The following is a 52,475-nucleotide window of genomic DNA, read 5'->3' as shown; positions in this document are numbered from 1 at the left end:
GATTCTTGATTTAGAATGACTAGATCTTTAAATCGCCGCCGCGTCTACAAACCAAGTCATTCTCGCTGAACCTAGCATCTCGAGGTTACTTGGGTATAACCACAATGAATCAAAATTGAATAAAAATAAATCAGAGGGAAATAAAGTAGGAATTTAGGAAGGAATTGTAGGCACAAAAAAAGGCAGCTCGTGAGCTACCTTTTTCGCAAGTCAGCAAATTAAATTATGCTTTCTTAAGATCTTTAGCTGGGTAAGTTAGCGTTTTTTCGCCAGCTTTAACGTGCGCGTAAAAACCGCCGCTGCTTAGACCTGTAACAACCATTTCGCCTAGCTCGATACCTTTAGTAGCTACTACTACGTCACCGATTGAAAACATATTTAATACCTTGTGTATGTAGATTATGACCTTAAGTCGTTGGCGGTATTTAATCTGAAATCGCACCCTTAAACTAATCAGGTTTTTTGTCGTTATGATTAACTTTTATTATTACCAAAGTCCTTATATTTAAAGGGATTGTAAGGGTATGACGAAGATCGCTTTTACCGTCTTAAACTCAGAGAAGTAAAGGGGAGATTTCCCCCTAATGAGCTAAGATGGAGGAATCATAATTACCTTTGATTATGCTTTTGCTCTCTGGAGATAAACGATGAAAAATGGTCTCACTATTCGTGCTTTAGAACGTTCAGACCTGCGCTTTATTCACGACCTCAACAACAACCGCAATATTATGACGTATTGGTTTGAAGAGCCGTACGAATCCCATGATGAATTAGAGGAACTTTACCGCAAGCACATTCACGATGATGCTGAGCGCCGCTTTGTCGTAGAAGATGAACATGGTGTATTAATTGGTCTGGTAGAGTTAATAGAGATTAATTACATTCACCGTAGTGCAGAATTTCAAATCATCATCGCACCAGACCATCAAGGACGTGGCTACGCGGAAGAGGTAATCAATCGAGCTTTGGATTATTCGTTCTCGATTCTTAACCTGCACAAAATCTATCTTTTGGTTGCTTTAGACAACGAAAAAGCCGTTCACCTATATCAAAAGTGCGGCTTTATTGAAGAGGGGCATTTGGTGCAAGAGTTCTTTATCAACGGCAGCTACCGTGACGTAAAACGCATGTACATTCTACAAGAACAATACCGCGAAAAACTCGAGAATAATCAATAACAATAAAACAACGGTAAGCGAACACCTGCTTACCGTTGTTTTAAACTGATTTATTGGTTTTTCCAGTTGTAACCGACACTTAGGAAATACAACGCTGGGTCATCAAAGTTCGCAACGGGAATGCCCGCCAATTTGATTTCAGATGAATCAATTAGCATTGCTTCAAATGCTACAGATACCGAGCTTGCTTCATCAATCTTGTAATCAAAACCAGTACCTAAACGATAAGATTTACCAGCAGGAATCGTAAGGTCACCGTTTGACTGATCTGCGTACATACTCGTATCAAACGCAAAACCCGCATTCCATGTCACCTTACTGTTGATCTTGTATTGGGATCCAATCGCGACTTGATAAGTATCTTGTGTTTCCACTCCCATCAAGGTGTCGTACGCGCTCCAATCTTGCCAATTCAAGTTACCCATAAGGGCAAGTTTGTCGTTTAGCTCATGATAAGCACTAAATACTACCTGTTGAGGTAACACTGCGCTGGTTGTCAGGTCTTTATCTGCGAAGTCGAATTCTGCTTCACTAGAATAAGATAAACCTAAACGTGTGCCCGAGTTCAGCTCATAAAGCGCGCCAACACGGCCATTCACTTGGACATCGGTATCTTCAATACCGCCGGCTAGCGAAGTTCCGTCCACTTTTACATCCATATCAAGAATCCCGTAGTGAATGCCAAGCGCAGCACCCACAGACCACTGTTCGTTGATACGGTAAGAAGCAGAAGGCTGAACCGTTACGGCTTGAGTGATGGCATTAGGAATATCGATACGGTTAAAAAGCTGGTCATATTCCAATCCCAGACCATAATTCCCATACATACCAATGCCTAAAGTCCACTTGTCGTTTACCTGTTGGCTATAGAAGGCTGAGCCAAGAGGCACGTAACCTATGATATTACCGGCATCTCCACCATCGATGGTGTCTAGCGTTGCATCACCATACAAGCTAATCAGATGACCAGAGAAAGATTGACCCGCTACATTGGATAAACCTGCGGGGTTAGCCGCCATTACTGAGGCATCATGCGCTCGCGCTGCCATACCAGCAGAGGCTAAACCAATATCTGTGGTAGAAGTCTCGTACAAGTACAAGCCTCCAGCCTGAGCTGCTGCACATGAAAGGAGGGACCCCACAACAACGAATTTGGTAAGATTTTTCATATTATATTTATTCCACTTAAGCTAACGATACCCAAGTGACTTCAAGGTAGTGCGCTCCCGAAGGATGAGGTTACTTGGGTGTACATACGTCATCCAATCCCCTTCAAAGAACAGGTAAGTAAACAAACTTTGGATAAGTAAGGACGGACTATTCAACGTTGTATAAAACTAAGTGGAAGCATAATAGGAAGTTCTATCACCTATGGTTATATGCGTTATAACCTTATTTTTATTTGGCTGAGAGAAACAAAAAAACGCAGCCAGAAGACTGCATTTTAATCCCAATGTGAATGAGCTTAAGCCCTTTGTTTATTTCGCCCTTTCACTTACAGCTTTTCAACACCCATATTGAACAACGTAAAGCTGTAAACATCGGCGGTTTTCTCGATAACCTTACTAGTCGGTGTGCCTGCACCGTGACCTGCATTGGTTTCGATTCGAATCAAAGTTGGGTTTGTACCCGCTTGTTTCGACTGTAGCTCAGCCGCAAATTTGTAAGAGTGCGCAGGCACCACTCGGTCATCGTGGTCACCCGTTGTCACCATGGTTGCCGGGTATTTAACGCCGGCTTTTACGTTATGAACTGGCGAGTATCCTTTGAGGTAATCAAACATCTCTTTACTTTGCTCTGCTGTACCGTAGTCATAAGCCCAGCCAGCTCCTGCTGTAAAGGTGTGGTAGCGAAGCATATCCAATACACCCACTGCTGGCAGTGCCACTTTGAACAGCTCTGGGCGTTGCGTCATCACCGCACCAACAAGTAAGCCGCCATTAGATCCACCGTTAATCGCGAGTTTGTCTGACGAGGTGTAGTCTTGGTCAATAAGGAACTCCGCTCCGGCAATAAAGTCATCAAATGAGTTCTGCTTCTCTAACTTGGTGCCGGCATTGTGCCACTCTTTACCGTACTCGCCACCGCCCCGAATGTTCGCGACAGCGTAGATACCACCCATTTCTAACCATGCTGCTCGGCTTGGACTAAAGTAAGGCTTTAGACTGATGTTAAAACCACCGTAACCATACAAGATTGTTGGTGCGCTGCCGTCCATCGGCGTGCCTTTCTTGTAAGTGATGATCATTGGAATCTTAGTACCGTCTTTCGATTTGTAGAACACCTGACGAGATTCAAATTGTGCCGGATCGAATGGCGCGTTCGATTTGTGGTAAACCTCGCTGTCACCGTCTTTGATGTCTAAACGATAGGTCGTGCTTGGTGTCTTGTAATTGGTGAAAGAGTAGTAGACTTCAGCGTCTTCTTTCTTACCCCAAAAGCCGTAAGCACTGCCGATGTCTGGCAGCTTGATTTCACGAATGAACTTGCCGTCCATGTCGTATTGTTTGACCATAGAAAGGGCATCAACAATGTAGCTTGCGAATAGATAACCGCCCGCGGTTGATGGGCTAAGCACGTTGTCAGTTTCAGGGATTAAATCTTTCCAATTCTTCGGCTCAGGGTTGCTCGCATCCACCGTCACCACTCGTTTATTTGGTGCATCTAAGTTGGTGACCAAATACAGCTTGGTGCCTTTGCTATCAATCACCCAAGTATCAGAATTGGTGTCATCCAAAATGGTTTGCAGCGGACTGTCTGGCTTGGTCAAATCTTTGAAGAACAGCTTATTGCCAGACGTTGAAGTACTTGCCGAAATAAACAGGTAACGTTGGTCGTCCGAAGTGTAACCACGAACGTATCGGTGCTTCTCTTCCTCTGTACCGCCGAAGATAAGCTTATCCTCACTCTGCTTAGTGCCTAGCTCGTGATAGTAAAGCTTGTGTTGGTCGGTTTTTGCCGAAAGCTCGCTGCCTTCTGGCTTGTCGTAACTTGAGTAGTAGAAACCTTTGTTCCCCAGCCAGTTTACGCCGCTGAACTTAATATCCACTAGCGTCTCACCGACAGGCTTTTTGGTTTCGGCATCAAGCACAATCACTTTGCGCCAGTCGCTACCGCCTTCTGAAATGCTGTAAGCGACTAAAGAACCATCTTTGGTGAAGCTCACGTTCGCCAACGAGGTCGTGCCATCTTCGCTAAAGGTATTAGGATCGAGAAAAACCTCAGGCTTGCCATCATCAAGTTGGCGGTAAAGCACGTCTTGGTTTTGCAAACCGTCGTTCTTGTAGAAATAGGTGTATTTACCTTCTTTGAATGGACGCCCTAACTTCTCGTAATCCATCAACTGAGTTAAGCGTTCTTCAATCTGGTGACGATAAGGAATTTGCGCCAAGTAATCGAACGTGACTTGGTTCTGCGCTTTGACCCAATCAGCCGTTTCTTTACTGCGGTCGTCCTCTAACCAGCGATATGGGTCACTGACTTTGGTACCAAAATACTCGTCCACTACATCGACTTTCTTTGTCGTTGGGTACTTCACCGCCATTTTGTGTACGTGTTCAACCAACTCCTTTGTTGAGTCTTCGGCATAAGCACTCGGCAATATGCCCGTCATCGCAAACGCGGTCACCAGTGCTAAGGTTTTCTTTTTCATAGACTTCCTTTTCTGTTTTTGTTTTATGTAATGCACCAAGCATCTTACCTATATTAGAGAAATGATTCTAATCGTCTGAATAAAGCTGTGAATCCACGGAGACAAAGTGACTCACTTTGCCTCCGTGAGATAGACAAACCTCGGTTTATAGACCGACTTGCATTAACTCAGTTCAATGCTTCGAGACACACCCGACTCCGCGGCAAAATCTTGGTCGTGACTGATAAGAATAAAGCCGCCTCGATACGCGCTTAGTGCCTGAGCAAGCATGATTTTCGAGTCCAAGTCGAGGTGATTATCTGGCTCATCCAAGAGCAACAAAGGCTGCGTTGGTTGATGACTGACAATCAGCATCGCAAGCTTCATTTTCTCGCCGCCACTCAATACACTGCCCAAACGAAATACACTGTCTCGGCGAAAACCAATGCCTGCGAGTAATGTTCTGGCATCGCTCTCTTTCATCCCCTCACAATGTTGCATCAGGTTTTCCAACATGGAGAGTTCAGGCTGTATCGCACCAAAGTGTTGGTCGAGATAATAAAGCGGCGTATTGATTTGTAGCTCACCACTTTGCAGTGAGAACTCCCCCAAGAGGGTTTTCAGTAAGGTCGATTTACCGCATCCGTTTTTGCCCAATAAATGCAATTTATCATCCGCATGAACTTGCGCAGTGATGGGTTGAGCCGACCCAAATGGCAACATGCCTTCTAAAAGCGACACAACTTTTCGTGAACGGTTTTGACTGTCTGCCAAATACAGTTTTTGCCCTTTGATTTGCTCTTTACGCACTCGCAAACTTTGCTCTTTCTCTTGCAGATGCGCTTGGCGAAGTTGCTCGTTTTTATTACGACTGGCAGCTCGGGCTGTAGCTTTGTTTTTCATTGCATCCAGTAAGATTTTCGGCTGACTGCCATCCTTTCTTAGCTTATTACCTTGAGCCGCTCGTTGCTCTGCTTTCTCCCGATTGCGCTGAGCTTGTTCTTCTAATTGCTTTTTTTGTTTATCGACACTGGCTAACTGGCGTTCCACCGCTTGTAGTTCGGTGCGCTTTTGCTCGGCATACACGTCGTAATTACCACCAAACACTTGCAAGCCTAGTCCGGACAGTTCCCAGATTTCCTCCATCTCGCGAAGTAATTCTCTGTCATGACTGATGAGCAGAATCGCGCCTGAGAAACTGCGCATCGAATGAATCAACCACTGCTTGGCATGTGTATCAAGATGGTTCGACGGTTCATCAAGGATCAGCAATTCCACTTCGCTGTCGAACAACTGCCACAGTTGCAAACGTGCTAACTGTCCGCCACTCAATTGCGAGCAAGGGAAGTCTGGCTGTGATGGCAAACCCATGGTTTCTAACTGCTTAGCAAGTTGGATAGGCAAATCCCATTGTTCGCCCACCACCTCAAACAAATGCTCAGAGCAATCGCCCATTTCGATCTGCTTGAGCGCGCTTAGCACTTTGTCCTTTGCTAAAAACTGGGCAATCGAAAGATCGCCCCCCAACAAGTGAGATGGTTGCTGGCGATACACCGCAAAGGACCTTGGTAAGGTTACTGTACCGCTGGTTGAGGTTTGCTCACCGCTGAGTATCGATGCAAACACCGATTTTCCGACACCGTTGCGTCCAACTAACCCAACACGACGTTTAGTCATTGAACATGAGATTTGCTGAAACAGCGTTTCGCCATTACCAAATTGATAACTGATATTGTAAGCCTGTAAGACTGGCATAATTTGCCTCCTGTATGACAGGGACAACAGCCGTAGCTTGAGATAAATCTAGAGATGAGATCGATGCAAATACACGCGCCCATAGAAGCGCTTCAAACAGAAAAATGGTAACTGCAAAGAAATATCGGAAAGTGAGCTACGCCTACTAACCCTGTAAATCCAAAAAATAAAATGAGAGTTGGATGACAGGTTTAGTTGTTCATGTTGGCGTAATCTCCTAAAGAAGTGATGGGCAAAGTCTAAAGGTTTTCTTGTATAAAAAGCAAGCGACTTCTGTCACAAGCCGCTTTCAGACCGAGAGCTCGTTTGGGTGCCCTAGCTTACAAGGGCACAAACCTAGGACTATGCTTCAAAGTAAATCGCAGGTTTGATATCAACCAAAGGCGTGCCATCTAAGCAGTCCAACCCACGCACTTTAATTACTCCCTCGTCGATAGACTCAATCGGTATTACCGCCGCGCCAATAGGGTTTGGTCTGTGCGGAGAACGTAACGCAAATGTGCCCTTCTTTCCTTGCATCATTTCAGGTTGGCGGTTCGCACCAGAAAGCCAATACAGAACCAGTATTTTCTGTCCAACTTCAAGTCCTACAAGCCCTTGGTAATACTGAGATTTAAGTTGAATTTCACACACAGGTCCATCTTGTGGCTGAATGTTATTTGGGCACTGAGAAACCTCAGTATATGGCGTACGAATTTGCCCAATAAACTCAAGTTGTGGGGTTTGAATTGTGTTCATATCAACCTCTATTTTTGTTCTGACTTCATCGCTGAAAAAGCGTAAATGGTAATAGTGACCAAGATGATTGAACCACCAAGAATGCTTACCATTGCAGGAATTTCATCAAAGAAGAGTAATGCCCAAAGTGGTGCTAGCACGGTTTCAATCATCAGAATCATGCCAACTTCAGGTGCAGTGATGTAACGAGTCGCAACTTGTGAAAGCACACGCCCAAACGGCGCAGTAAACAGCCCCATCAAGCCCATAATCAGCCAAGTGTTCGCGCTGTAAGTTGAAGGCGTTGCCCAAAACAGCATTGCCATCGCTAAGAACAGCCCACCAAAACCAACGCTTGCCATGCGGCTTACGTGCTGATGCTTACGCAATTGCACCTGGTTGAGCGACAAACACACCACAGCAAACACTGCTAAGCCATCGCCAATCCAGTTTCCCGATTTAAAAGAACCAGAGACCACAATCGCAATACCTACCATCACAGCAACAATCGCAATCCACGTCGAACGCTGGGTCACTTCACCCAAAAACCACCAGCTAAACAATGCAGCCAAAGCTGGTGCTGCACTCAGAATCACAAAGGTATTGGCAACCGTGGTGAGCTTAATACTCATCACCAAACCAGCAGCACTGCCGAGCATCAATAAGCCAGACAACAATACATGCCAGCCGCTCTCTTTCACCGCTCGAACCAGACCGCGCTCATCGCGAAGTTGGATAAATATTGGCATCGAAATTGCGGTAAACAAGCCAAATAGAAATGCGGTATCCACACCACTCACGCCCGAGAAGCGAATAAAAATTGGGTCTAGGCTCATCAGCAGTGCACCAACCAAGGTAATCATCACCCCGGCAAAGCGAGCCCCTTTGGCGTTTAGATTGTTCATAAATGCCGTTGTCATCGTCTTTCTCCTCAAGAAATAAATCATACTTGCCAGTATGATTTTCTAATTTCAGAGTTGTGTCAACAAAAATCATACCGTATAGTATGATTGTCAAATCAAGAGAATCTGAGCATGAGCAAGATCGAGCAAAACCGAGAGAAGAAACGCCGAGCTATTTTGGAAGCCGCGAAAGAGAACTTTTTGTCCGAGGGATATGTATTAGCGAACATGGATAAAATCTCTGCCCAAGCAGGTATGACAAAGCAAACCGTGTATCGCTACTTCCCATCTAAAGCAGCGCTATTTGAAGCAACATTGCGCCAGATAGGTGAAAACATGGATGGTGGTTTCGTTACTCACCTACAAAAGGATGATCTGCGAGTAGCGCTGAACTCATTTGGTGAACACTTTGTTTCTTTCCACCTTTCTGATGAGCACTTGGCGACCTTCCGCTTGTTGATTGCAGAAAGCGCCAAAGCGCCTGAGATCACGAGGATCTTCCGCGAAGTCGGTCCGGACGATACCGATGCTAAACTCACTCAGTTCTTCCAAGATCGTTTCGATATTAAGGAACCAGAAACACAGATTCGCCTCTGGACAGGTATGCTACTGTCGATCCGCTCTAGCGTTTTAATGGGAATGGAAAAGCCAACGCAAGCTGAGATTAAGGAGCACGTGCAAGAAGTGACTGAGTTTTTGTTGGCAGCGATCGAGCATCAGAAGTGAACTAAAATCCATCGCTCGCCGTAATAGCCAAAGAGTGAAAACACTAATGGGAAACGGCTATGAATCTTTTGATTGAATCGGTTGAGGGTGGTATCTACCTCGCTTACAACGTAGAAAACCAAACAAGATCGTTGATCTTGAACGAGCACAAGAGCCCACTCACGTTCGCCAGCCTCTGTGAGGCAAGAGACCACTTTCGAGGAGAAGGATACTCCTCAGCCAAACTGGTCCACCTCAACGCATCCGATGAGATGTGTGGGGAAAGAATACGCTGTGACATGCCATTAGAGATTGAATTGAACTGGTATTAACACCAGCTCTTAGCTATCAGACCTGAGCTTTGCCTACAGCGATTTGGCGCTTCCTCACTATCAAGACCATGGTTGCCAACAGTGACATCATATACACTATTGCCAGCGCAGTTGTGCCATCCACATTCAACGCGCTCGCTATAGCGACGAGGACTGCACCTCCCATCATTCTCAAAAAGCCATCAATGGAAGAAGCTAAACCAGCACAATACTGAAATGGTTCCAACGCCATCGAAGTTGCTGCGCCAGCCAACAAGCTAAATCCGCCGCTCGCCATTCCTGCCATCAGGAAAAATCCACCAACTTCACCTTCGGACATTAATACCAAGCCTATTCCTGCCATTGCAACCATGATCGTGCCGGTTAATACCGTATCAATACGTCCCAACCTGTTCATCACTTTAGGTGCAATCACACTAAATAGAATTTGAGAACCGCCAATCAAGCCAAACATCATAGAGAACTCGACTTGGCTTAAACCTCCTTGCTGCATTGCCACTACTGGAGCGACAGAGACATAAGTTAAAAGCCCGCCAAAACTCAGCAGGTTAGCCAATGCAAACACCTGGAAGTTCTTATTACTTAGAATGTCTTTGATATTGCAACGCAATGCCACCGTGTTCTCGATATCAACCGACACCTTAACTGGCTTTGGGCTGTCAAATCCGACGGTCGCTAACACCATAAGTAACAGTGCCAACCCTGCCATCATATAGAAGCCACCAGCCCATCCCCAAGCCATGGCTAAACCACTACCAATCAATGGCGCGATGGTTGGAATCGCACTAGTAACACCGCCGATGTAGCTCAACAGCCTTCCAGCATCATTTCCTTGGTAATTGTCTCGTACCCACGCCATAGCAGTGATCATGGTAAAGGAAGCCCCAATGCCCTGCATTCCTCTCGCGATATATAGTACTTCCATATTCGGTGACAATGACGCAAGAATACTGCCCATCGCGTAAACCAACGTACCAAGCACAGCCGAAAACCGACGACCAAATCGGTCTGAGATTGGTCCAGCTAATAACTGGCTCACCCCCAGAGCAAGAATATAGATAGAGATGGTTTGGCGCATATCACCATCGCTAGCACCAAACACATCCATCATCTGAGGAATGGACGGCAAGTACACGTCAATAGCAAGAGGTCCAAGTGGTACTAAAGCGAAAACAACAATCAGTGGCAAAAGCCTATTACCTGCCTTCTCCATGCCCCTACCTCACCGTGCCATCAGCATAAACTGGAGCAAAGAGTGCCACTTGAGTTCGCTGTGAAATGATCTCTAAATAATCGCGCATTATCTGAGGTATCGAAAGCTCACCGATCATGGTTAGATTTCTCAGCTCCGAAAACAGCGCGATGTCATCAATCGTCAGATCTCGTGTTGTGTTTACAACAGACATCATATCAACCTCAGGCACCATCTTGAGCAGTGCGCCCTCAAGTTGAGGTAAGCAATCTTCGGTCTTGCTCAGCAACTCAGCTAAAGAAGCACCTAAATACTCTTCTCTAGAGTGAACAAATAATGCCATTGCCGACTCCGTGCTGAGTTCAGGGAGCCCAAGCAATGGCATGCGCGGATAACACAGCTTGGCAGTATATGGCTTCAAATCATCCAACATATCCTGAACGATGGTCGATAGTGTATAGCGACTAAAATAAGGCTCGACGTTAAGGGAACTAGGAAGTTGGTCCAAAAAAGCAAAAATATCGAGACTCTCCGTCATAAGCTCTGTTTGCTTTTCCGCAGCAGAAGTGAGCTGCAAAATAGGAACGGTAAACTTTTCTAGTTTCGCTGCGACGGATGGTTCGAGCTCTCCCAATGGGAATGTTGTGACCTTAACATCCAGATTCTTCAACCCAATTAATGCTTTAACTCGCGTACAGTAAGGACAGCTATCAAACGTATGTAATGTCATCATTTTCCTGTCCCTCCTAGTTACCATGCCAGATGGAATAAGCCATACGCTCTACATGAGCAGGAAGGTTTTGTTCATAGCCTACCCAATGTTCGAACTCTGGTAGCTTCACTGAATGCTTGAGTTCTTCTGGAGTCTTACCAGCTTGCAAACCACTCCAAACGGCATCAAACAACGCTTTGTTAAATTGATAATCTTCTTCAAATGCTTCGGCTGATGAGACAGGCATGTGACCACTAATGACAGTGTCAAATGCTAATTCATTCCGCGCACGTTCAAAGGTATTCACAATGCTGACGTAGTTATGCGTATTCAAACGGTGTGGTTCATTAACCATACCCGGCAAATGCCAATCAACGGCGAGTAGGACTTTGTCTTTCGGCATATGAATGATGCTCATGCAATCCCCATCATTAGGACCGTAGTAATGCAAATCGACTTGTTTGCCACCTAAACTCACGCTCATGGTGTCATCATATGTTTGATCTGGTTGAACAACGCGGTTCTCTAAGTCTCGACTTAAAAGCTCAACACACTTTTCTTGAGAGATGAACTCTGCTCCCTGCTCTTTAAAGATCTGACCGCCGCGAGAGTGGTCAAAATGGTCGTGTGAATAAATCACCTTTTTGACTGGTTGCTTGGTTAGCTTGCTAATTTCTTGCATCATTTGCTTGGATCGCGCTTCACCGGACGGGTCCGTCACAATCACCCCTTCAGGCGTTATAACAACTAAGCTGTTATAGAAATACTGCGAGTATTGATAAACACCATCTTTCAACTCAATCATCACTGGTTTGGTTGGGTCAAATTGCACCGCTTCAGCCGCTACCGTTGAGCTCATCAAAAGCCCGCCAATCATAGCTTGGTAAATCATCTTCATAGGACACACCTTTTGTCTTACTTGTGTTTGGTGTTGTTAAAGATAATTTGTATACTTTAATGAAACAATTGAGTAAAAAGTAACTTCATAACATACCAAAAGTATCGAATGGACAAATACAAAAACATGCAACTGCTCTGCACCGTGGTAGAGAAAGGCAGTTTCGCAAAAGCAGCAAAAGCATTAGGTGTCACACCCGCGATTGTCGGGCGACATATTGCAGCCATGGAAGGCGAGTTAGGGTTTGTAATTCTTAATCGCACAACTCGGAGCATGCAACTGACCCCAGGAGGCAGAGCCTATTACGAGGGGTCACGTGCGATTCTCGAAAACATAGAGCAGTTAGAAGACTCTTTAACTAGCGCCCACCAACTGAATCCAACCGGATTAATCAGACTTTCAGCCCCAGATGCAATGGGACCTTTTCTGATGAAAGCGATTAAGGCGTTTCGCCAAACCTATCAGCACATCCGCTTTGATTTGGTGTTGTCCAATAGCCACGTAAACCTGATTGAAGAAGAGATTGACCTAACTATCCGTCTCTCATATGACTTACAGGATTCTTCCTATATTGCAACGAAACTAGGCAGTTCTAGCTTTGGATTGTACGCAGCACCAAGCTATATCCTTGAACACGGGCAGCCAAATCACTACAAAGAGTTAGAGCAGCATGATTGCTTACACATGGGGCGCTCGCGTTACGGTGATAACTGGGTGCTGCAGGTAGAAGGTAAGAGCATCACCTATCGCCAACCATGGGCGGCAGTCATTTCCGATACCCATACTCTAATCGCCGCCATGGTAGATGGCATGGGAATCTCTATGATGCCGAGTTTGTTTGTGCACAAAGAACTAAAACAAAATACTCTTGTTGAAATCAAAGGCGTTGCTGAATTCCCGCTGGTTAATATTTATGGAATGTATCCTACACGTAAGCATGTGCCCTACCGTTTATCTTTGTTCTTAAATCACTTAAAAGCATGGTTTCCAAAACATTTGCAACAAGCGTAATTTGCCAAAACTTTGAGCGATTTCGGGATCTTATCAACACATTTTTTGTTAAAGGCGTACTATGCTATTGGTAGTGTATTCCACAAGAGGGCGTGGTTATGAAATACAAACATATCCTAGTCGCACTGGAACTGTCTGATGAGAGTACTGTGTTGATTGACCGAGCGGTATCTATGGCGAGTTATCTCGGTGCCGAGATTTCTTTTATTCATATCGATGGTACTCATGGCGAAATTTATCGTGAGCTTGTCGATATTAAAGCAAACCCAGACCAAAGACCGTTGAATGAACATTCAATGGAGTGCTTGAAGTCCTTTAGCGATTACATGGAGCAACCATTGAAGCACTTCTTCGTAGGCACTGGTGATTTAGCGGACAAACTGGAAGTGACTATCAAAGAACAAGAAGTTGATCTGCTGATTTGTGGTCACCATCAAGACTTCTGGAGCAAGATCATTTCTTACTCAAGACATCTGATCAACAAGTCTCCGGTTGATATTCTAGTTGTACCAATTCACGAATAGCGTGAATGAACCATCCCAAAAGCCGCCACGATGGGCGGCTTTTTTGAGTTTCTTGTTGGCTCAATTAAGGCTCTATTTCACCAATCGAATACAGCACCAACTCTTGTGGGTTATTCCCTTCCCCTAACGAGTGAATGTCTTCCCCTTCTTGTTTGAGCTCGTTAATCAGTTTGAGCGCTTTATCTTGCTTCACACCAATAATGGTCGGCATTTCAGAGGCAGAGACACCAAAACGCGTTGCAATAAGCAAGTTTTTCACTTTGGTTTTATCCGATTCAAACATGACATGACCTCTTTAATTTCAATTATCTAAGCATAGCGAATCGCGATGAGAAAGCACCATGCCAACTTGAATAGGTAACGGATTTTCCTAAGGGCTAGACAAACAAGGAAAGTAAAAGCTTAGTTACTGAAAACGCGGTCAAAATAACTGAGTGGCGCCACCTTGGTATTGGCTCTTCGTTGCCACTTGCTGCGGTTCGCCACCAGCCACTTTTGTTCTGAGTTGGCTAAAATCGCTTGGCTCACTCTGGCTTCTCGCAACTCATGTTCCATCGCAAAAGCATGAGTATCACCTTTAGTGCTACCAAGATTGATCTGCGCGGAATGAAGTTCGGCGATTTCGGTTACACCTGCGCAACCGATAATGCCAATATCTGCGGAAAACTGAGCGAAAAAGTGCTCCGCCGCACCATCTACTACATCGCGGTCATTGGTACGAATACGCCCACCCGGAATCCAAGTTTCAATGTTCTCAAAATGAGAAAGAATGTGCGCCGCTTCGAAGTTATTCGTCACCACGCGAAGCTCACTGTGGTGGACTAAACGCTCTGCAATCAATGCGATGGTAGTACCGATACCCAAAAACAAAGTCGCGCCGTTCGGGATGGCTTTGACCACTTCATCTGCAATGATCTGCTTTTCTTGTTGATTGGTAACTTGGCGAGAAGCATAGCTGCGATTACTCAAGGTAGCAGGCAATCCGACACCACCATGATGGCGTCGGGTCAGTCCTAATTGGCAAAGCTGATTAATGTCACGTCGAATGGTTTGCGTCGTGACTTCGAAGCGCTGAGCAAGTTCTTCTATCGCACAATATTCTTGCTGATGAACCAGTTCAATGATGCTTTGCTGACGGACGTTGAGGTTATTCATTCAATGCTGCTTCTCGTCTGACTACAGTCGCTTCAACTTTATAACTCTGTGGTGTGTCTGTGATCATCATGTCCACACCCCACAACCAATGCGCTTCAACTAATTGAGGGAAGTTCGGTGTATAACAAAATAGTTGGTAGCCAAACTGCTTGATTTGCTTAGCCTGCGATTCGGTCAGGAAACGGTAATCACAATGCACGCTGTAAGCATCAATGTGTTGTAGCACGATAGCAAAATCATCAGGAATCTCTTGCCACAACTGTCCTCTTCTCACTTCTGGCAGATAGTTTCTCATCGTCACCAAAGCTTCCGTATTAAAGCTAGAAAACAGAATCATGTCCGTATCCACATCCAAGCGCTCAATTACCTGTGCCACCTTTTCACACAACAAATCAATTTCATCGCCTGAGTAGATCTTCAATTCAATATTGAGCTTCACGCCAGCCTTTGCGGTGAGTTCAAGCGTCTCTTCTAAGCTCGGGATATGCTCGCCAGCGAAGTCATCACCGAACCATAAGCCAGCATCAAGTAACCTTAGCTCGTGCCAAGTCAGCTCTTTCACTTTACCGCGACCATTTGTGCAGCGGTTTACGGTTTTGTCATGGATAACCACAGGGATGTTGTCTGCGCAGAGTTGAACGTCAATTTCAATCCATTCACAGCCAAACTCAATAGCGCGTTGCATTGCCGATAAGGTGTTTTCTGGAGCCAAACTGGATAAGCCACGGTGTGCCGTTATTGTCATTTTTTATTCCGTCTTTTTCATTTGTTTTCAAATGAACTATCTCAGCCCTCAATGACGGTTTAATTACAAAATCGTGACGAAAATAATGCTCAAATAAGTTCATTTTTCTGTAACTAGAACGTCATTTGGCTCATTTAATGTTCATTTGAATTTTTTGAAGCGGATTCATTATCAAAATGAAAACCTGCAAGGGATCAACCTGTTCAAATCATCTATGAAAAGGAATCATTATGGCTATTAAACACCTCGCCGGACTTGCAATTGCAGCGGCATTCATCAGCACGCAAGCACAAGCAAAAACAGAGGTTGAGTGGTGGCACGCAATGGGCGGTGCACTAGGTAAAAAGGTCAACGAGATTGCCGCAGACTTTAACGCCAGCCAATCAGAATACGAGATCAAGCCAGTTTACAAAGGCAGCTATGCGGAAACCATGACCAGTGCAATCGCCGCATTCAGAGCGAAAGAGCAACCAGCTATCGTGCAAGTGTTCGAAGTGGGCACGGCGACCATGATGGGGGCAGATAAAGCGATTTATCCCGTTTATCAATTGATGAAAGACACCAAAGAGTCGTTTAATCCAGATGATTATCTTGCGGCAGTAACGGGTTACTACACCACCAATGAAGGCAACATGCTTTCACTGCCATTCAACAGCTCCACACCTGTGCTTTATTACAACAAAGACATGTTTAAGAAGGCAGGCGTAGCAAATCCACCTAAGACGTGGAAAGAGATGGAAGAAGTGTCTCGTAAACTACTGGCGTCTGGTGCGAAATGTGGTTTCAGCACAACCTGGCAATCATGGACTCAAATCGAAAACTTTGGTGCGCGTAACAACGTTCCTGTTGCCAATAACAACAACGGCTTTGCTGGCTTAGACACAAAATTCAAGTTCAATGACTCAGCGTTCGTACATCATATCGAACAGATGGGTAAATGGTCGAAAGAAGGCATCTTTAAGTACGGTGGTCGTCAGTCTGATGGCATGCCACTGTTTTACACCCAAGAGTGTGCAATGACCATGGGCTCTTCCGCAGGTCTGGCGGGCATCAAAGAGAACATGAAAGGCATTGATATCGGCGTAGCACAATTACCATACGATTCAGAGCTAGTATCTAAGCCACAAAACACCATTATCGGAGGAGCCTCTCTTTGGGTGCTTCGTGGTCACTCAAGCGAAGAATACAAAGGCGTGGCGAAGTTTTTCTCTTACCTTTCAAGCCCTGAAGTTCAAGCAGATTGGCATCAATTCACTGGTTACTTACCAATCACTAAAGCGGCTTATGAGCTAACGAAAGAGCAAGGCTTCTACACTAAGAACCCAGGCACCGACACAGCCGTTCTGCAAATGACATCGACAAAGCCAACGGAAAACTCGAAAGGCATTCGCTTTGGTAACTTCCTGCAAACTCGCGACATCATCAACGAAGAGCTGGAAGCGGTTTGGGCAGGAAAAGCAACAGCACAAGCAGCACTAAATAATGCGGTTCGTCGTGGTGACGAGCAGCTACGTCGCTTTGAGCGCACACAGAAATAACGAACCTTAATAACGAACAATGATGCACCGAGTCTTATTCAAGTAGGTACTCAGAGATGCACTCTCCCCGCCCATCATGGGTGGGGAATTCGTTTACACACCTTGCCTGTTTTATTTTGGTATTTGTATGTCCTCACCTGTTGTTTTTAAACACAAATGGCTTCCGGTTGCGCTGATTGCGCCTCAGTTGGTGATCACCTTGGTGTTCTTCATCTGGCCGGCAGGACAAGCCATTTTCCAATCTTCACAACTTGAAGATGCTTTCGGTATGAGCCGTGAGTTTGTGGGTTTAGAGAACTTTGAAACGCTCTTCCATGATCCACTTTACCTAGATTCGTTAATGACCACGCTGCAATTTAGCATCAGTGTTGCGGTGCTTGCTCTGGTCAGTGCGCTGATCCTTTCCGCTTTTGCCGAGCAAATCATCCGTGGCGCGACCATGTATCGCACTTTCTTGATTTGGCCTTATGCGGTGGCTCCGGTTGTCGCAGGTTCACTATGGCTATTTCTATTCGATCCAACCATCGGTGTGATGACCGAACTGTTGAATCTGTTTGGCGTAGACTGGAATCCAACGCTCAATGGCACCCATGCTATGTGGATGGTGATCATCACCTCGACATGGAAGCAAATCAGCTACAACTTTCTGTTCTTCCTTGCGGCGCTTCAATCAGTACCCAAGTCTCTGCACGAAGCCGCGGCCATTGACGGCAGTGGTCCAATCAAACGCTTTATCACCATTAGCTTCCCGCTGATTTCACCAACCAGTTTCTTTTTGTTGGTCGTGAACTTCGTTTACGCGTTCTTCGATACCTTCGCCATCATCCATGCGATGACACAAGGCGGTCCGAGTAACAGCACTTCCACCTTGGTTTATAAAGTCTATAACGATGGTTTTATTGGTCTGGACTTAGGCTCATCAGCAGCGCAATCCGTCATCCTGATGATCTTGGTGGCTTCCCTAACCGTGATTCAATTTAAGTATGTTGAGAAGAAGGTGGCGTACTAATGGTAGAAAGAAGACCGTTTTTTAATCTGTTTTGTCATGTCATTTTAATTCTTGGCATTATTTCGATTGCGCTTCCCGTTTGGATTGCGATCGTAGCAACCACACATGAGAACAGCGCGTTCGCTACTGGTACACCGTTGTGGTTTGGCGATTTGGGCTTCAGCGTTTTCACTGACTTGTTGAGTAACGACACCCAATACAACAACAATACATTGCCGATTGGTAGCATGTTGCTGAACTCATTCATCATGGCAATGTGCATTACCATCGGCAAGTTAAGCATTTCCATCCTGTCCGCGTATGCAGTGGTGTTCTTCCGTTTTCCGGGACGAATGCTGGCGTTCTGGATGATCTTCTTCACACTTATGTTACCAGTAGAAGTGCGCATCATGCCGACATTTGAGGTGATTACGAACCTCAACATGCTGAACTCATTTTACGGCTTAACCATTCCATTGATCGCCAGTGCAACGGCTACTTTCTTGTTCCGTCAGTTCTTCTTAACGGTACCAAATGAGTTGGTGGAAGCAGCGCGAATTGATGGCGCAGGACCAATCAAGTTCTTCTTCGATATCTTGTTGCCTCTATCTCGCACCAACATCGCCGCACTGTTCGTCATCACCTTCATTTACGGCTGGAACCAATATTTGTGGCCGCTTTTGATCACCACAGACGTGCAGTACTACACCATCGTGATGGGCATTAAGCAGATGCTTGGAGTGGTTGATGGCGTGATCGAATGGAACAAAATTATGGCCACCACCATTATCGCCATGTTGCCACCCGTGATTGTGGTAATTGCAATGCAAAAAGCCTTTGTTAAAGGTCTGGTAGATTCGGAGAAATAAATGTCCACATTAACTCTTTCTAATATCGCTAAATGTTATCCGAACGGCTATCAGGCGATCCAAAAACTTAATCTCAATATCTGCGACGGCGAAATGGTCGTGTTGGTTGGCCCGAGTGGCTGCGGTAAATCCACCTTACTTCGTATGGTTGCAGGGCTAGAGGAAATCAGCTCAGGAGAGCTTAAGATCAACACCACAACCGTCAACGATCTCGAACCTGGCGAGCGAGACATTGCCATGGTATTCCAGAACTACGCCTTGTACCCACACATGACGGTGTACAACAACATGGCTTACGGTCTGCGCAACCGCAGAACACCGAAAGCGGAAATCGAACGATTGGTTCACGAAGCGGCAAAGATGCTGGAGTTGGATCACCTACTCGACCGCAAACCAGGGCAGCTTTCTGGAGGACAACGTCAACGTGTGGCGATGGGGCGCGCAATTGTACGTGAACCAAAGGTGTTTCTGTTTGACGAGCCACTGTCCAATCTAGACGCCAAACTGCGTGTTCAAATGCGTTTGGAAATCAAGAAGCTTCAGCGTCGCCTCGGGACGACATCGGTTTACGTTACCCACGACCAAGTTGAAGCAATGACGCTGGCGGACAAACTTGTTGTTTTGAACAAAGGTAATGTCGAACAAGTTGGCACACCGCTAGAGATATACGACAACCCTGCATCTTTGTTCGTCGCGACCTTTATTGGTTCACCATCCATGAACATCTTAGATGGCAATGTTAGCGTTGACGGCATCACTATCGGTGACGCGCTGCTTCCTGTCTCCACAACAAACTTGGCTCTTGGCGAAATAAAGCTAGGACTTCGTCCAGAGCATTTACAAATCAGCCAAGATAACCCATGGTTGCAAGTAGAAGTCGAATTGATTGAATCGCTCGGTGCCGATCTGTTGCTTTACTGCCACACAGAAGGTGGTGACTCACAAAAGCTTGTTGTTCGTGTAGAGGGACATACGCCAATTCAAATTGGCGACAAGCTTGGTCTAGACATAAAGCCAAAACATGTTCATCTATTTGATGCCAACACAGAAAAGCGTATCGAGAGTACACTGGCTTCCGCGGTATCACTACAAGGCATCAGTGACGAAACACAAGCAATCAACCCTAGAGTAAACAAGCAAGGAGTGGTGAATGCCTAACCCGTTATCAGAGCTCAGGTTAAAGAGCCTGAAACAGATCGAATGGCTGCTAACCGACGTGGATGACACGTTGACTTGGCAAGGCAAGCTGCCACCTGAAACACTCATTGCGATAGCCGAGCTAGAGCGTGTGGGCGTAAAAGTGGTCGCAGTAACAGGCGCATGTGCCGGTTGGTGTGACCAAATGGCAAAGATGTGGTCACTGCATGGGGTGATTGGTGAAAATGGCGCGTTTTGGATGAGAAAAGACGCGGCAGGATTCCACACCACCTTTGCTCGCCCAGCCGAAGCAATGCGCAAAGAACAACGCGCATTACAAGAAAGTATTACCGGCATTTTGGCAGGCTATCCCAATGTCGAGTTCAGCCAAGATCAGAGTTTTCGCTACTGTGACGTTGCGGTGAACATAGCGCAAGATAGAACGCCTGTTTCCCCTTCCACGACAATGGAAATTCTTAACCATATTATGAATTTGAATGTGGAGTCTAATCCCGTCAATGCAACATTGAGTTCGATTCACATCAATGCTTGGGTCGGTAGTCACAACAAGCGTACAAGTGGTGAAGCGTACATTAGGCAGTTCAATAACGGCGAATTACCGAGCTTAGAGCGCATCACGTATGTGGGAGATTCGCTCAATGATGAAGGCATGTTTGAGTGGTTGCCAATGACCTTTGGCGTGAACAACATTCGCCCTTTATTGGCGAAACTGAACCATCAACCTAACTATGTCACACAAGAGAACGGCGGCTACGGGTTTGCTCAATTGGCAAGCTTGATCATTCAAGCAAAAAGCCTGTAATTCAACAGCATGTCCATTCGCCCTTCCGCTTTTCTTAAGTCGGTGAATGGACATTATTTTTGTCTCTGATACATAAAATCTCTATTTATCATTCGCAATTATCGTTTTGTTATCTACCAAAAACGCTCAAAAAACTCTCGTTACTAATTTGCTCTCAATCCCTTGCTATATATGGCGTTTTTTCATTTCTTACTACTTACCATGCTCAGAACGAAGCAATCCGCAACAAAAATTGATTGTTGTCCTAACTAATTATTTTTGTTTGTCGCATTCAAAAGCAGCCCATATTATCCGCAGCACAAGGGATGACATTCCTTACGCTCTTTAACAATCAAATGCCGTACTTCTTCATCTGACAACTTTCCTACTGATGTAAAAATTCCCTTTTGATTCCCATTTTCAAATTTTTACAACCACTGCGCAGAGCATTTAAAGCTGTGTTCTGCATTACAGTCTATTCATGTAGGAAATCATCGTGGATAAATATCAAGCTGCATACGCTAAACGTCTAGAAAAACTGAAGGGCAATCGTTCGCCAAAAACTATTGCACGTATTTCGGCGTGGGATGCATTTTTTAACAAAGAATACGAGATGCAAGATCTAGAGTCTCAAATGGCAGACTCTGCTCGTCATCACTATGAGCAATCTGACGTTAAAAATGAAATCAGCTTTGGTTCATTCAAACGCGCATTCTATAAAGAGTCGATCGTGATTTATGACCTAACCGATGGCGCTTCAATTCAGAAAGTGTTCACACCGTTACTTGTGCTAACAACAGCATGGGTACTGTTCGTGTGTTTTACCCAGTAATTGAATAACCGAATTAAATAAGCAATAGATAAACTATTGGCAGAGTGTTTATTACCTTTGTTCAATACAAACAGTTGAGAGTTTAAGGATGAAAGGAAGAAACATTGCGGCATTTGCCATTGTGGTGGCAGCATTTGCGTTTGGTTATGGCTTTAAATCCTATCAAGAAGCGAATGGTGTCATTTACCCAACCTTTAAGAAGGAGTTTAATCTCTGATGCCTAAGATTACCCTTCTGCTACTCGCAACGACTGTCGGTATTGGCGTTACAGGTGCTGCATTCTGTGTTGGCATTACGTATGCGTTCACACAACTGCCAATCGAACAAATTCTATCGAGCTTATAAAAAAGTAGAGCATTTCGGTGCTCTACTTTTTTGCTGTTTGAGACTCAATATTTGAGTTGAGAAACGAAAAGCGCAATCAGAACTCTTTATTCATCTTCTGTAAGCAAGCAAACAAGATCGCTTGATGCTCAGGTTCGATATTGCGCGTTAAGTCTTGAACCAAATCTAAATGCAGCTGATTGTGATGACGGTGAATCTCTTCACCCGCTGGCGTAAGCTTTACTACGATAGCGCGACGATCTTCTGGATGCGGACAGCGCTCAATAAGCTCCGCTTTCACCAGTTTCTCAATTTGAACCGTTAACGTGCCTGTCGTAATCCCAAGCTTTTCCGCCAGTTCTTTCATACGCAACGCACCATGCCCACCCAGTACTTCAATCGTGTGGATTTGAGCTAGTGAGTAACCCGTGCCTTTTACTACAGATTGCTCCCAAGAAGACATTTTGTCATAGAACTCGGTAAGCGTTTGATTCAGCTTTTCTAATTCGCGCATCACTCAGTCGTTTGAACTTCCAAAGTTAGGTGGTGAATCTTATCAAATTTACTCAATAATTGCTTAAATTCATCCAGCGTTTTGTTGCTATGATTTTTAAGCGCGATAGCCGCAGAATAATGATGACCACTCACCTTCCAGATGTGTAAATCAACAATCTCGGCATAAGGAGTAAGTGTTTCAGTAATCTCATCTCGGTATGACTTGTTGATGCTCTCATCCAACAAGACTGGTGCGGTTTGTTTCATTAAACCCAAGGTCCACTTACCAATCACAACGGCACCAACAATTCCCATCATGGCATCTAACCAAACCCAGCCGTAAAACTTACCGACAATCAACGCGACAATCGCAAGTAGAGAGGTCAGCGTATCCGCTAACACGTGGAAGTACGCAGCAGTTAGGTTGTGGTCGTGATGATGTTCGTGCTCATGATCGTGAGAATGGTGATCATGATGGTCATGCCCATGATGATGGTGATCTTGCAGAAGCAGCATGCTCGCAAGGTTCACCACTAAACCAATCACCGCCACCATAATGGCTTCGTTAAACTGAATGCTTTCTGGGTTGAAGAGACGATGAATCGACTCGACCATCATCATCAATGCCACAATCCCCAACGCAATGGCACTGGTAAAACCACCGAGCACACTCACCTTACCCGTACCAAATGAGAAGCGGTCATTATGGGCATTTTGTTTCGCGTAGCGGTAAGCAAACAAGGTGATACAAAATGCCGCTGCGTGTGTACCCATATGCCAACCATCTGCGAGCAATGCCATTGAACCAAACATGGTCCCGGCAGCAATCTCCACCACCATGGTGGTCACGGTTAGGATCAATACGTAGAGCGTGCGTTTTTCACCCTTTTGGTTGTGAGAAACGAAATCATGTGAATGTTGCGATACAGCCATTGCGACACTTACCTTCCAATTTTAGTTTGATTACCAAATTATTTGATTTTAATTTAGTTTGACCATCAAACAATGTCAACCTAGGAAGGGAATTTGATCAAAGGGAAGTTTTAAAAAGAGTCTTACTCAGTATAAAAAACACAAACGAGCTAAAGCACTTAGGTTCACCAGAGAAGCCTAAGTGCTTTTGCAGAAAGTGATGTTTTTAAGTTGAGAGAGAACTAGCGCTCAGCTAATCGACGGGTATCTTCATCGATGATCGCTCGAAGCGCTTTGGTCAGATCATCAAAGTCCGTGTGCTTTTTGCCGTATTCCAGATTAAAGGCGTAATTGAAATCGGCAGGGTTATCACCTTGAGTGTGCTGCAGAATGGTTTCCAATTTATCCAACGCTTTGGTGAGTCGAGCTTCTGCGGTAGTAGCACTGTCGTATTCCAACCATAGCTCCAGCAGATCCTTTTGCAGAGAAGCGTCTAACGGAGCGATGAGTTGCTTCAAATCTGCCAGTTCTAGTGCGCTTTTACCCAGCCCATCGTGTTGCTCCAACGCCGAAATGTCACCGCTGACCGCTTCTGCCAAGTCATGAACAACACAGAGTTTTAGCACTTTCAAGCTATCCAAATGTGGATAATGTTCTGCTACCAGCATGGCAAGTAAGCATAATCGCCACGTGTGCTCAGCAGTACTTTCATGGCGACCAGAAGACGTCCATGCGGTGCGTAAGGTGCTTTTGAGCTGCTCAGCCTCGCGCAAAAAAGTAAGAATGCCAGGTAGCTTGTCGATCATATCAGTGCTCATGTTTCAATGTTTTCAAGAAGAGTAACGGATCGGGCTGAATCGGAAAAGCACAAACGACAGGGAGAAAACAGGAAGTGATTAGAAACATAGAAGAAGACTCAGACACTCATATTGAGAATGCCTGAGCCTATAGATCACGCCAATTCGCAAGAAAGCAGTTTGGCTTCAAAGTGCTCATCAATGCAGTCGGCAATCAGTTCAATTCGGCTTTCAGCACAGTCATCCAACTCCACTTCCTGTAGCCCATCTGGCGTTAGGTTGTAGCCATAAATGCCATCACCAGTAATAAACACCGCTTTCATGCGCTCCACTTCCAGCTCAACTAACAGAGGAATCAGCTTGCGGCGATCGAACACTTTCTCAGGTGAAAAGCGCCAACCGACACTCTGGAAACCTTCGCCTGAATTGGTCGCTTTGAGCATACCACTCTCAGGCATTGGCATGTCTGAAGCCAAAGGCTTGTCACTCGCATGATGGTGGTGATGCGGGGGATGTTCATGAATGGTGGTCTCACCTTCAAATTCAGCAAACGGAATCACCCCATGCTGAGCAAAAACCACTTTGGTATTTGGGCGCCCAACTTGCGCCACGTAAGCTTCTAGCTTATGGGTATCTCCCTCTTGATACAAATCGAGCTTGTTACCCACCACTGTATCGGCAATCGCAATTTGTTGGTTGAACGTGTCATGCTGTGTATAGCGCTCATCCGAAAGCTTACGCGCGTCGACCAAAGTGATGTTCTTTTGTAGCGAAAGCACTTGGCGATAATGATCTGTCGACAACACTTGCAGCACTTCTTTCGGGTGGCCAAGCCCAGTAGGCTCAATCAGCAGACGGTCTGGCTTTGCTTCATTAAGCAGTTGATTTAAGGCGATTTGCATTGGCAACCCCGCCGCGCAGCACATGCAGCCGCCGGGTACTTCGCGAATAAACACTTGTTGCTCTTCGCTTTGTTGCCCCTGAACCAAGCTACCATCAACGCCGATTTCACCAAACTCATTCACTAATACCGCCCAGCGCTCGTTCTCTGGCTTATTCGCCATTAAATTCAAAATCGCTGAGGTCTTTCCTACACCAAGAAACCCCGTAATCATGTTGGTAGGAACACCAAGTATGGGTTGGCTCTCAGAGCTCATTGGCAATTCTCCTGTAACCTTGCACCAGTTCGTGGTTTGCTGAAACCACAGACTCTGAAAACGCCGAGTACTCAGGTGGCACTTTCGAGATGCTATTCAAATCAAAGTCAGCACCAATATTCGTCATTGGCGGAACATGGAAATTCTCTGGCAAGTCTAGACCATCTACCACACAGTTATGGCGAATAACACAACCCTTCCCAATCACAGCATTAAACACCACCGAGTTAAAACCAATGAACACATCATCGCTAACTTCACACGGACCATGAATAATTGATCGGTGTGCAATGGAAGAGCGCTCACCAATGGTCACGGCAGCGCCTGCCTTTGAGTGAATGACCACGCCATCTTGAATGTTGGTATCACGCTTGATGACAATGGCTTCCATATCGCCTTGCTCGTTCACCTCATCAGCACGAATCACCGCGTAAGGACCAATAAAAACGTTATCTTCAATGATCACTTTGCCACAGATGATTGCCGTCGGATCGATGAAGGCTGTTTCCGACACTTCGGGCATGTGACCTGTGGGATTTCTTCTTAACATATTGAATTCTCTTTATTTGGTGCCGAAAAGACACTCAAGTTACGACAACTATACTTCTACAAATAAAGCCCGATGAAAGCGGATAAATGTAAGCTTTCGAAAATAAACTGAGCTTTCAAATAATCTAAGTTTTTGAAAAACGTGAGTCTTAGCGATCAAATACCAATCGCATAGCATGTGCTGCCTGCTCATTGACTTGTTGGTCGACATACACCAACCCACCGTTGACCCAAGTTTTCTTGATTTGTGAGGAGAACTGATGGCCAGCAAAAGGCGACCAACCACAGTGGTACAAGCTATTATCATTGGTGACTAAGGTCGGCATTTTTGTATCCACCAGCACCAAATCAGCGAAATACCCTTCACGGATAAAGCCACGTTGCTCAATACCGTAGCGGATGGCTGGGTTATGTGCCGTCTTTTGAACCACTTGCTCCATCGTCATATGTCCGCGAGCGACTTGATCAAATAAAGACAATAGTGCGTGCTGTACCAAAGGTAACCCCGCAGGCGCTTGTTCGTAAGGCACCTGTTTTTCTTCCCACGTGTGGGGGGCGTGGTCTGTCGCGATAATGTCAATTTGACCTGTATTAAGTGCTTTTAGAATAGCCTCACGGTCCTTTGGGTGTTTCACCGCTGGGTTACATTTGATTTGGTTACCACGCTCTGCGTAATCTTCATTGCTAAACCACAGGTGATGAACGCAAGCTTCAGCAGTAATGTTTTTGTTCTCGATAGGACCTGCATCAAACAGTGCTAACTCTTTTGCCGTTGTGATGTGCAGAACATGCAACTGACTGTTGTACTTCTTAGCCAGTTCTACCGCATAAGAAGAGGACGCATAACACGCTTCGTCATCACGCAGTATCGGATGATCTTCAATGGTGAATTCCGACTTCTCTTTGAGTAGTCGCTGTTTGTTTTGCGCAATCACAGGTCCACTTTCACAGTGCGTTACGATGAGCACCGGTGAATCACGGAAAATTTCCTCCAAGGCTTGAGGCGCTTCCACCAACAAATCCCCCGTCGAAGCCCCCATAAACACTTTCACGCCACAATGTCTCTTTGGATCAAGCTGTTTGATTTGCTCAAGGTTGTCTTCGGTCGCACCAAGGTAGAAAGAGTAGTTCGCGAGGGAGCTCTGCTCGGCAATGGAGAATTTGCTTTCTAACGCTTCGATGGTCGTCGTGGCAGGGTTTACGTTCGGCATTTCCATATAGCTTGTGATACCACCTGCAACCGCTGCACGGGATTCTGTTGCAATCGAACCTTTGTGCGTTAAACCCGGCTCACGAAAGTGTACTTGGTCGTCTATCATACCGGGGATTAGATGACACCCTTTAGCATCAATCACCGTGTCTTCCGGTTTTGAGGCGATATCGGTCGAGATAGCTTCAATTCGCTGATCGACAATTCTTAAATCGGTCTCGGTAATGGTTCCTTCGTTGACGACAAGGGCGTTTTTAATCAGTGTTGCAGGCATAGCGGTTCAGAACTCCTTGCTGATGATGCTAATAATGGGAAAGGATAAACGTCGTAAAGTGGCAGTGATGAAGACGACAATAAGTGGACACTCAAAGACACTTACTGGGATTTCGCACAGTCATCACAAACACAATTGATCTCTAGTTGAGGGCTGACAACGGTGAAGCCTTCTTCTTTTGCATGGGATTGCAGACCGTGAATCAAGCTTGGGTCGATGGCTTGCTCGCTAATTTTGTTGCATTTGGAGCAGATGAGAAATTGAGGAACGCCATGTTCGTGCTCACAGAGGATATGGGAGCAGACGATGTATTTATTAGAAACTTTAAGCTTGTGAGCCAAGTGCTCACCTTCAAGAAAATCCAAGATTCGATACACCGACATTGCCTGAATATTTTGTTCAAAATGGGCTTTGCAATAATCCACCAACTCATAAGCTGACAAGGCTCTATCGGCATGGACCAACGCTTTCAACACCAGTTTTCTCTTGGAAGTTAATTGCTTTCCTTGAGCTTTAAAGCTCACCTCTACATGCTTAATAATGGCGTCAATATCGCTCATTTTCACCTCACACAAGACACACGCTACCTTATAATAATTTTGATTATTGTTATGTTATAACATAAAAAATAGATTCATCAAGGTAAGGTCAAAGTGAACGCGACTTGGGTATACGCATTAGATCCGTTACTCTAATTAGTTCGTATCCAAATCAGAATAATCGAAACGGATGGCTAGGATGGAACATGTTGGTTCTCGAGCGTTGATTGTAGAAGGCGGCGCGATGCGTGGGGTGTTCTCCTGCGGCATACTCGATCACTTTATGGCACAAGATTTCTCCCCTTTTGACAGCTTTTGGGGTGTCTCGGCGGGCGCAAGTAACTTAGCGGCTTACCTTGCTAAAATGCCGGGCAGAAACCTCAAAATCTATCTCGACTACAGTTTACGAAAAGAATTTATCTCCCCCACTCAACTCGTACGCGGTGGCGATATGATGGATTTAGATTGGATGTGGGACGTCACGCTTAAAGAGTTGGGCATTGATCGAGCCGTACTTTCTGCCGATCCTCGACCATTCTTTTTAGGTGTCACACGACAAGACAACGGACAACCAGAATACCTAACACCCTCCGTAGAAATGTTGGCGGAAACCATGAAAGCCAGCAGCGCCTTACCAATCATGTACCGCAATGGTGTGCCATTAGATGGCGTAAGGTATGTGGATGGTGGTGTAGCGGATGCAATCCCTATTGCCGAAGCCATCAAACGCGGTGCAACCAAAATCATGGTGCTACGAAGCCGCCCTGCCAGCTATCGCAAATCCAAGCCTAAGTTTGAAAAGCTAACTTCACGTTTACTGAAAGATCATCCAGCGTTAATCGAGCCAATGCTCACGCGCCATATTCGTTACAACCAGAGTCTGGAACTGATAGAGAACCCGCCAGTTGGCGTTGAGATCATCCAAATCTGTCCACCAGAAGGCTTTAAGTTAAAGCGTTTAAGCCGCTCGCCAGAACCTTTACGTCAAGCTTATGAGCTGGGTGTGGAATGTGGTCCACAAGCCATTGAACGCTGGGAGCAAAGCTAAACAGAGCACAAAAAAGCTCACTGCCCTCGTGAAAGACAAAAAAAGCCACACCCAATTGGTGTGGCTGATGCAAATTCGATGGCAGTGGATATCGTCTTTGCTTGCGTATGAGCCCAATAAACGGACTCCAAATCACTTAGTGTTTTTCTCTCGAACTGTAATTCCAAGAGTTGGCGTCAAGACTTGGTGCCGAGCAACGGTATTGGGTGCCTTAATAAGTTTCAAATACACCAGAATTGTAGTCTTGAATCGCTTGTTCAATCTCGTCGATGCTGTTCATCACAAATGGACCATAATGCACAACAGGTTCATTAATTGGCTCGCCAATAAAGAGCAGTACTCCGCTAGCGTCATTGGCTTGCAGCTCTACCCACTCACCTTGCGAAAGCAGTGCCATCTCACCTTGCATGACCACGCGCTCGCCCACTTTAATACTTCCTTTATAAGCATAGGTCATCATATTGTGATGTTTCGGTGTCATTAATGTCATTGTCGCACCTGGATGCGATCGCCAATCAGCAACCGTCACCGGTACACCCGTTTTACTTAGCGGTCCTTTGACAACCTCATCGCCGATGCTTAACTCGCCAGAAATAACACGAACCAAACCATGGGACTCTGCGCGATGCTCGGTAATAGTTTCCGGTTGGAAGTCGTGATATTGCGCCGGAGACATCTTGTCTCGTGCAGGTTGGTTAATCCAAATTTGGAAACCGTGCAGCTCGCCGTCTTTCATGATTGGCATTTCACTGTGAATCACACCACGACCAGCAGCCATCCATTGCGCACCGCCAGAACGAAGCTCACCAATGTTTTCCATATGGTCACGATGTTGGAAATGACCGGTGAGCATATAAGTTAGTGTTTCAATGCCCCGATGTGGATGTGGAGGGAAACCACCCACATAATCTGCACGTTGGTCTGATTTAAGCTCATCGACCATCAAGAATGGTGAAAAGCTCGTGTTATTGAATCCGGCTACGCGACGAATTTTAACCCCATCACCATCTGCGGTTGCATGCGATGGAATGATCTGACGAATCTCTCTCACTGTGCTCATAATATTGCCTCCCTTATTGGTATGGACTCATTGTAGGAAGGGGGATGCCAAATCATGAGGGGATGAAATTGTTCTACTCCATCAGTTTTTTCGAACGAAAAGAATTTGAAAAATAAATGTAGCTATTTTTTAAACACCCTGTATAGTGGCGGCTGGCTCTAGAAAAGAGCTGTTAATGCTACATTTAGTTTAAGTTCCCTCTCAGTAACACCCTGAATCCTTGATTCAGACTCCTGCGTAAAACTTCCTCTTGATTGCACATTCAATAGCTTAAAAAAGATCCATCACAATTCGTATATTATTGTTTAATTTCAGAGGTTTTTATGTCTGGTAAAGTAACTGGTTCAGTAAAATGGTTTAACGAAACTAAAGGCTTTGGTTTCCTAACTCAAGACAACGGCGGTCAAGATGTATTCGTACACTTCAACGCAATCGTTGCTGACGGTTTCAAAACTTTGACTGAAGGTCAGAAAGTAAGCTTCAATGTAGAAGAAGGTAAAAAAGGTCCTCAAGCGACTGAAGTTACTCCTCTATAAGATAGCTTTTCTTGGTGCAGCATTTCCTCGCTGCACCAAACTCTCTCCCCCTTCAAAAAATTCCTCAAACTTAATATTTAGCAATTAAATTTTGCTTGGTTTTCTGCTGCCTAAAATATACCCAAGTAACCTCGAGATGCTAAGTTCAGCGAGAATGACTTGGTTTGTAGACGCGGCGGATACGATATCCATCGTTGGAACACTAGATCTATCGAACCCGATAGCCATCGTTGGTATTTCACTTACTTAAAATTAGGAAAAATTATGTCTAGAAGAACAGGTCGTCAAAGACACTGGTACCAATTATTGAATAAAGAAAAGATCACCAAAAAACAGGAGAATAAATGATAGAGATTGAATTCTGTTTAAAACAACCCGACATCTCTTGGAACGCCAAAATTCATCAACTCAATAGTGATATTTTAAGGCGCCATATATTGCCAAAACTCCAATCTGCTTGTTATCTCATTGATTTTAAATACTGTGAGAAAACCTACTCCGGAGACATTCTGTGTGACTCAGGTTCAAAGCTAGGAAGTTTTATTATTAAATAAATCAATTTTCGTGCATTAATGAATAATGCGGATATTTAGGAAGAATTTCCAAAGGAAAAATCATGGCAAAGAAAAGCAAGAAGCAAATTGAGCAAGAAAAGAAAGAGTCCGAACAAAACGCCGCAGCGATTAAACAACAAACGCGCCGCCGAATTGAGGACATCATGGAGCAAAGAGAATTTGATAAAATGTTCGAACTATAAATACATTCCATTTCCTTTTCTCTACTCTTCTCAATTTAAAATATCGACGTGCAAGGTATCGCCACCCCTCTTCTCAGTTCACAATGAGCAACGCACAATAAACTCGATATGACTCCCAATGTTTCTCGCATGGTGTGGTTCAGTATTAGCCACTGAATATTCGACGCTCAGCAAGGTGTGTGCTGACAACGAAGCCATCATGCGATGAATCACAGCCTCGATACAGATCTCCATCGCTCAACTAAACCAACACTTTTTTGCCTTTCCGTTCTCCACAAATAACAATTTCATCAACGACTCTAGCCAAGCTTCAATTTTTGCGTATAATCGCAACCGTTTGCTTCGTATAACCCCAATGATATGGTTTGGGGGTCTCTACCAGCTCCCGCAAAGTGCTGATTACGAAGAGTCGAGATCACTGTGGATCTTACTCTTTGTAATGGCGTTCGATTTTTCTCAATCTATACCTATCCTTAGAGTAATTGCATCCACAACAACCATAAGAAAAAGTGGGAGTTTATTATGAACGCATTTATTCAAGGTCTTCCAAAGGTAGAGTTACACTTACATATCGAAGGTTCGCTAGAGCCAGAACTGTTGTTTGAGCTTGCACAGCGCAACAACATCGACATCCCATACGAATCACCACAGGCACTGCGCAAAGCGTACGAATTCGAAGATTTACAGTCTTTCCTAGATATCTATTATCAAGGTGCTAACGCGCTGCGTACAGAACAAGATTTCTATGATTTGACTTGGGCATACTTAGAGCGCTGCAAAGCCGACAACGTCATCCATACTGAGATCTTCTTTGACCCACAGACCCACACCGACCGTGGCATTGAGTTTGAAACGGTCATCAACGGTATTCACCGAGCAATGCAAGATGGTAACGAGCAGCTAGGTATTACGTCTCAAATTATCGCATGCTTCTTGCGTCACCTATCGGAAGAAAGCGCCATTGAAACGCTGCAATCAATCATCAAACATCAAGACAAAATCATCGGTGTAGGTTTGGACTCTTCAGAACTCGGTCACCCGCCAGAGAAATTCAAACGCGCTTTCCAACAAGCAAAAGCAGCAGGCCTATTGACGGTAGCGCACGCGGGTGAAGAGGGTCCGGCGCAAAACATCATTGACTCTGTTGAGATACTTAGCGTTAGTCGTGTGGACCATGGCGTTCGCTGTGTTGAAGATGCTTCATTGGTAGATGCGCTTATCGAAAGTAAAATGCCACTAACGGTTTGTCCATTGTCGAATATTAAGCTGTGTGTGTTTGACCAAATGGAGCAGCACAACATAGTCGATTTGCTGCGTAAGGGGGTCGCGGTGACGATTAACTCGGATGACCCGGCGTACTTTGGCGGCTACATGACGGATAACTTTAAAGCGGTCAGCGATGCTCATCCAATGACGAAATCAGAACTGGCTCAGTTTACGGTTAATGCAATCAACGCCAGTTTCATTGATGAAGCGCTTAAAGCGAAATACCGTACTCAAGTCGCGAACTACTTGGCAAGCCACTAAATATTAGTGCTAGGTGACTAGGGTTTGCTGACTTTTCTAACAGATTTTCGCCGAGAAAGAACAACAAACCCTAGCTCTTTGTCACGACGCTACGCTTAAACTGGTTTTGACACAATTTCTTCCTGAATTCTTGGCGAGATAAAGCGCCTTATCAGCGCAGGCAACCAGTTCATCGAAGTTTTGCCCAACTTCTAACGTTGCAACACCCGCGCTAAATGTCATGCACGTCACGGGCGAAAAGTTCTCCTGTTTCATTTTCTCTTGTAAGTTGAGAGCGATTTGCTCGCCTTGCTCAATCGATGTATCTCTCAGTAGAATGACAAACTCTTCCCCGCCCCATCTTGCAATAAGATCTTGTTTTCTCAAATTGTTACTCAGGAAATCGGCTATATGCATTAGCACTTGGTCACCCACATCGTGCCCAAAGGTGTCATTCACCACTTTAAAATAGTCAAGATCAATAAGAATCAGAGAAGTAGAGTGAAAAGGTATCGTCTTATTGGTCAATTCTTGATGTACTTGGTTAATTAAAGCTCGTCGATTGAATAAGTTCGTCAATGGGTCATACATGGCTAACCAAGTTAACTTCTGATTATTTTCGTTGAGTAATTTCACAGACATCGCGAGGTCGTGATTGGCATCGTTCAGCTCGTTAGTTCTGCTCGCCACCACATCTTCCAAGTTTCGATTATGCTGTTGAATCTCTTCTATGGTGTTTTTAAATGCGTTAGACAATTGCCCAATTTCATCCAAAGAGTTTTGCCCAGCAAATTCGGTGTAGTGACTGCTGACCGAATTTTTAACGTCCTGCGTTAACTCCACAATCGGTAACGTCACAGAGTTGGTCAGATAGATGATAATCGGTAGAAAAACGATGATCACCACCGATAAGGTAATGGTGACGTCTTCTACTAGTGCTTTGATATCAAGGAATATGTCTGACTCTTCCGTTGTGACAAACAACGTCCAACCCGGCAGACTATCAATGGCAGAAAAGGTAACGATCTTGGATTCACCCACATTCTCATCATAATAATGTCCGTAGCCGATATCGTGCTGTCGTGTTTGCAAGGCAATATTCCCAAAGCCTTCAAAACCGATACTGTCAGAATCAAAGATATTTGCCGCTAGAATAAGCGTGTTATTCGGGTGGGAGACCACATTTCCGTAATTGTCGGCAATCCATGCATAACTACTGTTTCCAAGTTTGACTTTGGACAGTCTCTTACTCAAATAGTCAATAGAGATGGATACTCCAACAATACCACTCCACTCATTTTGTGAATTAAAAACAGGGACACCCAATGCAATCAACGGCTCTCCTGTCACCAAACCAATGTGCGGCTTAGTGACATGGTATTTTGCCTGTTGCCAGTTAACATCCTCAGTTATGTCTGCCAGCGTCACTTTGGTTCTGCGACCTTGGTAATCGACCAAGTTCCATTCATTGTCGACGAACAAGGTATTGACCACCGCGTGTTTCGACATGCTTTGCAGCCATTTCAGTTCTTCAATAATGAATGGAACATCACCATGCTGAACCCTTTGGTGCCCACTGATGGTTTGAAGTGAGGCGATGTTTCTTTGTAGCTCTTGGCTAATCACATCAGAATGAAGGTTTGAAACTTGAATCGAGTTTTTTAAGGCAACACTAAACACACGTTGTTGCTCTTTAAAATAAAGGGCACCAAACAAAATCAAAACAAAGCAAATCGTCATCAAGGTATAGATGACAATGAACTTAGTTCGAATGCTCGTGAAAAAAAACCGACTTCCCTGCACAAAAGCCCCAGTGATATTGAGGAATATATTTACAGTCTAGTGTCTCATTAAAGAACCATCCATACGGTATAGTGAAAATATTCACTTTAATCTAATGATTTTCGGTAAATTTCTCAGCGGCTAATAAACACTGCTCTCTCAACCACTGATGACTAGGATCATTTGTGCGAGAAGAATGCCAATACATGGCGACATCAATTGGATCTTTCATGAAGTCTGCTTTTAGCTCTTTGAGCTGATAGAGGTCGCAATACTGCTTCAGCAAGGTTTGTGGCATCAGAGCGAGATAATCACAACGCTGCACAACCGGCAATACTTCAATAATGCTACTCGCCTGCCATGCCACATCACGTTGACCTAAGAGTTTTTCATCCTTGATTCCTCGACCAATTAGGTAACCATTTTGTTGATTGAACTGAGACAAAGTGACGTGCTTTTCATTGAGGTACTCTTCGACACTGATCCTGTTGCCCGTTAAGCGAGGATGATCTTTGCGACACACCACGGTCAACTTATCAGACATCAATACTTTAGAACGTAAATGTGGATGCAGATTAGTGTGAGCCTCTATCACCAAGTCACACTGCTGGGTTCTCAGTAGGTTCGTCAAATCCATGGTGTATAACGGTTCAATGCGTGTGCTGGCTTTTGGCGCTCTCTCACTGATCAAAGCGGAAAGTTCAGGAAGAAGAGTAAAACCGAACACACTAAGGGAAGAGATCACAAAACGCTTATCGCACTCAGCAGGATCAAACCGAGTATGTTCTGGCAGCATATATGCGATGCTCTCTACTGCACTCGCTAATGTCGGGTAGATATCAACTGCAAACGCCGTTGGTGCAACGCCGTGGCTTTCACGAATGAATAACGCATCCCTAAACACCTCACGAAGCCTGACTACCGCTTGGCTGACCGCAGATTGACTCACACCCAGACGTTGCGCCGCTTTGGTGTAACTCTTCTCTTCCACAATCGCCACAAAGGTCGGGATAAGACTGTAATCTGAGTGCTTCATAGATTATGTGTTCTCTAATATTTTCATGCTGACATTAGCTTAACTTATATCATATATCACTCAACTTATGGCGTTTTTTCATACAATTCCGCGCATGTGATTACAAAAGACAAAACAATAATCACGCGCTCAACGTTTTACCCTCACACATTGACAAAAGGTATAACTATGAACGTCATAAAAGCCATAGGTCGTGTCATTTTTGCGATTTTTATGGTGCTATTAAAGTTCTCACTTTTCATGGCTCTAATGCTCGGTGGAGCTTACTTGCTTGCGCCTATGGGTACGATCAATTCGAAAGATATTGATATGAGCTTGTTTACCAATACCCCTAACGACACCATGATGGTGATCTTCAACTCCGAGTACTTCAGCGGTTATCTATTTTCCGTCACCATAGCGCTTGCCCTTTTTGTCATCTATTTGCTATGGCAGATCCACGAAGTTGCGGTACATCGAGCTCAAGAGAAGAAAAGTTCTCATATCCAATTGGTATTTGCGCTTTCTCTATGCGGTTTGTTCATCCATAAAGCGTGGTGGGTGCTGGCGTTAATCATTGCGTTCGCCAACTGGGAACACATCGGCAGCTCACTAAGCAACATCATTCGCAATAGTCGATTGGCTTCACAGCCACAAACAACGACCAAAACAGCAGGGGAATAATCCATGAAAGAGGTAATGATTCCGTACATTCTGATCATGTGGATTTTGGTCTCAACGGGTGCGATAAAATGGACGTTCAAAAGCGCATTTTGGATTATCTCTGGTGGTGCATTTATTCTGGTGGTATTAGGAATACTCTCACGCCTTTGGGCTCCAGTTGATTTGACCTACTCATCCACCGTAAAAGCACCTCATTCGGTTCTTTCTCCCCTATTTAGAGAACAGATTGACCACATCTATGTCGACCACAACCAAGAAGTGAAGAAAGGCGATGTGATCTATACGCTCGTCGACACCACCTCTTTGGCAGACGTAGAAAAAATTAAAGCAGGGATTGTTCAGCAAGAAGAAAATGTGGCGCAGTTGAAGCGCGACATCATTCGCGGCAAAACATCACCAGAGATCTTTAAAGGTCGAGACATCGAATACTACGAGTCTCAACTGCGCGTTGCAGAAGCCTCGTTAAAATCCCTGCATGCCGACCTGCAAAAGACCCAATTTGAGCAAAAGCGTAAGACAGTTCGAGCGCCTTATGATGGGCAAGTTGCGGTAGTGAATGTCGCGGATGGAAGCCGTGTCGGCAATATGCACATCTACGATACGTCACGTAAGTTCTTAGAAATGCGTATACCTGACCAAACCTACCGCTATGTTGAAAAAGGACAGTTTGCCGAATTTTACGTCGATGCTTACCCAGGCGAAGTATTCCGCGCTCGTGTACACAGCATTACGGCAGGCACTGGGGAATCCTCTGTCTCACCATTGCAAGGACCACAAAGCGTCCGTCAGCATGTCGGCGCAAATACCAGTAGCCATGGTCGTACCGTGATTCTGGAGATCTTCGAACCGGAAGGCAAAACCATCCCGATCGGAGCCACTGGTTCAGCATGGATTGCAGCGAATAAGCCACACAGTTTGTTCGGTTTCATTGATGTTATCGGCGCAGCAACCGTCCGACTTCATTCTTACAAGTCTTATCTAAACGCAATGTAAAAAATAAACAAACCGTCCACTGAGGCGGTTTGTTTTTATGATGCCAATTAAGACCTTACATTTCTTCCGTGGTTAGCCCGTGGTTTTAGCGCTAGACTGAGTGGGCTAAATAAAGCTACCCAAAAGGAAGAAAATCATGATTCAACAAGGTCAAGCACTGCCAGCGGCAACGCTAAGCGAACTGACTGCCGATGGTATGGTTAACCACCAAGTGACAGAACTGTTTGCGGATAAGAAAGTGGTTCTGTTTGCGGTTCCTGGAGCATTTACGCCAACGTGTTCAGAAGCGCACTTGCCAGGTTATGTCGTATTGGCTGACCAACTTAAAGCGAAAGGTGTGGACCTGATTGCTTGTGTTTCTGTTAACGATGCATTCGTGATGCAAGCTTGGGGTGAAGCGCAAAACGCGTCTGAGTTATTAATGCTTGGCGATGGCGACGCAAGCTTTACCAAAACACTGGGCCTAGAAATGGACACCGGCGGTTTTGGTGGCGTTCGTTCACAGCGTTACGCGATGATCATCGACAACGGTGTGGTCACCACATTAAACGTTGAAGAGCCAAAGACATTTGAAGCAAGCAAAGCGGAAACCATTCTCGCAGCGCTGTAAGCTCAACGCTAAGATCACAAAACGGAAGCCTCTGCGCTTCCGTTTTTTCTATCTGAACTCACTGATTTTACTAGCTCAGCGCCACACATTTAATGAAGATGAAGTTCGGGAATGTCGCCAAGCGTTGGTAATGTTCTTCTGAGATTTCACGAATCTTCTCATTCACCTTACCTTCTGAGATCGCCAACATCGCCATGCCAGCCCCACTGATCGCATCGGTAATGTCTTGCAAAGAGCGACGATAGAATGCCACAGGAACTGGCTCACCAACGGTGTTCCACATATCTTCTACAAGCTCTTTGTCGTAATAATTGCCTGAAGCAGAACACTCAAAATCCGCAAATGGATGATGAGTCGAAAATACGAACTGACCACCTGCTGTTAACACACGTTGGATATCATTAAACAAAGGGCGAAGATCTTCGATGTAATGAACCATGAGCGGACAAATAACAAGATCATATTGCGCATCTCGCTCTTCTGGTAAGCCTAACGCCAAGTTTTGCGCATAAGCTGTAACTGAATCACCCAACTTACCCTTAACGATATCAATCATCTCTTGCGCAGCATCAATACAAGTCACAGAGCTTGCGCCTCGCGCCAATAGAAGCTGTGCGTAAATACCCGAACCGCAGCCTAAATCCAGCACCCTTTTACCTGTAACATCACCGATAAGTTCAAAGGTATTTGGACGCTCAAAGTGCGCGTTGTACAGGTTATCTTGTGCTGCCACATCGTATTGCTTTGCGTAGGTGGTGTACATTTCTTGCTTCATGGTGACTCCAACAGAAAAAGTGGGATGCGAAGACTAAAAAATACCCGATAACAAGTAAAGTCAAAAGCGCGTTAGAAGCGTGATCTTGCGTGTACATTGGAGAAGATCGGTGACTGATGGTTCAATTGAGCCTTTCCAACCGATTGCAAAGGCTCGATGTGTAACAACAAAGTGTTTATTGGAATGACAAGAACAGCACTAGCGCATACGTACTACACTGGTTTCTTGCTTGCGTTGCATTTCAGCAAACGTCATGACGAAAGGAGAAGATTGCTTAACTCGACTTGGTAAAGAAGAGAGTGCACTGTAGGCATCTTGCTTGGTCTTGAAGTCACCCACCGTCACTGTGTACCAACGAGTGCCGCGGCTGTTTTTCCAGTTCACCCATACCGGATGTTTCGAGTCAATGTAACGAATGTACTCTTTGACATCTTTTTCTTTCTTCAATGCCAACACTTGCATGGTGTAATGGTTTGGGTTGAGGTAGCCGTAAGCATCTTGTGATGACATTACCCCCACACATTGCCCCGTTTCTATAGGTTGATGCTGAGGCATAACACAACCAGTAAGTGACATAGCCAAGGTCAAAGATAGAATCTTGCGCACGCGTAACTCCGTTTTTGTTCTGAATGGTTCTCTTTAAGAGTGCTCTACGCTGAGTAGGCGACCGCAACGACAGAAAAATGAAGCACAAAACAAAAACGGCAGATTGAACGCTTCAATCTGCCGATTCGTTTACAAGCAATGTTGCCAATCTTCTTTATCGTCCGTCAGGAAATACCACCTGATTCTTACCGTTTTGCTTCGCTTCATAGAGGCTTTTATCTGCGCGGCGGAAATATTCGTCGTTGTACGTGAAGGTATCAATCTGCCCACCATGACTTACTCCAACTGACGTAGTGATGTGCAAACTTCCCTCTTCGGTTTCGAACAACGCGTCATCAATGTGCTGACGAATTTCTTCGAGACGTTTCGCTAGGTCATCGGTTGCTCTTAATAGCATCAAGAACTCTTCACCGCCCCAACGAATCAACAACTCTTGGGCATGAACATGAAGCCTCAATCGTTCTGCAAAACCTTCCAAAACGCGGTCGCCTGCCTCATGTCCGTGAATATCGTTAACGTCTTTGAAGTTATCAATATCAAACAACACAACGCGATACTCTGTTTTTGCATCTAACTGTGCAGGGTGATCAATCTGATCATAGTAAAAGCGTCGGTTATGCAATTGAGTCAGTGGGTCAAGCAAAGAAAGCTGATGAAGCTCTTGGTTTTTTCGCTGCGTCGCTAAGACTTTAGACACCGTAAGCGCCAGTACGACAGCACAAACCGCTATCCAGATAATCGCAATCTGAAAGCGCAGCTTCTCTTGATCCAGCTCCGATTCCGCCAAACGTTTTTCTACTTCCAATACGTCTCTTTCACGCTGGATGTGCTCTGTCGCAAACGCCTGTTCTAAATCATACACTTTGCCGAGTAACTGCTTCTTACTGTTAGCAGAAAAATGCTTAAAGGAATTCAAAGCGTTCTCATACTCGCCAAGTTGTTCGAATATCTTTGCCTTCTGTTCTTCAACTCGAATCAGCCAACGTTGATGCTCTATCGAACGAAACGCAGCCGCACTCAATGCCGCACTTTGCATCGCCTTATCTAAGTCTCCGAGCGCCAATTGAGACTTCGACATAATCAAATAACACTGTCCATATTCAATTGGAAAGTCAGCAGCAGAAGGCAACATAACACACTGCTGCGTAGTTTCGAGCGCTTTAGTAAACTGCTTTTCCAGCAACAGCATGTCAGCTTTGCCTTTCAGCTGAATTAGATGATGGCGAAGGTTCGTTGAGGTTGCCTTGTAGAACTCTTGAGATTTCTCATAAGCAGCACGAGCAAGCTCAACGTTACCCTGTCGGTTATAAACATGCGCTTCGTTGAGATACAGAATCTGTAGCCCTCGCGCTTTATGCCCTTGAGCGTGACGCTTTAGATAAATCTGCTGCGCTTTTTGGATGAACTCTAACGCCCTATCCCAGCTTTCAATATGCAGATAAAGCAGCCCTAGGTTGTTATAGATTGTCCCTTTGTACGCCTCTTGCCCCACTTTATTGGCGATATCTATTGCATCAAGGAAATAGCGCTGGGCATCGACTAATTGATTGGTCGCATTATTTAGCGCCCCCGCGATATTGTAGAACCGTGGCAATAGAGAGTTAATTTGCTCTTTTTTGGCGATATCAATGGCAAGTTTTATCTCAGTCAATCCAACATCATTACGCCCGTGCAAGGTGTGCTGCATGGCACTGTCTGCCAAAAGTACTGCATCAAGCCAAGGTTGTTCAGTTTCACGAGCGATGGTCTGGAGCTGCCCACGATACTCTGCCGCAAGTTGTGGCTCATCGTTCGCACGAGCAACACGATATTGCTGATACAAGGCGTAGGATTTTTCAAGCTCAGTCGAAAAGGTGTTGCCGATTGCAGCCAGTGCTTGTTGTGCGCGCTCCGGATCACTGTACGCCAATGCACTGACATCCAGCAATGCCTCACCTTGAGCTGATTTAGCAAGCAAAACCTGAGGATCTTGGCTGATGATTTGTTGAATATTTTCACTTGGCGAATCCTTACGCCAGTAATCGTGTAAAGCAAAAGCGACCACTACCCAAAGCAGTGCCGCTAGCAAAGTGACAACATAGCTTTTTCTCACGAAGTATTACGTTCCATCTCGATTGTATTAAGAATTTTCTTTTTAGAAGCATCTGATTTATAAGCGAACAATAACATCAATCCGATACATTCCCAAGTGCGCATAAGAATCGATTTTTATATAAATGCCACGGTCATATAAATGTTGCTCTAATGGCAAGATTTCCTGTCATCCTTGTATTGGCGTTGTGGGAAACCATTGGGAGAAAAAACTGAGCTTTAAATAAACAAAAAGCCGCAACTTAAAACTAAGATGCGGCTTCAAATAAAATCAGAGAAAAAAGAAGGTTAGAACCAGCTTGCAACCAAACGCCTGAACCAATCCACTAGGCGCTTAAAGATACCGCCTTCTTCTACTGGCTCAAGTGCGACGAGATCCGCTTCTTTCACTACATCACCATCCACTTTATATAGGACTTTGCCAACAATTTGATCTTGTTGAATCGGAGCCATTAGGTCGCCGTTGTATTCCACTTCTGCTTCCAACTTGTTCACGTCACCTTTCGGTAGCGTTAGGTAAATATCGCGTTCAACGCCAACTTTAAGTTCGTCTTGGTTACCCATCCAAACACGTGCTGTTGCGACTTCTTTACCCGCTTGCGTTGGCACAACAGTATCGAAGAAACGGAAACCGTAACTCAGAAGCTGTTTGCTCTCTGATTCACGTACGCTTGGGCTTTTTGCTCCCATAACAACCGCGACTAAGCGCATGTCGCCATTGGTAGCAGACGTTGCAAGGCTGTAACCGGCACCGCTGGTGTAACCCGTCTTCATACCGTCAACGCTCATACTACGGTCACGCAGCAAACCATTCCGGTTGTATTGAGTAATGCCGTTGTAGGTAAACGACGTTTCACTGTACAGCGGGTAGATATCAGGAAGATCACGGATGATGGCACGACCTAGCGTTGCGATGTCACGCGGGGTCGAGTACAAACCATCACTGTCTAGACCATGTGGGTTGGTAAAGGCAGAGTTCGATAAACCAAGCTGGTTCGCCCAGCTATTCATCAAACCAACAAAGCCTGCTTCACTTCCGGCGACGTGCTCAGCAATCGCGACACTGGCGTCGTTACCTGATTGCACAATCAAACCGCGGTAAAGATCGGAAAGCGAAACCGAGGTACCAACTTCGATAAACATTTTTGAAGAATCAGGGAAGTTCTTCGCCCACGCATTGCGGCTGATCACCACTTCATCGTCTAGGCTAATGTTGCCTGACTTCACCTCTTGCCCCGCGACATAAGCGGTCATCAGCTTAGTCAAACTCGCCGGGTTTAGGCGTTTGTCGGCATCACGTTCCACCAGCACAGTGCCAGTGTGGTAATCCATTAAAACATAGCCTCGAGAGCTTAACTCTGGGGCATTAGGAACAACGGTAGGAGCAGCAAAACTAAACGCAGAAACAGCGGTCAAGGTGGTCGCTAACGTAGCATTGATTAAAGTGTTTTTTCTCATAGCAGCATTCTGTGGCTTACAAATTAAGTCGAGTATATGGAAACGCTGTTCAGTTACAGCAGCTCTGTTACGATTGGTTACGTTTACTCGATATTTGTCGAAAAGAATGCGAAGTCGGTTGGAGTTTGTGCTTATAAGTTAGCCAAACATGTCTATCGAGAATCACGCGAATTTGTAACCACTCACGTGCTTTGCCCCTCCCTTTTGAACAAACCTTCCTCTACAACAAAAACCAAATATTTACACATCAAAACATTACACCTCATTGCATTTTCAACTAAAAATTACATTAAAGCGCAGTCAAACCCTTTAAAAAACCTATCAATTTGCATTGTTTTACACAAAACATTATGATTGCGTCGCATTTTTTAATTTGAACTCAAAACAATTGGAGGGCGGTTTTAGTGTTTTTCTTACTCAAGAAGGGCACATTTAATAAAGCGTACATGTTGTATTTATGGATAATGCACTAAAAAAATATAGTATCGACACTACCGACTATCAGGTTGGTCAAGATAACGTTCAAAAATGGGGATTTGATATCCACAATCCAGTATTTGGGATTAGTGCTGGTCTTGTTCTTCTCTGTCTTGCTTCTCTATTAATCGTTGATCCTTCAACAGCCCGTGATGCCTTAAATGGCGTAAAGAACAGCATCATTTCTGACTTCGATGTGTTCTTCATGTGGTCAACAAACTTCTTCATCGTATTTGCTATCGCAGTCTTACTGTCACCACTAGGTAAAATCCGCATTGGTGGTAAAGATGCGCAAGCAGAACACTCAACCGTTTCTTGGTTATCAATGCTCTTTGCCGCAGGTATGGGTATCGGTCTTCTGTTTTGGAGTGTCTCTGAGCCAACGGCTTATTTCACTGACTGGTATGGCACGCCCCTGAATGTTGAGCCTTACACAGAGGAAGCGAAATCCCTGGCTATGGGTGCAACCATGTTCCACTGGGGTATTCACGGTTGGGCAATTTACGCCATCGTGGCACTTTCGCTGGCTTTCTTCGCCTTCAACAAAGGCTTACCACTTTCATTACGCTCTGCGTTCTACCCGCTATTTGGTGATAGAGCTTGGGGCTGGTTAGGTCACGTCATTGATATTCTTGCGGTACTTTCAACCCTGTTTGGTCTTGCGACTTCGCTTGGTCTGGGTGCACAGCAAGCAACGAGCGGCATCAACCATGTATTTGGTCTGGATGGCGGCATTGGCATGCAAATGATCGTTATCGCATTCGTAACCTTTATTGCCGTACTTTCTGTTGTTCGAGGCATCGACGGTGGCGTTAAGCTACTGAGTAACATCAACATGGCGGTGGCATTCGCTCTACTGGCTTTTGTGCTATTCATCAGCTTTGATGTAGCAACAACGTCGATCTGGGATACCACAGTCGCATACGCAAAAGACATCTTCGCACTGAGTAACCCTCACGGTCGAGATGATACCGAATGGATGCATGGTTGGACGGTCTTCTACTGGGCGTGGTGGGTATCTTGGTCACCATTCGTCGGTATGTTTATCGCTCGAGTTTCGAAAGGTCGTACGGTTCGTGAATTCCTATTCGCTGTTATCGTTATTCCAACCACAGTAACACTGATTTGGATGGCAGTATTCGGCGGTATCGCGCTTGATCAAGTGGTCAACAAAGTCGGCGAGCTGGGTGCGAATGGTCTTACAGATATCTCACTAACCCTTTTCCACGTTTACGATGCAATGCCGTTTAGCTCGGTCATCTCGGTATTATCTATTGTTCTGATTTTAGTGTTCTTTATCACTTCTTCAGATTCTGGTTCACTGGTTATCGATAGCATCACTGCTGGTGGTAAAATTGATGCGCCGGTACCACAACGCATTTTCTGGGCATGTATCGAAGGCTCTATCGCTGCGGTAATGCTGTGGATTGGTGGTAAAGAGGCCTTGCAAGCGCTTCAATCCGGGGTGGTGGCAACAGGTTTACCTTTCACTTTTGTTCTATTGCTGATGTGTGTCAGCTTGATCAAAGGCTTGAGATCGGAATTACCTGCCTATCAGAACACCGCGCGGGAACAATCTGTTGCTTAATTTAAGCTGCACATAATCTAGAGAAAACGAGCGTCAATATGGCGCTCGTTTTTTAGATATTAAACAAATAAAAAAAGCCCTAAGCATCTGGGCTTAGGGCGAAAGCAATGAATTGCTAGCTAAGGGCCGTTAACTCACCACTGGAACAACGCTGTATTCATGAATGATGACTCGTCCACTCTCATCAATCGACACTTGCCATGTCTCATTAACGTTTAAGTTGACTGCTTCACCTTTCATCATCGAATCATCATAACTGTCTGCTGTTAATCGAATACGCAGTTCCACTTGAAAACGATCACCATTAGGTTTCACTTCGATCTGCTGAACGTCGTGGTCACAGTTTGGTTTAAAAGTCGCACGGGCAATCGCATACCAATCACGAAAGCCATCATGACCTAAAAATTCACCTTCTGGCATCGACCATTTCACGTCTTGCGCTAGCTTGTCTGTGAAGAACTCCGTCCCTTCTTCTAAAACATCAAATTTGGTGAACCACTCAGCAACAAATGTCTGCATACGGCTCTCTGGTGAAGCGGTGATTTCTTCAATCTGTGCAGCTAAGCGGCTCGCATGATCTTTTGCACGTGCTTGCACTTCTTCCAACTTGTTATACACATTTGGAATGTACACCATACGATGGGTATAAACTGGCTTACGATAGTTCATACCCGCCAAATAAGCCGTTTGTTGGAATGGGTAAACAAACTGCTCGATAGTAAAGTGGTTGTAACCAAGTGGATCGTAAGACTCTGCAGGTCCACCAATCGTAAATGACAGAATGAAGTCTTTGCCTTTTAGCTTGTCGCCTTCAGGACCGTAAGCGAAGTTAAAACTGAATACATCATCTACCCACTTTTTCAACAACGCCGGTGCTGAGTACCAGTAAAATGGGAATTGCAACACAACCACATCAGCACTCATAAGCGCAGTTTGCTCTGCCTCAACATCAATTTGGTAGTTCGGATACAGAGTGTCTAAACGACGAACTTCAATATCACTAAGCCCTGCTTTTAGCTCGTCTAGGATAACTGTGTTGGTGTATGACTCATCTAGGTTTGGGTGACCTGAAATTACCAGTACTTTGCTCATCGTGATTCCTCTGTTTCGAAGTGTTAACCGATGAAGAGAGAATACGCTGAAGTAACCTTTAGTTTTAGATGCTCTTTACTTAAATTATTATTAGGTAGAAACTAACAATAAACGCAACACTAGGATGAAACATGAACGGCACCACCTACAATCAATTAATGATGTTCCATACTATTGCACAAGAAGGCAGCATCACCGCCGCAGCGCGTAAGTTAGAAATCGCACCACCATCGGTGAGTCAGGCATTAAAAATGCTGGAAGAACAACTCGGCTTGCCATTATTTACCCGCACCACTCGTCGCATTGAGCTGACAGAAGCAGGGCAACGCTTATACGATCGAACACTGACTACCATGTCTGATCTTAACCTCGCAGTCGAGAGTGTAAGTGATTTGAGCCGAGTGCCATCGGGCAAAGTTCGTATCACGGTGCCACGCTTTGTTTATCAATCTTTGCTCAAACCTATCTACATTGAGTTTTGCCAACGTTATCCCGATATCCAGTTGGAAATTTCTGTTTCCGATAAAACTGTCGATATCATTCGTGAAGGGTTCGATATGGGTATCCGCTTTGGCGATAAAGTGGAAGAAGGAATGATTGCACGTCAGCTCACTCACCCAGTGAAAGAAGCGTTATTTGCATCACCAAGCTATGTCGCGCAGTTCGGCTTACCCAATACGCCAGAAGACTTAAAAAAGCATAAGTTGATTCAATACCGCTTTATCTCTTCTAATCAAATCGCACCGCTGAAGTTGAACAACAAAGGGGAAGCCATCACCGTCGACATGCCAAGCGCGCTGATCGTCAACGACACCGATCTCATGGTTGACGCTGCCATCAACGGGTTAGGCATTGGTCGTATTGTGACGCCTATCGTACAAGAGGGCTTTCGCACTGGAGAGTTGGTGCCTGTGCTTGAAGAATATTGGCAGCCCTATTCTGGCTTATATGTTTACTTTCACAAGAACACCCAAAAAGCTAAGCGGGTTCGTGTGCTTATCGACTTCTTAATCGAGAAAACACACCACTAGGGATCAAAAAAAGGAATGCACAAGCATTCCTTTTTCGTTTAGTACGATGAAGCGATTACGCAGACTTTTTCGCTAGTGCGGAATCAATGTCTGCAGCGCTGTGACGCTCAGGTACCTGTTCCCACTCTTCACCCCATGAACGGTTAACAATACGACCACGTTGTACTGCTTCGCGTTCATCAATCGCTTTCGCCCAACGCACAACATTCTTGTAGCTCGCCACATCTAAGAACTCTGCCGCATCATACGCACGACCCAGAACAAGGTTACCGTACCATGGCCATGTTGCAATATCGGCAATGCTGTACTCGTCACCACCTAGGAATTCGTTGTTCGCAAGGCGCTTATCCAGCACGTCTAGCTGACGCTTAGCTTCCATAGTGAAGCGGTTGATTGGGTACTCGAACTTCTCTGGTGCATACGCGTAGAAATGCCCAAAACCACCGCCTAGGTATGGCGCAGAACCTTGCAACCAGAACAACCAGTTCATTACCTCAGCGCGCTTCGCGCCTTCTGTTGGTAGGAAGTGACCAAACTTCTCTGCTAGGTAAAACAAGATGTTGCCAGACTCAAAAACATTCACCGGTTCAGCACCTGAACGGTCAACCAAAGCCGGAATCTTCGAGTTCGGGTTTACTGACACAAAGCCTGAACCAAATTGGTCACCATCGCCGATCTTGATCAGGTATGCATCGTATTCAGCTGCTGTTACGCCTGCTGCCAAAAGCTCCTCAAACATGATCGTCACTTTCTGACCATTTGGCGTACCCATTGAGTAAAGCTGAAATGGGTGCTCACCAACTGGAAGCTCTTGCTCATGACGCGCGCCAGAATCCGGACGGTTAATGCTCGCCCACTGACCGCCATTTTCATTATCGTTTGTCCAAACTTTTGGTGGAATGTATTCGTTAGCCATTGTTATCCCTTATTGTGTTTGAATGCATCTTCAAACTGACGGCTCTAGCACGCCAGCAAGCATTATTGAAAGTATCCCTTCGCCTTTCGCTTCGGGCATAACCAAGATATTAGGTCTAATTAACCAAATAAAAGTCCTGTAATCTCTTTTAGTTAGAACCTTTGGTTATGGGAATTTCTTTCAGGGTATATACCCAAACACCGCGTTAATGTGAGCTAGGTTCGAGATACCAACAATGATGAGCAGATCAGACTTAACGGTCCATCCAACATATCCGTCTTAATCAAGCTCGCATCATGGCAACAGCTAATCGACAGCGCAAAACCGTGTAAGTAATCCGCCAGCAGATCCAAACTGTCTTTCTCTACTTGCTGGGATAAACCCAAGGGTTGAACAATCAATTGATAGCGCTCAGTAAACACTTGAGCCGGTCCGTGGGATGTCATGCTCAACATGGTTTGCAACAGCCCGTTATACTCACGCAACAGCTCAATATAACTAACGCACAGGTGTTTGAGTTCGCTTTGCCAATCTTCATTTGCTTGCGGTTGATAAATGTCTTCCACCAACGATGTTGTTAACGCTTCAAGCAAAGCATTTTTGTTTTTGAAGTAGTAATAGGTCGCCATAGGATCCACATTCAATTGGGTCGCTAGCAGGCGAATACTTGGTACCTTTCCTTCCTTTTTCATCAATAACTTAGCCGACTCCAAAATGCTTTCTGCACTCAGTTGTGACTGCTTTGCGGTCGGTCTTCCACGTTTCTTTTCGTTGACAGACATTTGATCTTCTCGATAAACTCAGCATTATTCTACATTGTAGAATTAATTTTAACCCATACTTTAGCTTGGCTCAAGCATCACTACTTTGATGAGGTACTCATGGCAAATATCGTATTTATTGCAACCAGCCTGGACGGTTACATCGCAGATAAACAAGGCAAACTCGACTGGCTACAATCCGTACCAAATCCCGACAATATTGATACTGGCTTCTTCCCATTAATGGAACGTATTGACGGCTTAGTCATGGGGCGTAATACCTTAGATGTTGTGCTGAGTTTTGATTGTGATTGGCCGTACAGTAAACCCGTGTTCGTACTCAGCAATACCATGACAGAAGTCCCACAGGGCTACGAAGACAAAGTCTTTTTAGTAAAAGGCGAGCTAAAAGATGTGCTTACTGACCTGAATGCAAAAGGCTTTAACGAACTATACATCGACGGCGGTGTGACGATTCAGAGCTTTTTAAAAGAAGATCTTATCGATGAAATGGTGATCACGCGCTTCCCTATTCTACTTGGCGGCGGCGCACCTTTATTTGGTGATTTGCAACAGCCACTCAATTTTAAAGTGACCAATTGCGAAGTTGTTTTGGATACCTTAGTACAAACCACTTACGTGCGTGAAAGGTAATCTACCTAGGTAATTTAAACAAAAGAAAAACGCCCTTCCTAGAGATAAGAAGGGCGTTTTTTATTCGTATTGTTCTAGCTTGGCGGAGCTCGTTTTTGGACGAGGTCAACGCCACAAAGTCATCCCGTGCATTGAGCCTAATGTCTATTCATGATGTAGTCGGCAGTAGAATTGCGTAAGAATAAAGCTCGTACTTACTCTCTAGGTTTTGTTTCTCTATGAAATTCTTTTCTTTCTGCGAGTAAGGTTTTTTCGCCTCCAAATCAAGGAAAATACCTTGATAACTCCACCCTTTACGACGCAACTTACTCACTGATTGCTCTCCACTTTGTAGCTTTCTTCCATACCTATCTCTGACTGTCACAATAACTTTTGTATTTTCAGGCTGCTCATCATATCCGTACCATATTAATGCCTGGGATTTTTCACCCAGTATAAATGGGTCATCGTTTGGGATATCTGAGCATTGAACAACGGTAAACGTTTGGTTTTCTCTGTCTTTCTTGTCGTGTTGGTGAGATAAGTATTTCAAGCCTGCAACCGGTTTGAGTTTATAGTTGTAGTTGGCAGAATCATATTCAAAGTACGAGTCATCGTAATGTGGATACATAGCCTTTTCAAACCAATCCCCACTTGGATTATCGACAAATTTAATCTCTGGTGCAGCGTGACTTTCGACAAAAGAAGGCGTGTATTGATAGGTCACTTCAAAAAGATGCTCTTCCATGTCTGGGTTGGTCAGTGAATCAAACGCTCGTCCCACGGATTTCTTGATTTTGCTAATCGAGTCAGGATGAGTTAGATAGATTTCAATTAAACCGTGCCCTGCAATATCTACCGTACTCGGTGCTATAACGGTATTTGGTACAGGGACAGAGCCGATTCCTGTTAGTTGCAAGCCATTAATAACAAGGTCAGACGTTGATAAAATATAGTCACTATCGGGGGTTAATGTTGGCGAGGCCGGCGCAATATGAACCACGTGAATATTATCTGCGTCGTATCCTAATTGAGAAACGACATACTCGTAAGATTGATTCACCCATAAGTTTCCTTGCGAGTGAGCAATATAAATTAGCTTTTTGCCTTTCCATGTATTGGAATCATTGATGAGTTTATGCTGCATCTGAGTTTTTTCAGTATCAGGTGAATCAATCGAAGCACTCAAGAGTTGTAAAAACTCACGAATCATCGTATTCATACCTTGGCTGACAAGATCAGAAACAAACCCTTTAAACCATGAAAAAGTCGCGCTAATTTTTTGGATAATGGAACTGTCCTGACGTCCGCTAACAATTTCCCAAAACGCTTCCCATCGGTCAAACTGCTTTTGACCCAACTCTTCTGTTCTTTGGTCAAAAGTTTCAGCAAAATCAGCTAAAACATTCAACCCGTTACTTTCAATGTAAGAGTCATTATAGAACAGTTGGTATTCAACGGGCTCACCGTTGAACTGTTCGATACCAAGAGTCGACTCTATTTTGTACTTCCCCTCCTTAGCCGAGTCTCGCGATGTAGCGACACCATTAAAAAAACTTATTGTGTATCCTTCTATATCACAGGAGTTCGCACTAACATGCACGGGAAGCACCATGCAAAGTAAAAAAGCATTTGTTAGCTTATTCACAGTACTTTTCCTCAGCTGGAAGCGATGTACTGACTGCACCATCTTGCAAATGATTGTAAGCCAGATAAGCCATAGTTCTGGCTTTTGTATTGTATGTTAATGCTCTGATTGTTTTAGAAGTTTCGATTAAATCATCTACTGGGATACCCACAAAATCTTTGCAAGCGATGACTTTATCGTATTCGTCACCAATCGCCATGGCTTTGTCAATATTAGCCTCAGTCTTCTCACTCCAATCATGATATAGATTCTTTTGAGAGTAACGCGCGTTTTGCTTAAGCGCACTGCGCACCGGCTCTGACACTTCTAACGCATTGATGAATGCCTCAATATCGTCGCGTATTCCGTCCTTGTTTTCATCACGACCAGTCAGGGAGTCGCTTCTGTCTAGTGTGTAATCAAATTTTCGATATAGCAGAGCAAATTGGTCATCAATTGTAGGCTGAGCTTTAAGTTCTTCAGCAAGCTCCGGTGTTTTTTTAAAACTCTGATATTGGCTATTGTGATTTGGCGCTGAAGGCGTGGTGTTTTGCTGGTTACAGCCAGAGAGAACAAGCAGAGCGAGTAGCGATATTTTTTTCATATGCATAATCCATGTTTTTTATAGATATTACATCTGTGCTTTACGGATAGACCAATTGCGTTTTGTTATACCGAGTAAACAACTGGCAACTTAATTCTCTAAATATTTATGCCTTTATCTTGAAACCAAAACGCCCTTAACCTAAGCGAAGGACATTTTTTAAATTGTTTAAGCTTAACTAAACTCATTGTTAGGCATAATCATTTGAGGACATTAACAACAAATAACTTCTATCCATAAGCTGTCGCATAACACACCTAAGGAAATTTCAGTCTAATATACTATTGAAAAAAGCAATATTCTTGTTAACGGCAAATATAATAGAAAGCCGCTCCAATGAACTGACGTCTCATTTTTGACAACAAATCCAAATTGAGCACTATCTTGCCTTAGACAATATTGTCAGTTCTGTTTTCGGCATATAGCATGCCAGAGATAAACTATATGCATATCAATAGTTTGGCTATGCTTAGAGATTTACTATCGTTAACACACCTCAGTTTTCTGTTAGTTTTTACACTTTCAGCTTTTGGCTCGGAGAACAAAATGTTTAGAAAGAAAACGGTTCAGCTGTTCCCTCCAGTGACTGGAAAACTTACCAACAATGGCTCTCCCTTACATGGTGTTAAAGTAAAAAGAAGCTATGAATTTATCGATGTTACCGATGGTGAAATACATGACTACACGACAACTGACAGTGAGGGACGCTTTAGTTTTCCTGAGTTAACCATGCAATCACGCCATGCCGACAATCCCTTTGCTACCAATGTTATCTGGCAAGGTATTCGTATTGAAAGTGATGATCCAAGCAATGCTGAAGATGATGAAGTCTACCTATGGGATGCGAACTCTCGAGGGGTTACACATAATGCTTACTTTGTAGAGATGTTATCTGCTCTAAATTGCGATCTATCGAATAGTGAAGAAGTGATTTATGTGTATAAC

General features: G+C 44.7%; 56 protein-coding genes and 1 riboswitch. Of the genes, 25 read left to right on the top strand and 31 right to left on the bottom strand.

The features are described 5' to 3' along the window. Window positions 1-223 precede the first annotated feature (223 nt). Window positions 224-376: a hypothetical protein gene (locus MHO32_RS20875; RefSeq protein ID WP_005452601.1), complete on the bottom strand. Its 153-nt coding sequence runs from the start codon at window positions 374-376 to the stop codon at window positions 224-226. Between the two features lie 271 nt (window positions 377-647). On the opposite strand from MHO32_RS20875, the gene speG reads away from it, so the two are divergent. Then, window positions 648-1,178 (top strand): spermidine N1-acetyltransferase, encoded by a 531-nt coding sequence (gene speG, locus MHO32_RS20870; protein WP_005452602.1) that lies wholly within the window; start codon window positions 648-650, stop codon window positions 1,176-1,178. A 50-nt stretch (window positions 1,179-1,228) separates the two neighbouring features. Here speG and MHO32_RS20865 read toward each other — a convergent pair whose 3' ends face one another. From MHO32_RS20865 to MHO32_RS20845, 5 genes are all read right to left on the bottom strand, one after another. Further along, window positions 1,229-2,347, bottom strand: coding sequence for an OmpP1/FadL family transporter (locus MHO32_RS20865; protein ID WP_009697082.1), 1,119 nt, complete (start codon window positions 2,345-2,347; stop codon window positions 1,229-1,231). Between the two features lie 326 nt (window positions 2,348-2,673). After that, window positions 2,674-4,830 (bottom strand): prolyl oligopeptidase family serine peptidase, encoded by a 2,157-nt coding sequence (locus tag MHO32_RS20860; protein ID WP_239213794.1) that lies wholly within the window; start codon window positions 4,828-4,830, stop codon window positions 2,674-2,676. A gap of 162 nt (window positions 4,831-4,992) precedes the next feature. Continuing rightward, window positions 4,993-6,564 (bottom strand): ABC-F family ATP-binding cassette domain-containing protein, encoded by a 1,572-nt coding sequence (locus MHO32_RS20855; protein WP_239213791.1) that lies wholly within the window; start codon window positions 6,562-6,564, stop codon window positions 4,993-4,995. A 342-nt stretch (window positions 6,565-6,906) separates the two neighbouring features. Beyond that, window positions 6,907-7,302: a tRNA (N6-threonylcarbamoyladenosine(37)-N6)-methyltransferase TrmO gene (gene tsaA, locus MHO32_RS20850; protein WP_239213765.1), complete on the bottom strand. Its 396-nt coding sequence runs from the start codon at window positions 7,300-7,302 to the stop codon at window positions 6,907-6,909. 8 nt (window positions 7,303-7,310) lie between these two features. After that, window positions 7,311-8,201, bottom strand: coding sequence for a DMT family transporter (locus MHO32_RS20845; protein ID WP_239213753.1), 891 nt, complete (start codon window positions 8,199-8,201; stop codon window positions 7,311-7,313). 114 nt (window positions 8,202-8,315) lie between these two features. Between MHO32_RS20845 and MHO32_RS20840 the strand changes: the two genes are divergently transcribed. Both MHO32_RS20840 and MHO32_RS20835 read left to right on the top strand, forming a co-directional pair. Further along, window positions 8,316-8,909 carry a TetR/AcrR family transcriptional regulator gene (locus MHO32_RS20840; protein WP_239213751.1) on the top strand — a complete coding sequence of 198 codons (594 nt, stop codon included), beginning with the start codon at window positions 8,316-8,318 and terminating at the stop codon, window positions 8,907-8,909. A gap of 59 nt (window positions 8,910-8,968) precedes the next feature. After that, complete coding sequence (locus tag MHO32_RS20835; protein WP_239213749.1) at window positions 8,969-9,220, top strand: DUF6482 family protein; 252 nt, start codon at window positions 8,969-8,971, stop codon at window positions 9,218-9,220. A gap of 16 nt (window positions 9,221-9,236) precedes the next feature. On the opposite strand, the gene MHO32_RS20830 is transcribed toward MHO32_RS20835, so the two are convergent. The 3 genes from MHO32_RS20830 to MHO32_RS20820 are packed head-to-tail and all read right to left on the bottom strand — an operon-like array spanning window position 9,237 to window position 12,022. Further along, entirely contained in the window at window positions 9,237-10,433 is a 1,197-nt protein-coding gene (locus MHO32_RS20830) for a multidrug effflux MFS transporter (protein ID WP_239213747.1), read from the bottom strand. Window positions 10,434-10,437: 4 nt separating this feature from the next. Continuing rightward, entirely contained in the window at window positions 10,438-11,145 is a 708-nt protein-coding gene (locus MHO32_RS20825) for a glutathione S-transferase N-terminal domain-containing protein (RefSeq protein WP_239213737.1), read from the bottom strand. Between the two features lie 13 nt (window positions 11,146-11,158). Beyond that, window positions 11,159-12,022 (bottom strand): MBL fold metallo-hydrolase, encoded by an 864-nt coding sequence (locus MHO32_RS20820; RefSeq protein ID WP_239213735.1) that lies wholly within the window; start codon window positions 12,020-12,022, stop codon window positions 11,159-11,161. Window positions 12,023-12,130: 108 nt separating this feature from the next. Here MHO32_RS20820 and MHO32_RS20815 point away from each other — a divergent pair, with 108 nt between their 5' ends. Both MHO32_RS20815 and MHO32_RS20810 read left to right on the top strand, forming a co-directional pair. After that, window positions 12,131-13,033, top strand: coding sequence for a LysR family transcriptional regulator (locus tag MHO32_RS20815; RefSeq protein WP_239213725.1), 903 nt, complete (start codon window positions 12,131-12,133; stop codon window positions 13,031-13,033). A 98-nt stretch (window positions 13,034-13,131) separates the two neighbouring features. Next, window positions 13,132-13,557, top strand: coding sequence for a universal stress protein (locus MHO32_RS20810; RefSeq protein ID WP_005439056.1), 426 nt, complete (start codon window positions 13,132-13,134; stop codon window positions 13,555-13,557). A gap of 64 nt (window positions 13,558-13,621) precedes the next feature. Here MHO32_RS20810 and MHO32_RS20805 read toward each other — a convergent pair whose 3' ends face one another. The 3 genes from MHO32_RS20805 to MHO32_RS20795 form a co-directional block, all read right to left on the bottom strand. Beyond that, the gene (locus tag MHO32_RS20805; RefSeq protein WP_009703435.1) at window positions 13,622-13,840 is read right to left on the bottom strand and encodes a hypothetical protein; all 219 of its coding nucleotides are present in this window, start codon (window positions 13,838-13,840) and stop codon (window positions 13,622-13,624) included. 119 nt (window positions 13,841-13,959) lie between these two features. Continuing rightward, window positions 13,960-14,712: a DeoR/GlpR family DNA-binding transcription regulator gene (locus MHO32_RS20800; RefSeq protein ID WP_061066617.1), complete on the bottom strand. Its 753-nt coding sequence runs from the start codon at window positions 14,710-14,712 to the stop codon at window positions 13,960-13,962. Then, the gene (locus MHO32_RS20795) at window positions 14,705-15,457 is read right to left on the bottom strand and encodes a glycerophosphoryl diester phosphodiesterase (RefSeq protein WP_239213723.1); all 753 of its coding nucleotides are present in this window, start codon (window positions 15,455-15,457) and stop codon (window positions 14,705-14,707) included. The genes MHO32_RS20800 and MHO32_RS20795 overlap by 8 nt, the downstream gene beginning before the upstream one ends. 230 nt (window positions 15,458-15,687) lie before the next feature. Here MHO32_RS20795 and ugpB point away from each other — a divergent pair, with 230 nt between their 5' ends. From ugpB to MHO32_RS25775, 8 genes are all read left to right on the top strand, one after another. Further along, window positions 15,688-16,995: a sn-glycerol-3-phosphate ABC transporter substrate-binding protein UgpB gene (gene ugpB, locus MHO32_RS20790; RefSeq protein WP_069218003.1), complete on the top strand. Its 1,308-nt coding sequence runs from the start codon at window positions 15,688-15,690 to the stop codon at window positions 16,993-16,995. Window positions 16,996-17,122: 127 nt separating this feature from the next. Next, window positions 17,123-18,004, top strand: coding sequence for a sn-glycerol-3-phosphate ABC transporter permease UgpA (ugpA, locus tag MHO32_RS20785; RefSeq protein WP_005452642.1), 882 nt, complete (start codon window positions 17,123-17,125; stop codon window positions 18,002-18,004). Next, window positions 18,004-18,852 (top strand): sn-glycerol-3-phosphate ABC transporter permease UgpE, encoded by an 849-nt coding sequence (ugpE, locus tag MHO32_RS20780; protein WP_038897840.1) that lies wholly within the window; start codon window positions 18,004-18,006, stop codon window positions 18,850-18,852. The genes ugpA and ugpE overlap by 1 nt, the downstream gene beginning before the upstream one ends. Next, a complete protein-coding gene (locus MHO32_RS20775; RefSeq protein WP_239213721.1) occupies window positions 18,853-20,010 on the top strand; it encodes a sn-glycerol-3-phosphate import ATP-binding protein UgpC in 1,158 nt (385 codons plus the stop codon). It begins immediately after the preceding gene. After that, on the top strand, window positions 20,003-20,812 hold the full coding sequence (locus tag MHO32_RS20770; RefSeq protein WP_239213719.1) for an HAD-IIB family hydrolase: 810 nt from the start codon (window positions 20,003-20,005) through the stop codon (window positions 20,810-20,812). Before MHO32_RS20775 ends, MHO32_RS20770 begins: the two co-directional genes overlap by 8 nt. 475 nt (window positions 20,813-21,287) lie before the next feature. Beyond that, the gene (locus MHO32_RS20765) at window positions 21,288-21,623 is read left to right on the top strand and encodes a hypothetical protein (RefSeq protein ID WP_005452650.1); all 336 of its coding nucleotides are present in this window, start codon (window positions 21,288-21,290) and stop codon (window positions 21,621-21,623) included. 88 nt (window positions 21,624-21,711) lie between these two features. Next, complete coding sequence (locus MHO32_RS25780) at window positions 21,712-21,840, top strand: hypothetical protein (RefSeq protein WP_005426337.1); 129 nt, start codon at window positions 21,712-21,714, stop codon at window positions 21,838-21,840. Next, window positions 21,840-21,968 (top strand): hypothetical protein, encoded by a 129-nt coding sequence (locus MHO32_RS25775; RefSeq protein WP_005452653.1) that lies wholly within the window; start codon window positions 21,840-21,842, stop codon window positions 21,966-21,968. Before MHO32_RS25780 ends, MHO32_RS25775 begins: the two co-directional genes overlap by 1 nt. A gap of 76 nt (window positions 21,969-22,044) precedes the next feature. On the opposite strand, the gene MHO32_RS20760 is transcribed toward MHO32_RS25775, so the two are convergent. The 7 genes from MHO32_RS20760 to MHO32_RS20730 form a co-directional block, all read right to left on the bottom strand. Next, on the bottom strand, window positions 22,045-22,461 hold the full coding sequence (locus MHO32_RS20760) for a MarR family winged helix-turn-helix transcriptional regulator (protein WP_009697065.1): 417 nt from the start codon (window positions 22,459-22,461) through the stop codon (window positions 22,045-22,047). Continuing rightward, on the bottom strand, window positions 22,461-23,375 hold the full coding sequence (gene dmeF, locus MHO32_RS20755) for a CDF family Co(II)/Ni(II) efflux transporter DmeF (protein ID WP_005452657.1): 915 nt from the start codon (window positions 23,373-23,375) through the stop codon (window positions 22,461-22,463). The genes MHO32_RS20760 and dmeF overlap by 1 nt, the downstream gene beginning before the upstream one ends. Before the next feature lie 221 nt (window positions 23,376-23,596). Then, on the bottom strand, window positions 23,597-24,160 hold the full coding sequence (locus MHO32_RS20750) for an HD domain-containing protein (protein WP_239213717.1): 564 nt from the start codon (window positions 24,158-24,160) through the stop codon (window positions 23,597-23,599). 146 nt (window positions 24,161-24,306) lie between these two features. Next, complete coding sequence (locus tag MHO32_RS20745) at window positions 24,307-25,308, bottom strand: CobW family GTP-binding protein (RefSeq protein WP_239213715.1); 1,002 nt, start codon at window positions 25,306-25,308, stop codon at window positions 24,307-24,309. Beyond that, a complete protein-coding gene (locus MHO32_RS20740) occupies window positions 25,298-25,858 on the bottom strand; it encodes a carbonate dehydratase (RefSeq protein ID WP_005426373.1) in 561 nt (186 codons plus the stop codon). Before MHO32_RS20740 ends, MHO32_RS20745 begins: the two co-directional genes overlap by 11 nt. A 148-nt stretch (window positions 25,859-26,006) precedes the next feature. After that, on the bottom strand, window positions 26,007-27,341 hold the full coding sequence (locus MHO32_RS20735; protein ID WP_239213713.1) for a dihydroorotase: 1,335 nt from the start codon (window positions 27,339-27,341) through the stop codon (window positions 26,007-26,009). A gap of 101 nt (window positions 27,342-27,442) precedes the next feature. Continuing rightward, window positions 27,443-27,901, bottom strand: a complete 459-nt coding sequence (locus MHO32_RS20730; protein ID WP_005452672.1) for a Fur family transcriptional regulator — start codon at window positions 27,899-27,901, stop codon at window positions 27,443-27,445. 178 nt (window positions 27,902-28,079) lie between these two features. Here MHO32_RS20730 and MHO32_RS20725 point away from each other — a divergent pair, with 178 nt between their 5' ends. After that, complete coding sequence (locus tag MHO32_RS20725) at window positions 28,080-28,928, top strand: patatin-like phospholipase family protein (protein ID WP_005452674.1); 849 nt, start codon at window positions 28,080-28,082, stop codon at window positions 28,926-28,928. A gap of 211 nt (window positions 28,929-29,139) precedes the next feature. Here the strand turns inward: MHO32_RS20725 and MHO32_RS20720 are convergent, their stop codons facing one another. Then, a complete protein-coding gene (locus MHO32_RS20720) occupies window positions 29,140-29,988 on the bottom strand; it encodes a pirin family protein (protein WP_038897832.1) in 849 nt (282 codons plus the stop codon). 323 nt (window positions 29,989-30,311) lie between these two features. On the opposite strand from MHO32_RS20720, the gene cspE reads away from it, so the two are divergent. From cspE to MHO32_RS20700, 4 genes are all read left to right on the top strand, one after another. Next, window positions 30,312-30,524, top strand: a complete 213-nt coding sequence (gene cspE / locus MHO32_RS20715; protein ID WP_005452678.1) for a transcription antiterminator/RNA stability regulator CspE — start codon at window positions 30,312-30,314, stop codon at window positions 30,522-30,524. Window positions 30,525-30,868: 344 nt separating this feature from the next. Further along, window positions 30,869-31,078, top strand: a complete 210-nt coding sequence (locus MHO32_RS20710) for a hypothetical protein (RefSeq protein WP_239213711.1) — start codon at window positions 30,869-30,871, stop codon at window positions 31,076-31,078. A 62-nt stretch (window positions 31,079-31,140) separates the two neighbouring features. Beyond that, window positions 31,141-31,281, top strand: a complete 141-nt coding sequence (locus MHO32_RS20705) for a hypothetical protein (protein ID WP_005452683.1) — start codon at window positions 31,141-31,143, stop codon at window positions 31,279-31,281. A gap of 322 nt (window positions 31,282-31,603) precedes the next feature. After that, window positions 31,604-31,703, top strand: a riboswitch (purine riboswitch). A 100-nt stretch (window positions 31,704-31,803) separates the two neighbouring features. Next, window positions 31,804-32,808 (top strand): adenosine deaminase, encoded by a 1,005-nt coding sequence (locus MHO32_RS20700; RefSeq protein WP_239213709.1) that lies wholly within the window; start codon window positions 31,804-31,806, stop codon window positions 32,806-32,808. 81 nt (window positions 32,809-32,889) lie between these two features. Here MHO32_RS20700 and MHO32_RS20695 read toward each other — a convergent pair whose 3' ends face one another. Then, window positions 32,890-34,527: a sensor domain-containing diguanylate cyclase gene (locus MHO32_RS20695; RefSeq protein WP_038897831.1), complete on the bottom strand. Its 1,638-nt coding sequence runs from the start codon at window positions 34,525-34,527 to the stop codon at window positions 32,890-32,892. Window positions 34,528-34,681: 154 nt separating this feature from the next. After that, a complete protein-coding gene (locus MHO32_RS20690; RefSeq protein ID WP_239213707.1) occupies window positions 34,682-35,605 on the bottom strand; it encodes a LysR family transcriptional regulator in 924 nt (307 codons plus the stop codon). Between the two features lie 168 nt (window positions 35,606-35,773). On the opposite strand from MHO32_RS20690, the gene MHO32_RS20685 reads away from it, so the two are divergent. The 3 genes from MHO32_RS20685 to MHO32_RS20675 all read left to right on the top strand — a co-directional run bounded on the left by MHO32_RS20685 (window position 35,774) and on the right by MHO32_RS20675 (window position 37,871). Beyond that, window positions 35,774-36,268 carry a hypothetical protein gene (locus MHO32_RS20685; RefSeq protein WP_005452687.1) on the top strand — a complete coding sequence of 165 codons (495 nt, stop codon included), beginning with the start codon at window positions 35,774-35,776 and terminating at the stop codon, window positions 36,266-36,268. A gap of 3 nt (window positions 36,269-36,271) precedes the next feature. Then, window positions 36,272-37,261 (top strand): efflux RND transporter periplasmic adaptor subunit, encoded by a 990-nt coding sequence (locus tag MHO32_RS20680; RefSeq protein ID WP_050907481.1) that lies wholly within the window; start codon window positions 36,272-36,274, stop codon window positions 37,259-37,261. Window positions 37,262-37,397: 136 nt separating this feature from the next. Beyond that, window positions 37,398-37,871 (top strand): peroxiredoxin, encoded by a 474-nt coding sequence (locus tag MHO32_RS20675; protein ID WP_050933210.1) that lies wholly within the window; start codon window positions 37,398-37,400, stop codon window positions 37,869-37,871. 70 nt (window positions 37,872-37,941) lie between these two features. Here MHO32_RS20675 and MHO32_RS20670 read toward each other — a convergent pair whose 3' ends face one another. The 4 genes from MHO32_RS20670 to MHO32_RS20655 form a co-directional block, all read right to left on the bottom strand. Next, window positions 37,942-38,646: a class I SAM-dependent DNA methyltransferase gene (locus MHO32_RS20670; protein ID WP_005452694.1), complete on the bottom strand. Its 705-nt coding sequence runs from the start codon at window positions 38,644-38,646 to the stop codon at window positions 37,942-37,944. 198 nt (window positions 38,647-38,844) lie between these two features. Then, window positions 38,845-39,252, bottom strand: a complete 408-nt coding sequence (locus MHO32_RS20665; RefSeq protein ID WP_239213705.1) for an SPOR domain-containing protein — start codon at window positions 39,250-39,252, stop codon at window positions 38,845-38,847. A 154-nt stretch (window positions 39,253-39,406) separates the two neighbouring features. Further along, window positions 39,407-41,344, bottom strand: a complete 1,938-nt coding sequence (locus MHO32_RS20660; RefSeq protein ID WP_038897827.1) for a tetratricopeptide repeat-containing diguanylate cyclase — start codon at window positions 41,342-41,344, stop codon at window positions 39,407-39,409. Window positions 41,345-41,631: 287 nt separating this feature from the next. After that, window positions 41,632-42,801, bottom strand: a complete 1,170-nt coding sequence (locus MHO32_RS20655; protein WP_239213703.1) for a D-alanyl-D-alanine carboxypeptidase family protein — start codon at window positions 42,799-42,801, stop codon at window positions 41,632-41,634. 457 nt (window positions 42,802-43,258) lie between these two features. Here MHO32_RS20655 and MHO32_RS20650 point away from each other — a divergent pair, with 457 nt between their 5' ends. Further along, window positions 43,259-44,866 (top strand): BCCT family transporter, encoded by a 1,608-nt coding sequence (locus MHO32_RS20650; protein ID WP_005452704.1) that lies wholly within the window; start codon window positions 43,259-43,261, stop codon window positions 44,864-44,866. Between the two features lie 129 nt (window positions 44,867-44,995). On the opposite strand, the gene MHO32_RS20645 is transcribed toward MHO32_RS20650, so the two are convergent. Then, the gene (locus tag MHO32_RS20645) at window positions 44,996-45,958 is read right to left on the bottom strand and encodes an NAD(P)H-dependent oxidoreductase (RefSeq protein ID WP_045486507.1); all 963 of its coding nucleotides are present in this window, start codon (window positions 45,956-45,958) and stop codon (window positions 44,996-44,998) included. Between the two features lie 131 nt (window positions 45,959-46,089). Between MHO32_RS20645 and MHO32_RS20640 the strand changes: the two genes are divergently transcribed. Beyond that, the gene (locus MHO32_RS20640) at window positions 46,090-46,989 is read left to right on the top strand and encodes a LysR family transcriptional regulator (protein ID WP_005452707.1); all 900 of its coding nucleotides are present in this window, start codon (window positions 46,090-46,092) and stop codon (window positions 46,987-46,989) included. Window positions 46,990-47,044: 55 nt separating this feature from the next. Here the strand turns inward: MHO32_RS20640 and yghU are convergent, their stop codons facing one another. Together yghU and MHO32_RS20630 are read right to left on the bottom strand one after the other, a co-directional pair. After that, a complete protein-coding gene (yghU, locus tag MHO32_RS20635) occupies window positions 47,045-47,905 on the bottom strand; it encodes a glutathione-dependent disulfide-bond oxidoreductase (RefSeq protein ID WP_009697048.1) in 861 nt (286 codons plus the stop codon). Window positions 47,906-48,120: 215 nt separating this feature from the next. Next, window positions 48,121-48,687 (bottom strand): TetR/AcrR family transcriptional regulator, encoded by a 567-nt coding sequence (locus MHO32_RS20630; protein WP_239213692.1) that lies wholly within the window; start codon window positions 48,685-48,687, stop codon window positions 48,121-48,123. Window positions 48,688-48,786: 99 nt separating this feature from the next. Here MHO32_RS20630 and MHO32_RS20625 point away from each other — a divergent pair, with 99 nt between their 5' ends. Continuing rightward, the gene (locus MHO32_RS20625) at window positions 48,787-49,320 is read left to right on the top strand and encodes a dihydrofolate reductase family protein (RefSeq protein WP_009697046.1); all 534 of its coding nucleotides are present in this window, start codon (window positions 48,787-48,789) and stop codon (window positions 49,318-49,320) included. A gap of 148 nt (window positions 49,321-49,468) precedes the next feature. On the opposite strand, the gene MHO32_RS20620 is transcribed toward MHO32_RS20625, so the two are convergent. After that, window positions 49,469-50,914 (bottom strand): hypothetical protein, encoded by a 1,446-nt coding sequence (locus tag MHO32_RS20620; protein WP_443088422.1) that lies wholly within the window; start codon window positions 50,912-50,914, stop codon window positions 49,469-49,471. 25 nt (window positions 50,915-50,939) lie between these two features. Then, the gene (locus MHO32_RS20615) at window positions 50,940-51,530 is read right to left on the bottom strand and encodes a chromosome partitioning protein ParA (protein WP_239213797.1); all 591 of its coding nucleotides are present in this window, start codon (window positions 51,528-51,530) and stop codon (window positions 50,940-50,942) included. A 546-nt stretch (window positions 51,531-52,076) separates the two neighbouring features. On the opposite strand from MHO32_RS20615, the gene MHO32_RS20610 reads away from it, so the two are divergent. After that, window positions 52,077-52,475, top strand: a 399-nt coding sequence (locus MHO32_RS20610) for a carboxypeptidase-like regulatory domain-containing protein (RefSeq protein ID WP_239213688.1), incomplete at its 3' end; no start/stop codon positions are given.

The organism is Vibrio sp. MMH1-50, assembly GCF_022347645.1.
Lineage (GTDB): Bacteria > Pseudomonadota > Gammaproteobacteria > Enterobacterales > Vibrionaceae > Vibrio > Vibrio harveyi.
Note: the sequence above shows the minus strand (reverse complement) of the source record. Positions and strands in the feature narration are given on the sequence as shown.

Bases quoted from the DNA above. Each gene is read 5' to 3' on its own strand.
- MHO32_RS20875 (WP_005452601.1), bottom strand. From the start codon at position 376: ATGTTTTCAATCGGTGACGTAGTAGTAGCTACTAAAGGTATCGAGCTA.
- speG (WP_005452602.1), top strand. From the start codon at position 648: ATGAAAAATGGTCTCACTATTCGTGCTTTAGAACGTTCAGACCTGCGC.
- MHO32_RS20865 (WP_009697082.1), bottom strand. From the start codon at position 2,347: ATGAAAAATCTTACCAAATTCGTTGTTGTGGGGTCCCTCCTTTCATGT.
- MHO32_RS20860 (WP_239213794.1), bottom strand. From the start codon at position 4,830: ATGAAAAAGAAAACCTTAGCACTGGTGACCGCGTTTGCGATGACGGGC.
- MHO32_RS20855 (WP_239213791.1), bottom strand. From the start codon at position 6,564: ATGCCAGTCTTACAGGCTTACAATATCAGTTATCAATTTGGTAATGGC.
- tsaA (WP_239213765.1), bottom strand. From the start codon at position 7,302: ATGAACACAATTCAAACCCCACAACTTGAGTTTATTGGGCAAATTCGT.
- MHO32_RS20845 (WP_239213753.1), bottom strand. From the start codon at position 8,201: ATGACAACGGCATTTATGAACAATCTAAACGCCAAAGGGGCTCGCTTT.
- MHO32_RS20840 (WP_239213751.1), top strand. From the start codon at position 8,316: ATGAGCAAGATCGAGCAAAACCGAGAGAAGAAACGCCGAGCTATTTTG.
- MHO32_RS20835 (WP_239213749.1), top strand. From the start codon at position 8,969: ATGAATCTTTTGATTGAATCGGTTGAGGGTGGTATCTACCTCGCTTAC.
- MHO32_RS20830 (WP_239213747.1), bottom strand. From the start codon at position 10,433: ATGGAGAAGGCAGGTAATAGGCTTTTGCCACTGATTGTTGTTTTCGCT.
- MHO32_RS20825 (WP_239213737.1), bottom strand. From the start codon at position 11,145: ATGATGACATTACATACGTTTGATAGCTGTCCTTACTGTACGCGAGTT.
- MHO32_RS20820 (WP_239213735.1), bottom strand. From the start codon at position 12,022: ATGAAGATGATTTACCAAGCTATGATTGGCGGGCTTTTGATGAGCTCA.
- MHO32_RS20815 (WP_239213725.1), top strand. From the start codon at position 12,131: ATGGACAAATACAAAAACATGCAACTGCTCTGCACCGTGGTAGAGAAA.
- MHO32_RS20810 (WP_005439056.1), top strand. From the start codon at position 13,132: ATGAAATACAAACATATCCTAGTCGCACTGGAACTGTCTGATGAGAGT.
- MHO32_RS20805 (WP_009703435.1), bottom strand. From the start codon at position 13,840: ATGTTTGAATCGGATAAAACCAAAGTGAAAAACTTGCTTATTGCAACG.
- MHO32_RS20800 (WP_061066617.1), bottom strand. From the start codon at position 14,712: ATGAATAACCTCAACGTCCGTCAGCAAAGCATCATTGAACTGGTTCAT.
- MHO32_RS20795 (WP_239213723.1), bottom strand. From the start codon at position 15,457: ATGACAATAACGGCACACCGTGGCTTATCCAGTTTGGCTCCAGAAAAC.
- ugpB (WP_069218003.1), top strand. From the start codon at position 15,688: ATGGCTATTAAACACCTCGCCGGACTTGCAATTGCAGCGGCATTCATC.
- ugpA (WP_005452642.1), top strand. From the start codon at position 17,123: ATGTCCTCACCTGTTGTTTTTAAACACAAATGGCTTCCGGTTGCGCTG.
- ugpE (WP_038897840.1), top strand. From the start codon at position 18,004: ATGGTAGAAAGAAGACCGTTTTTTAATCTGTTTTGTCATGTCATTTTA.
- MHO32_RS20775 (WP_239213721.1), top strand. From the start codon at position 18,853: ATGTCCACATTAACTCTTTCTAATATCGCTAAATGTTATCCGAACGGC.
- MHO32_RS20770 (WP_239213719.1), top strand. From the start codon at position 20,003: ATGCCTAACCCGTTATCAGAGCTCAGGTTAAAGAGCCTGAAACAGATC.
- MHO32_RS25780 (WP_005426337.1), top strand. From the start codon at position 21,712: ATGAAAGGAAGAAACATTGCGGCATTTGCCATTGTGGTGGCAGCATTT.
- MHO32_RS25775 (WP_005452653.1), top strand. From the start codon at position 21,840: ATGCCTAAGATTACCCTTCTGCTACTCGCAACGACTGTCGGTATTGGC.
- MHO32_RS20760 (WP_009697065.1), bottom strand. From the start codon at position 22,461: ATGCGCGAATTAGAAAAGCTGAATCAAACGCTTACCGAGTTCTATGAC.
- dmeF (WP_005452657.1), bottom strand. From the start codon at position 23,375: ATGGCTGTATCGCAACATTCACATGATTTCGTTTCTCACAACCAAAAG.
- MHO32_RS20750 (WP_239213717.1), bottom strand. From the start codon at position 24,160: ATGATCGACAAGCTACCTGGCATTCTTACTTTTTTGCGCGAGGCTGAG.
- MHO32_RS20745 (WP_239213715.1), bottom strand. From the start codon at position 25,308: ATGAGCTCTGAGAGCCAACCCATACTTGGTGTTCCTACCAACATGATT.
- MHO32_RS20740 (WP_005426373.1), bottom strand. From the start codon at position 25,858: ATGTTAAGAAGAAATCCCACAGGTCACATGCCCGAAGTGTCGGAAACA.
- MHO32_RS20735 (WP_239213713.1), bottom strand. From the start codon at position 27,341: ATGCCTGCAACACTGATTAAAAACGCCCTTGTCGTCAACGAAGGAACC.
- MHO32_RS20730 (WP_005452672.1), bottom strand. From the start codon at position 27,901: ATGAGCGATATTGACGCCATTATTAAGCATGTAGAGGTGAGCTTTAAA.
- MHO32_RS20725 (WP_005452674.1), top strand. From the start codon at position 28,080: ATGGAACATGTTGGTTCTCGAGCGTTGATTGTAGAAGGCGGCGCGATG.
- MHO32_RS20720 (WP_038897832.1), bottom strand. From the start codon at position 29,988: ATGAGCACAGTGAGAGAGATTCGTCAGATCATTCCATCGCATGCAACC.
- cspE (WP_005452678.1), top strand. From the start codon at position 30,312: ATGTCTGGTAAAGTAACTGGTTCAGTAAAATGGTTTAACGAAACTAAA.
- MHO32_RS20710 (WP_239213711.1), top strand. From the start codon at position 30,869: ATGATAGAGATTGAATTCTGTTTAAAACAACCCGACATCTCTTGGAAC.
- MHO32_RS20705 (WP_005452683.1), top strand. From the start codon at position 31,141: ATGGCAAAGAAAAGCAAGAAGCAAATTGAGCAAGAAAAGAAAGAGTCC.
- MHO32_RS20700 (WP_239213709.1), top strand. From the start codon at position 31,804: ATGAACGCATTTATTCAAGGTCTTCCAAAGGTAGAGTTACACTTACAT.
- MHO32_RS20695 (WP_038897831.1), bottom strand. From the start codon at position 34,527: ATGACGATTTGCTTTGTTTTGATTTTGTTTGGTGCCCTTTATTTTAAA.
- MHO32_RS20690 (WP_239213707.1), bottom strand. From the start codon at position 35,605: ATGAAGCACTCAGATTACAGTCTTATCCCGACCTTTGTGGCGATTGTG.
- MHO32_RS20685 (WP_005452687.1), top strand. From the start codon at position 35,774: ATGAACGTCATAAAAGCCATAGGTCGTGTCATTTTTGCGATTTTTATG.
- MHO32_RS20680 (WP_050907481.1), top strand. From the start codon at position 36,272: ATGAAAGAGGTAATGATTCCGTACATTCTGATCATGTGGATTTTGGTC.
- MHO32_RS20675 (WP_050933210.1), top strand. From the start codon at position 37,398: ATGATTCAACAAGGTCAAGCACTGCCAGCGGCAACGCTAAGCGAACTG.
- MHO32_RS20670 (WP_005452694.1), bottom strand. From the start codon at position 38,646: ATGAAGCAAGAAATGTACACCACCTACGCAAAGCAATACGATGTGGCA.
- MHO32_RS20655 (WP_239213703.1), bottom strand. From the start codon at position 42,801: ATGAGAAAAAACACTTTAATCAATGCTACGTTAGCGACCACCTTGACC.
- MHO32_RS20650 (WP_005452704.1), top strand. From the start codon at position 43,259: ATGGATAATGCACTAAAAAAATATAGTATCGACACTACCGACTATCAG.
- MHO32_RS20645 (WP_045486507.1), bottom strand. From the start codon at position 45,958: ATGAGCAAAGTACTGGTAATTTCAGGTCACCCAAACCTAGATGAGTCA.
- MHO32_RS20640 (WP_005452707.1), top strand. From the start codon at position 46,090: ATGAACGGCACCACCTACAATCAATTAATGATGTTCCATACTATTGCA.
- yghU (WP_009697048.1), bottom strand. From the start codon at position 47,905: ATGGCTAACGAATACATTCCACCAAAAGTTTGGACAAACGATAATGAA.
- MHO32_RS20630 (WP_239213692.1), bottom strand. From the start codon at position 48,687: ATGTCTGTCAACGAAAAGAAACGTGGAAGACCGACCGCAAAGCAGTCA.
- MHO32_RS20625 (WP_009697046.1), top strand. From the start codon at position 48,787: ATGGCAAATATCGTATTTATTGCAACCAGCCTGGACGGTTACATCGCA.
- MHO32_RS20620 (WP_443088422.1), bottom strand. From the start codon at position 50,914: ATGGTGCTTCCCGTGCATGTTAGTGCGAACTCCTGTGATATAGAAGGA.
- MHO32_RS20615 (WP_239213797.1), bottom strand. From the start codon at position 51,530: ATGAAAAAAATATCGCTACTCGCTCTGCTTGTTCTCTCTGGCTGTAAC.